Here is a 57,249-nt window from a genome sequence, read left to right as displayed (position 1 = left end):
CGCCGATCGCGTACACATCAATGACGGAGGTCCGGAGGTATCGGTCGACCGAAATCCCGTTGTCCACCGCAATACCCGCAGCAGCAGCCACATCGGTATCGGGCAAGGATCCGATTGCGACGACGGCCAAGTCCGCAGTCCACTCACGCCCGTCACGCGCACGTGCGGTGACACCGTCGACACCTGTCGTCAGCGTCTCGAGGTCGACCCCCGTCTGCAAGGCGACGCCGGCCAAGTTGTGCAGCGCGGCGATCTTCTCCGCTATCGACGGTGGAAGCAGCCTGGACAGGGGCAGCGGTTGCGCTTCGAGAACCTGCACACTGCAACCCAAGTCACGTGCCGTTGATGCCACCTCCGATCCGATCAAGCCACCGCCGACCACCAGTAGCGAGGATCCTTCGATCAGCTGGGATTGCAAGCGTCGCATGTCTGCGATATCCCGAAGATAGTGAACGCGCTCGGAGTCTTCAGCGGCCAATCGTCGGGACCGTCCACCCGTGGCAAGAATCAGAACGTCGTAGGCGACGCTGTCCCCGTCGGCTGAAAGTACTGTGCGGGCATCTGTGTCGATCGCGGTAACAGTCGCGCCGATCCGAAGGTCGATACCCTGTTCGGCCCAGAACGTCGACGGCCGCAACCGAACCCGATCGATCGACGCTTTCCCGGACAGTAGTTCCTTCGACAGCGCCGGACGTCGGTACGGCTCCTCCGGTTCGCTGCCGATCAGAATGATGCTGCCGCCGAACCCTTCCTTGCGCAGGGCCTGCGCCGCACCGGAACCGGCGATGCCCGTGCCCACGATCACGACGGTGCGTGTGTCGGGCTCGCTGACCGCTGTCATCAGCGGTCCACCTCCACCATTTCGAAATCGACTTTGGCAGCACCACAATCAGGGCAGGACCAGTCTTCGGGAATCTCGTCCCAGCGAGTACCCGGCTCGATACCGTCATCGGGCCAGCCGATCGCTTCGTCGTATTCGAACCCGCACTGGAGGCAGCGGAACAATTTGTATGTAGTGGCAGTCTCGGACATCGGTTTTCCCTTCGCCGGTGGGTATTTCGATCAGGATTGTGTGACGAGAGTGAAGTCGATCTTCTCGCGGACGCCGCAGTCGGGACAACACCAATCGTCCGGGATACTCGACCACGGCGTGCCAGGCGGAAAGCCCTCTCGCGCAGCGCCTGTCGATTCGGTGTACGTGTAGTCGCAGATCGGGCAGATATAGGCGTTCATGCATTCACCCCGTAGGCCGCGAGGATCTTGGCGCGCTTCTTCGGCGCGATGTTGACCTGAGTGATGTCACCTCGGTAGTGCTCGAGAACGCGGTGGTCCATCACCTTGCGCCACAGGGGCGGGACTGTTGCGAGCATGATCATGCTGGCGTAGCCGCTCGGGAGCTGAGGGGCCTCTTCCATACTGCGAAGCGCCTGGTAGCGACGTGTCGGATTCGCATGATGATCGCTGTGTCGCTGCAGGTGATAGAGAAAGACGTTGGTGCAGATGCGATCACTGTTCCAGCTGTGTGCCGGCGTGCATCGCTCGTACCGTCCGCTTGCGGTTTTCTGACGCAGGAGTCCGTAGTGCTCGAGGTAGTTGATCGCTTCGAGTAACGAGAACCCGATGAAGGCCTGGATCACGAGGTACGGCGCAATGCCGATCCCGAATACTGCAAGCGCGACACCGAACAGGACTACAGACATGAGCCAGGCATTGAGCACGTCGTTCTTGATGCTCCAGTGTGTGGTGCCCAAACGCTCGAAGCGGGTCTTCTCGAGATGCCAGGCCGACTTCAATCCCCCACCGACGCTGCGCGGCCAGAATCCGTAGAGGGTCTCACCGAAGCGCGAGGTCGCCGGATCTTCCGGAGTCGAGACCCGCACATGGTGGCCACGGTTATGTTCGAGGTAAAAGTGGCCGTAAGCACTTTGCGCGAGAACGATTTTGGACAACCAGCGCTCGACGCTCTCCTTCTTGTGCCCGAGTTCATGGGCGGTGTTGATGCCGATTCCGGCCGTCACACCGATCGTCACTGCGAGTCCGATATTGGAGAGAACGCTCAAATCCCAACGCGCCCAGATGTAGCAGGACAGGAAGAAGGCCGTGTACTGCAGCGGTAGATAGGCGTAGGTGCACCACCGGTAGAAGCGGTCGTTCTCGAGTTCGTCGATCACCTCGTCGGGCGGATTCTTCCCGTCCTCACCCGCCAGAATGTCGATGACAGGAATGAGGGCAAAAGCAATCAGTGGGCCGGTCCACCAGAAGACATTCCATCCGGTGGCGGTAACAAGCCCCACGGCGATGAAAGTTGCCGATGACGGAATCAGCGCCAACAGCCATAAGTAGCGTTTCCGGTCTCTCCAAGTTGCGAGCCGACCATCTGGCTCCGTGTACACCAACGCCGCCATCGAATTCTCCAGTTCTCGTTCGGATCAGTGAGTGCGTCCTGCGCGGCAACCCGCGACACGAACAACATCTATGTATAGAGAGTGGACAAATTATGGTGTTTTGTCAACGAATTTCAAGGTAAAACTTTTACAAATATGCCGATTTGTACATCAAGCAGGTGTGGAAGCAGATCAGAATTCGAGGAACCGAGGGCGCAAAAGTGCACCGAAAGGCGCCCGCGCCTCACGCGAAACGTACGACGCTTCGCCGTGCCGGGAATACAGGCGATCGGCTTCGTACCGCGGAAACACGTGGACGTGGTGGTGCCAGACGTCCTGGTTGCCCGCCGGTTCGTTGTGCTGCCTGGTCGAGACACCGTCACAGCCGTATTCTTCACGAATTGCAACAGCCACAGCCTGAACCAGGTCGAACACCGAGTGCCCGACGCTCGTGGGCAAAGTGTAGAGATTCTCGAAGTGTTCGATCGGTGACACAAGTACGTGGCCAGGGTTGCCCGGCCACCACTTCGGGGAAATCCGAGCAATTACGTTGTCGGTTCGGGCGACGAGGTCGGTCGACGCGTTGTGCTCGTCGAACTCGCCGAGCGCGTAGCGACAGAACGGGCAGCGGTACCCCGGCGGCTCATGATGCAACTCGTCTGCCCTCACCTCGCGATCTTCCCACGATCCCAACGTCTTCGATCCATGCAGAAAACCCCCCAGATCTCCGATTTGGGTCAATTTCCCCAAAACAAAAGTTCGCTTACCCATACTGAAATGACCGACTGTCCCCGACGTGAGTGGGTCCTCATGGATACCGACGTATTGGTAGCGGGCGCCGGCCCGATCGGTTTGACCACCGCGATCGAGCTGCGCAGACGCGGCATCTCCTGTCGAATAGTCGACCCCCTCGACGAACCGCGGCAATACGCGAAAGCCGTCGGGATTCAGCCACGCACTCTCGAACTTTTCGAGAACATGGGGGTGCTCCGCCATGCACTCGACGCCTCGACACTGATGCGCGGTCAGATCATGTACACGAACGGCGTCGAGGTCGCCCGCGTCGACCTCACCCTCCCCGAGGACGTTCCTTACTGGTTCCTCTGCCTCCCCCAGTACTCGACGGAGCGCATCCTCACCGAGCGACTCGCCGAGCTGGGGACAACCGTCGAACGCGGAGTCGGTCTCACCGCATTCGAACAATCCGACGGCGCCGTCACCTGCACACTCAGCGACGGCAGCACCGTGAATGTCCAGTATCTGGTGGGTTCCGACGGCGCTCACAGCGTGGTCCGTAAAGGGCTTGGCCTGAGCTTCGAGGGCGGCGCGTTTGCGGAAAGCTACATGCTCGGTGACGTCGAAGTCGACTGGTCGATCCCCAGCGGCTACTCCGTCCGCGCCAACCACACCACCGACGACGGAACCACCGACGACCTACTCGTCTGCATCCCACTTCCCGGACACAAGCGGTACCGCATGTCGATGCTCGTTCCGGACGATTTGATGCCGGACGAATCGTCGAACAAAGCCGCTGTACAACACGGTTTTTCAACCGGCAAGACACCTGAACTCCATCACATTCAGGCCGTGCTCGACAGACTGTCCCCAGAACCGACGACCGCCTCGATGCTGCGATGGTCCTCGGTCTTCCGCATCAGCCACCGCATCGTCGACGCTTACAGCCGCGGACGGGTTCTTGTCGCCGGCGACGCCGCGCACATCCATCCCCCGACTGGAGCGCAGGGCATGAACACCGGCATCCAGGACGCCCACAACCTCGCATGGAAGGTAGCGCTCGCCGTCAAAGGCGTTGCAACAGCAGATCTTCTCGAGACCTACGACGCCGAAAGACGGCCGGTCGGTGAAGAAGTCGTCGGGATGACCGTCCGAAATGCTCGAGAAGGAATCGGTTCGGGAGAGTCCTCCATCGACACGGCAATGCGGCGCCAGGCTCAATTGTTGATCGACTACTCGGAGAGTCCGCTGAACACCGGGCGTGATTCTTCGAGTCCACACGTTCAACCGGGCGAGCGTGCACCCGATGCCCGCGGAATGCGCCGAGACGGTGTGCAGTATCCAATTCGGTTGTTCGACTTGCTGTCCGGAGTCGACCACACGTTACTGCTGACTTCGGACGGATCCGCAGAGAGCACCAACAGCCTCGAGAAGGTCGCCGACGCCGCCATTCGATCAGCGCACGGCATGTTGGACGTCTACGCGATAGTGCCACCGGGAACCGTGACCGTCGATTCGCTGGTGCCGATCGTCGAGGACAGCGACTCGCAGCTGTGCGCTGCATACGGGGTCGAAGGCACGGCGGCGCTGGTGATCCGTCCCGACGGCTACCTCGGATTCCGCGGTCACCCGGAGAACGTTTCCGACTACTTCGCGAAAGTGTTTGCCGTCAATCAGGAATGAGCGAAGCGAACATCAACCGGATCTCGGGTGAGAGCTTCATCAACTCGACATAGCCACCCAGCGGCCCGGCGTCGAGGTAGGAGAACTCCATGCCGGCGCCCTCTACCCGACCCTGTTGCACCACCGGCATTTCGCGACGCTCGGCCTCGAGCAACGTCGCCTCGTAATCGTCTGGAACCCAGGCCAGGTGATGAACTCCGACGCCGTGGGCCTCCAGGAATTCCGTGTAGAGGTTGCGTCCGGACACGGGTTGAATCAGCTCGAGCTGTTGGCCGCCGGCATATCCGATCGACACGTGGACAACGTAGTCGGCAGGCTCACCTCGATACGTTGTGGTCTCGGGGCCAAAGACGATGTCTGGCATACGCAGCCACCGCTCCACTCCCCACTGCCGAGTGAACTCCTGTTCGGCAGCCTCGATGTCCTCGACCACCCAGCAGATCTGGAAGATCGGTCCCGAAACCAACGGGTTCATGCCATTTTTCCGTTGTCGACCGAGTAGACGGCCCCGTGTATCGCCGAGGCGTCGTCGGAGGCCACGAAAGCCACCATCTTCGCAACGTCCTCGGCTTCCATCAAGCCACGCGGCGACGCAACCTTCATGACGAGATCGAAGTCGACTCCGTCGGGGAAGGTGAATCCGGTGACTTGAGGAGTCATCATGCCGCCGGGGCAGATTGCGTTGACACGCAGAGACTTTCCGGTGAACTCCATCGCCATCGCTCGGGTCAGTCCGATGAGTCCGTGCTTGGCAGCGCAGTATCCAGCCGAGTACGCCTGCCCTTCCAGCCCCGCGATCGAGGAGACGTTGACGATGTTGCCGCCCCGTTCCAGCAAGTGCGGCAGTGCTGCGCGGGAAAGGAAGAACGGTCCGTTCAGATTGACCGCAAGGTCATGTGCCCATTCGGAATCCGCAATATCCGCCGTATGACGAAGCGAGTGCGATCCCGCCACGTTGACGAGGATGTCGATACCACCGAGCGCGTCGACACACGCTTGCACGGCCACATCACACTGAGCAGAATCCGAGACGTCCGTCGCCGCGTAACGACGCTCACCGTCCGTGCCGACCACCTCGACCATCGACTGCCGCAGCTTTTCCTTGTCACGGGCGATACCGAAAACCTGTGCGCCCCTGCGGTGGAGGAGCTCGGTGACGGCGCGCCCTAACCCTGAGGACGCGCCGGTCACCAAGGCCACTTTTCCGGCCAGTACGTCTGCCATGGCCTAGGAAGCCGCTGCTTCGCGCTGGAGTTCCAGCGCGATGTCGATCAACTGATCTTCCTGGCCGCCGACCAACTTGCGCTTGCCTGCGCGCACCAACAGTTCCGCGGACGACACTCCGTACCGCTCGGCCTGACGCTCGGCATGCTTGAGGAAGCTCGAGTACACGCCGGCGTAGCCCATCATCAGTGCTTGACGATCGAGCAGGCATTCCTGCGGCATTGCCGGGCGCACAACATCTTCGGCTGCATCGGCGATGGCGAAGAAGTCGATACCGGTCTTGACGCCGATCTTGTCGCAAACACCGACGAAGGCCTCGACCGGGGCGTTGCCGGCGCCGGCACCGAACCGACGGGTACTACCGTCGATCTGCTTGGCTCCCGCACGAACTGCCGCAATGGAATTGGCGACGCCCAGGCCCAGGTTCTCGTGGCCGTGGAAGCCGACCTGAGCGTCGTTGCCGAGTTCCTGAACCAGTGCCTCGACGCGATCGGATACCTGCTCGAGTACCAGCGCGCCGGCCGAGTCGACCACGTACACACACTGGCAACCCGCGTCGGCCATGATGCGAGCCTGCTTGGCCAGCTTCTCCGGCGGAATCGAGTGAGCCATCATGAGGAATCCGACTGTTTCGAGTCCACGCTCACGCGCGAGGCCGAAGTGTTGGATGGATACGTCTGCCTCGGTGCAGTGAGTTGCAATGCGGCAGATGGACGCACCGTTGTCCTGTGCGATGACGATGTCGTCCTTGATGCCCAACCCGGGCAGCATCAGGAAGGCGATCTTCGCGTTGGTCGCCGTCTCGACTGCAGCTTTGATCAGTTCCTGCTCGGGAGTCTTCGAGAAGCCATAGTTGAAGGAGGACCCGCCGAGGCCGTCGCCGTGAGTGACCTCGATGACCGGCACTCCGGCTCCGTCGAGCGCACCGACGATGGCCCGTACTTCTTCGACGGTGAACTGATGACGCTTGTGGTGGGAGCCGTCGCGCAGCGATGTGTCGGTGACGCGGATGTCCCAGCTCGAATCGAAATGAATCATGTCGCTCATGCCTTCACACTCAGAAGCTTCTGGGCGATTTCCTCGCCCACCTTGGTGGCTGCTGCCGTCATGATGTCGAGGTTGCCCGCGTACGGCGGCAGGAAATCGCCTGCACCTTCGACCTCGACGAACGTGGTGACCGTTGCATAGCCACCGGAAACGACGCTCGGTTTGTCGAACTGCGGTTCGTTGAGCAACCGGTAGCCGGGCACGTACTGCTGGATGTCCTTGACGACACGGTGAATGGAGTCGGTGATCGCGGCCTGATCGGCGTCTTCGGGGATAGCGCAGAAGATGGTGTCGCGCATGATCATCGGCGGGTCCGCGGGGTTGAGGATGATGATCGCCTTGCCGCGCTGTGCGCCGCCGATGGTCTCGATACCGCGGCTGGTGGTCTTGGTGAACTCGTCGATGTTCGCGCGAGTTCCCGGGCCGGCGGACAACGATGCAACGGAGGCGACGATCTCGGCGTACGCCACATCGACGACTCGCGATACCGCGTAGACGATCGGAATGGTTGCCTGCCCACCGCAGGTGATCATGTTGACGTTGGGTGCGTCCAGGTGCTCACGCAGGTTCGCGGGCGGAACCACAGCCGGGCCGACCGCGGCCGGAGTCAGGTCGATGGCACGGATACCGGCGGCCTCGTAGCGTGGTGCTGCCTCGCGGTGCACGTATGCCGACGTCGCCTCGAAGACCAGGTCCGGTTTCTCCGCCTGGTTCAGCAACCAGTCGACACCCTCGGCGGAGGTCTCGAGTCCCATCTTGCGGGCGCGCGCCAATCCTTCACTCTCGGGATCGATTCCGATCATCCATCGCGGTTCGAGCCACTCGGAACGCTGCAGTTTGTACAACAGATCGGTACTGATGTTTCCCGATCCGACGATCGCCACACTTGCCTTGGTCATGACTACTCCTACGTGAACTGAAGAGAGACGGAACCGAGGCCGCTGAACTCGGCTCGGAAGTTGTCGCCTGGATGAGCGTCGATCGCTCGCGTGCACGAACCCGGCAGAACGATGTCGCCGGCCTTGAGCCGAACTCCGAACGTGTCGACCTTCTGCGCCAACCATGCGACAGCGGTGACCGGGTTCCCGAGAACCGCATCGCTGCGCCCCTCCGCAATCCGCTCGCCGTTGCAGGTCAGAACCGCATCGATCGCCTTGATGTCGATGTCCGACGGGCGAACTCGTTCCTTGCCGAGAATGAACCCGGCGGATGAGGCGTTGTCCGCGATGGTGTCCGAGAGGCCGATCTTCCAGTCCTTGATCCGGCTGTCGATCAACTCGATGGACGGCGCATAGGCGACAGTGGCGTCGATGACGTCTTGTTCGGTGCACCCGGCGCCCGGCAGATCTGCTCCCAGAATGAAGGCGACCTCCACCTCGACGCGTGGGAAGCAGAAGCGCGACGTGTCGACCGGACGGTCCTCGAACTCTTCCATCTCGGCGAGCAGGTGACCGTAATCTGGCTCGTCGACGCCCATCATCTGCTGCATCGCCAGTGACGAGAGCCCGACCTTGTGCCCGACCACCTTTGCGCCACCGGCAACACGACGCCTGATGTTGATGAGCTGGATCTCGTAGGCGTCGACGACGTCGATGTCCGGATACGTGGCGATCAGCGGGCTGATCGGAGCGCGATCCCGTTCCGCCGAATCAAGATGGTCGGCAAGTTCGCCGCGGATCTGCGTCGAGAGCATCGTTCAGGCCTTTCCGACTGTGGAGAATGCGGCTGCATGCTGACCGGCTCGTCGTCCGGAGAACACGCAGTCGGCGAGCGACAAGCCGCTCACATACGAGTTGGAACAGATACCGACGGCGGTACGGCCGGCGGCATACAGGCCAGGGATACCCTCCCCGGCCTCGTTTTTCACCATGCCGGACGATTCGTCGACCACCAATCCACCGAGCGTGAGCATCGGGCACGGATTCATCATGTTGGGCTTGATCGAGACGTCGTACATCGTGAACGGCACAGACAGTATCGGCCTGACGAAGTCCGACGGTTTGCCCATCGGATCAGGTTGTCCGGCAGCGGCAGCGGAGTTGTGCGCGTCGACGGTGGATTGAAGGCCGGCGACGTCTATACCCGCTTTACGGGCGACCTCGGCAATGGTGTTGCCACGCACTGCGGTACGCATCATGCCAGTGGTCTGTACCCGCTGGAACCACATCGACTGGTCACTGATCTGCGATTTCGCTTCGCGAACGAGTTCGGAATCTGCCAGCAGCCAACCGATTCCGTTGCTCTTCTCTGCCATCGCCTGACCGAGAGCGGCACCGTAACGTGACTCGTCGACGATTCGCGCACCGGACTCACCCACCAGGATGGAACCGAGAAAAGCACTCGGCGGGACGATGAATCGCCAGGCGGAAACATTGCCGAGCTTGTCGGTGGCTCCCCCGGCTTCGATACCGAGGTTGATGCCTTTGCCGTCGTCCCCGGAGGTGCCGAGCGGGATACCGCCCTTGTAGGCGGGGGCATGGGTGCGCATCATCTCGCGATTGGACACGAAGCCGCCGGCGCTGAGGATCACGCCGCCGCGTGCCTGGATGCGAATCCGCTTGGCGTGCTTCTTCTCGATCTTCGCGATGAGTGCGTCGAGAATCGTGCGCAACTGCGGCGCGTAGACGCCGGGCTTGGAGGACAGGGACCCGAGCGTCGCGTGACGGCGACGAACTCCGGCAGGTGCGTCACGAAGCGTCAGTACTTCGACGCCGATCACCCGGCCGTCCTCGATGATCAGCCGGTCCGCTCTCGTCTGGCCGAGCAACTGGACGCCCTTGGCCTCCGCGGACTTCGCGAGCGGGCCGTAGAGCATCTTTCCCGACGTGCCACGCCCCTTGGCGCGATGGCCGCGAGGAGCAGGTTTTGCGATGTCACGGAACCCGCCGGCAGATTCGCTGCCCGAGAAGTAGAGGTAGTGCTTGTTGCTCGGGTACGACGTCTTGTACGGACAGAGTGAGGCTTCGAACGGCACGCCGTGACTGCGCAGCCAGTCGATCGACGCCGGGCTCTCGTCGACGAACCGGCGCAGAGTCTGCGGCGTCACCGCGTCACCGACCTCGCGGTTCAGGTAGGCGAGCATGGCTTCGGGACTGTCATCGACACCGGCTTCCTTTTGAATCACGGTGCCGCCGCCGGCGTAGTAGATTCCTCCGGAAATCGTGCTGGCCCCACCGCCGAGCGCTCGGTCGATCGCCAAAACCGACGAACCGGCCGCTACCGCTTCGAGCGCCGCGCTGGCGCCCGCCACACCGAACCCGACCACAAGGACGTCAACCGAAGTATCCCAGGTCACACCGCACCATCCTCAATCTCACTGCAACGTGTTTCGTTATCAATGACAACGTCCGGAAATACTTCCTGGCAGAAAGCATGGACTGACACCCCCATCATTCTATAACGTGTTCTACATGAGCAAGCAGGAATACGACATCGTCGTCGTCGGCAGTGGTGCCGCAGGTATGACAGCGGCCTTGACCGCAGCCCACCAGGGCTTGAGTGTGGTCATCGTGGAGAAAGCCGCCCACTACGGCGGATCGACCGCCCGTTCCGGTGGTGGGGTCTGGATCCCCAACAACGAGGCACTTCAGGCGGACGGTGTCACCGATACCCCGGAGGCCGCACGTTCCTACCTGCACAGCATCATCGGCGACGTCGTCGCTCCCGAACGCATCGACACCTATCTCGAGCGCGGTCCCGAGATGCTCTCGTTCGTGTTGAAGAACAGCCCTCTCGAACTGCAGTGGGTGCCCGGCTACTCCGACTACTACCCGGAAGCTCCCGGCGGACGCCTCGGTGGCCGCAGTGTCGAGCCCACCCCGTTCGACGGCAACAAGTTGGGCGCCGACCGCAAGAACCTCGAGCCCGACTACGTCAAGGCCCCCAAGAACTTCGTCATCACCCAGGCCGACTACAAGTGGCTCAACCTGCTGATGCGCAATCCTCGCGGACCCCTGCGCGCCATGAAGGTCGGCATGCGATTCCTCGCAGCCAAGGCCACAAAGAAGGATCTGCTGGTTCGCGGCCAGGCACTGGTCGCCGGTATTCGACTCGGACTTCAGTCCGCCGGAGTACCCATCCTGCTGAACACCCCGCTGACCTCCCTGTACACCGAAGACGGCGCAGTTCGCGGCGTCAACGTCCTAATCGACGGCGAGGAGCAGGTCATCCGCGCTCGCCACGGAGTTGTGTTGGGATCCGGCGGATTCGAGCACAACAAGGAAATGCGTGAGAAGTACCAGCGCGCACCCATCGGCACCGAATGGACCGTCGGCGCGAAGGCAAACACCGGCGACGGCATCCGCGCAGGCCAAGAAGTCGGCGCTGCAGTCGATTTCATGGACGACGCCTGGTGGGGCCCGTCCATTCCGCTGACCGGCGGACCGTGGTTCGCTCTCTCCGAGCGCACCCTCCCGGGCTGCATGATGGTCAACATGTCGGGCAAGCGCTTCGGCAACGAGGCGGCTCCGTACGTCGAGGCAACCCATGCGATGTACGGCGGTGAGTACGGTCAGGGCGAAGGCGCCGGCGAGAACATCCCGACGTGGATGATTCTCGATCAGCGCTACCGCAACCGCTACACGTTTGCCGGTATCACTCCCCGCTCCCCCTTCCCCGGCCGCTGGCTCAAGGCCGGCATCGTGGTCAAGGCGGGAACCATCGCCGAATTGGCCGAGAAGACAGGGCTTCCCGTCGCATCGCTGACCGAAACCGTCGACCGGTTCAACGGCTTCGCACGCAACGGCAAGGACGAGGACTTCGGACGCGGTGACAGTGGTTACGACGCGTACTACGGCGATCCCCGACTGAAGAACCCCAGCCTCGCCGAAATCAGCAAGGCTCCGTTCTACGCCATCAAGATGGTTCCGGGTGACCTCGGCACCAAGGGTGGTATCTGCACCGACGTCAACGGTCGAGCACTACGCGAAGACGGAAGCGTCATCGACGGTCTCTACGCCGCTGGCAACGCGAGCGCTCCGGTCATGGGCCACACCTACGCCGGACCAGGCGCGACCATCGGTCCCGCAATGACTTTCGGTTACCTGGCAGTACTCGACATCGTCGAGCGTGCGAAGAAGGCTGAGAGCACCGAGGCACCGGCAGCTGAAAAGACGGCGGTCGACCATGCCAATTGATCCGAAGATCGCACTCGGCGCCGAGCTTGCGCCACAAGAGTTCTCATGGACACCGTCGGACGTGCAGCACTACCACCTGGCACTAGGGGCAGGTGCTCGGCCGCTCGATTCGAACGAGCTTCGATACCTCGACGACGAAAAGCCTCAGGTACTACCCACCTTTGCCACCGTCGCCGCCAACTTCCACGCCACCGAAGCGCCGAAGCTCTCGTTCCCCGGCGTCGAAATCGATCTGGCGAAGGTAGTCCACGGGAGCCAGGAAGTCACTGTCCATCAGCCGATCCCGGCAAGTGGAAGTGGCCGCACCACAACTCGAATCGCCGAGGTCTGGGACAAGGGCAAGGCCGCGGTGATCGTGCAGGAATCCGTCACGGTCGACGCCGAGGGCAACCCGCTGTGGACAGCTCGCTCGTCCATTTTCGCCCGCGGCGAGGGTGGTTTCGGGGGTGAACGTGGTCCGTCGGAGTCGATTACGCTTCCGGATCGCGAAGCAGATGAGACAGTGGTGACGCCTGTGCTTCCACAGCAGGCTTTGCTGTACCGGATGTGTGGTGATCGGAATCCGTTGCACTCGGATCCGCAATTCGCCTCCGCGGCAGGCTTTCCAGCGCCTATCCTGCATGGACTGTGTACTTACGGAATGGTCTGCAAGACCGCAGTGGATACCATGCTCGACGGCGACAGCAGTCGGGTAGCCGGATTTCGGGCCCGCTTTGCCGGGGTCATATTTCCCGGCGAGAACTTGAGTATCCAGATCTGGAAAGACAATGGGCGACTCCTGATCTCAGCTTCCGTACTGGAGCGCGAAGCTCCTGCCCTGGCTGACGTAGTTCTCACTCTTGTCTGATACCCACCTGTCTGATACCCACCTGTTAGAACTCACCGTAGTTCTCGAACCCGATGGAGTAGCCCGAAGATGACGGCACAAGACGAAAAGTTCCGACTGTCCCGACGAGGTTTCATGGCCGCTGGAGCCGGCGCCGTGGCAGCGACCGCATTCGCCGGCTGGACGCCGGCCTACGCCGTCCCCGCCGGCTCCTCCGGCTCCGCGGGTGGTCCTGTCTCCACCCTCACACCGCCGCCTGCCTTCCCCGAAGGCATCGCGCTGTACCAGCAGGCATATCAGAACTGGTCCAAAGAGATCATGCTCGACGCGATCTGGACCTGTTCACCCAAGACGCCCGAAGACATAGTCCGCCTCGCTAACTGGGGCCATGCCAACGGCTACACCATTCGTCCCCGCGGTGCCATGCACGGCTGGACGCCGCTGACCATCGTCAACGGTGCGCCGGTCGACAAGGTCATCCTCGCCGACACCACGGTCCACCTCACCGGCGTCTCCGTCAACGCCGGTGGCAGCCCGGCCACCGTCACCGCAGGACCCGGCGCGACCCTCGACGCCATCACCACCGCACTGCAGGCACAGGGCCTCGGGTTCGCGAACCTGCCGGCGCCCGGTGTGTTGACCATCGCCGGCTGCCTCGCCGTCGACGCTCACGGTGCAGCGCTCCCCGCCGAAGGCGAAGCACACGTTCCCGGACAGACTTTCGGCTCACTCTCCAACCTCGTCACCTCCCTGACCGCAGTGGTCTGGAACGGCAGCGAGTACGCGCTCGAGACGTACGCGCGTAGCGATGCAGCGATCAAGCCGCTGCTGACTCACCTCGGACGCACCTTCCTCACCTCCGTCACCTTGCAGGCCGCCCCCAACTACCGCATGCGCTGCGTCAGCCACACCGACATCGGTTGGCAGGAACTCTTCGGTGCCCGCGGAGCGTCCGGACGCACCTTCGAGAAGTTCGTCCGCGAAAACGGTCGCGCAGAAGCAATCTGGTACCCCTTCACCGAACGCCCGTGGATGAAGGTGTGGTCACTTGCCCCCACCAAGCCGCCGTTCTCGCGTGAGGTGACCGGGCCCTACAACTACATCTTCTCCGACAACCTCCCGGAGCCGGTCACCGACATGATCGGGCAGATCAACGCCGGAAACCCGGGCATCGCACCGGCATTCGGGCAGATCATGTACGCCACCACCGTTGCCGGACTCGCCGCTACCTTCTCCAACGACCTGTGGGGATGGTCCAAGGACGTCCAGTTCTACATCCGGGCCACCACCCTGCGCCTGACCGAGGGCGGCGGAGCCGTCATCACCTCCCGCGCCAACATCGGCCAGGTCATCCACGACTTCACCCAGTGGTTCAACGGTCGCATGGAGTACTACCGCTCTATCGGACAGTTCCCCCTCAACGGCCCCGTCGAAATCCGTTGCTGCGGCCTCGATCAACCCTCGGACGTCGAGGTCGACTCGGCAGGCGCCCCCACCATCTCGGCCATGCGCCCGCGCCCCGACCATCCGGAATGGGACACCGCCATCTGGCTCAACGTCCTCGGCGTCCCCGGAACCCCCGGCATGTTCGCGTTCTACCGCGAAATGGAACAGTGGATGCGTAATCACTACAACAACAACGACGCCACCTTCCGCCCCGAGTGGTCCAAAGGCTGGGCGTTCGGCCCCGACAAGCCGTACACCGACGCCCCGATCATCACCCAGGGCCTCCCCCAGACCTACCGCGACGGCGTCCCATCGAGCGACAACTGGGACACCGCCAACGCCGCATACAACGCGTTGGATCCGCACAAGGTCTTCAGCAACACCTTCCTGGACCAGTTGCTGCCCTGAGGTCCAAGCACCAGGCACGCACTCTGCCAACTCGACGGTCGTCGCCACTCCCCTACTTTCGGGAGTGCGGCGGCCGTCGTGCGTTGCAGTGAGCGGGATGAAGGAGTCCCCCCGCATCCCGACCAGGTAACTGACTCAATCGCGATCAGGATGGATCGCCTCGTGCATACTTTCCACGGCCCTGGCATGAGTTGAGAGCTCGGACCGAGCCGACCGAATCGTGGCGCTGTCGCTGCGTGCCCCCGGCTCGGACGACGACGAGCCCTCTCCGGGGTTCGACGCGCCACCAGCGGGATGCTCGGAGGAGCCGGTGCGCTCTTCCCTCTCCGCGCGGGCGCGCAACAACGACTCGGACTTCGGGGTATTTCGCATCGGAGCATTGTCCCAGATTCATCTCCCATGACTCACATGGAGCGCTCTCACCCCCGGTGACCAGGCCGTTCCTGAACATCGATACCTAGAAACTTCGCGACAAAATATCTACAGCGGTCAGGGTAGACATTCTCACGAGGGTGTTGTATCTTTTTTCTCGTAGCAAGGAACGAGTCAAGAGATGCGGGAGAGATGAACTACCCGCAAGCAGTACCGCAGGGCAGGGACGTGCCGGGGCCGAATTCGTGTGTGAGTGTGTAGTAGGACCCGGCACCCCCCTTCAAAGCGGCTACCGGACGTTTTGTGCGAGTCCGGAAGTTCGAAAGAATGCAGTTATGTAAGTAAGTTCAACCCCATCCGGCCCCCGGCGCACCTCGCGCCGGGGGCCCCGTCCGTTCAGCGAAAGAAGCGAGCCATTCCGGCAGATACACCACCGGGGGACCCCTCCGGCAGATTCGACGACGAGAACTATCCTGCGTACAGCATGGGACATGCGGCCGAGATCCTCGGTGTCAGGCAAGCTTTCCTTCGTAGCCTCGATGCCGCGAAACTGCTTACCCCACAACGCTCTGAGGGCGGACATCGCCGCTACTCCCGGTACCAGCTGCGCATCGCGGCCCGCGCGCACGAACTCGTAGCCAACGGCACGGCGCTCGACGCGGCTTGCCGCATCATCATCCTCGAAGACCAACTCACCGAGGCTCGTCGCATCAACGCCGAGCTCCAGCAAGCGCAGGACCGACGAGCGGAATCGGACGCAACGCCGGACTGAGGACTGACGTGATCAGGCACTGGGAGTAGCAGTCACCCCTAACCGTCAATCTGTTCCCTCCCCCTTCGAACTGCGCTAAATTCAGTCAATTGGGACATTGCTAGGCGTCGGTTGCTCGATTTCCACATCGAAGGGATCGCAGGCATGAATTCCTCCCACCACCGCACTCGGGTGCGGCTAGCTGCTCTGTCGATCGCCTTGACCCTTGCCATTGCAACCGCTGCGTGCAGTTCCGACGAGGACTCGGCAACAAACACGAGCAGCGCATCTCCCAGCACCGCGAGCAGTCAGGAATCCAACGAGATCGCGGACCTCGTCCGCCGTCAAGTGGCCGACTTGGGCCTCAGTGCCGCCGTGTTCGGAGTGTGGCGGGGCGACGACGAGATTGCTCTCGGTGCCGTCGGAGAGTCCCCTATCGGAGTTCCGGCGACAACCGACATGCAGTTGCGCGTCGGTCAGCCGATGGAACCGATGCTCTCGACAGTTCTGCTGCAACTCGACGAAGAGGGAACGCTTCCCCTCGATCAACCGATCGCGAAGTGGGAACCGAACTTTCCACGCGCAGAGACCATCACTCCACGAATGCTGGCCAACAGCACGTCGGGCATCTCCGACTACGTGACCGATCCACAGTTCCTCAAACTCTTCACGGACAACCCGATGAAAGGCTGGACTTCTCAGGAGATCCTGAATCTTGCCAACTCCCGCCCACCGCTGTTCGAACCCGGCACCGGTTGGGCGTACGCGCACAGCGACCTGACGCTGCTCGGCGACGTCATGGAGAAAGCGACTGGAAAACCGCTGGGCGACCTACTTCAGCAGCGCGTCTTCGATCCACTCGGGATGGATCACAGCAGCGTTGTGCTCACGTCGCAGATGGACGAGCCGATTTTGCACGGCTACACCAATGAACGCGGAGTATTCGAAGACTCCACTTTCTGGAATCCGACGGCTTTCCTGCACAGCGGAAACATGAACGCGCCTGTCGCCGACGTCGGAAAGTGGGTGCGCGCGCTCGGAACGGGAGAGTTGCTCTCCGACAAAGCTTTCGAGCAGCAGATGGCACCGACGACTGCGGGCTTGGGAAGTATGACGGCGGACAAGTTCTTTTCCTTCGGGACCGGGCACCTCGACGGTTGGCTTGTGATGAACCCGTCGTACGGCGGCTACAACGGGCTTGCGCTCTATTACCCCGACTCGAAGACGACGATCGTCGTCTACGCCACGCTCGGGCCGACAACCAACGCGGACCTCAACAACGCCGTGCCGATGGGCAAGGCGATCGGAACCCTCCTCGAACCGGATCACCCACCGCAGGTCCCGACGCCGTGACGCGCCACACACGCTGGTAGCAAACAGCGTCGGTCGGCAACTTCCTGTTTACGCACGGATTACCTCCAGGACTTATCGCCCCATCACCATTCTCTTCAGTACCGAACGAAACGCGTCGGACCGCGGGTTGTCTCGCCAGTGAACGAGAACGTAGATAGATGGGGACAGGCCCGATGAGGAAATACGCGATGTCAGTGGCATGCACGGTTGCAGTCACAGCGGGGGTGACTCTTGTGATGTCGGTGCCTGCCGGAGCGGACCCGAATGACAGTGGGTCGTGCCCTGCCGGTGCGGTATTCGCGGTCGGCGGAACGTGGGATCCGACGGGACAAACGACGCAACCCGTCACCGACCGCTACGTGGCCCAGGGTTACGCCTCCAAGCCGGTGACCTACCCCGCCAGCTTCTGGCCGCTCGGCGATCAGACGTACGACCAGAGCGTTGCCGCCGGCGCCCAGACGCTTCGCACTGAAGTCAACGCTTTCCACGCTCAGTGCCCGGGCAGCGAGATCGTCGTCACCGGATACTCACAGGGAGCGCGTATTGCCGGCGACGTTCTCGGTGACATCGCACGCGACGGATCCATTCCGCAGTCGCAAGTCGAAGGCGTCCTCTACGCCGACCCTCGCAACTCGGCCGGGGGCATCGAAACCGTAGTACCCAATGTCATTCCGGGAGCGACGATGTCCGGAGCACGCGGCGGATTCGGAGACATCGCAGTGCAGGAAGTCTGCATCGAGGGTGACGGCATCTGCAACATGCCCAAGCCGCGTGATGCGCCCGAGGTGTTCGTGGATTCGGTCTTCGGCTACTTCACGAAGCACAACACCTATACGCCGATGATGTCCGAGCCCGCTCCGCCTGCTCCCCCGGCACTGCCGCAGACGCCGTCGGTGCCACTGCAACCCGCCGACGTTGCCACTGCGATCGTGACGCGGGTCGTCGAGAACATCACTCCGTATCTGAGCGCTGCACTCGCGACCGTACTAACGAAGTAGCCGGACGGCTGGCTAGGGCACCATCGCTTCATCTCCACCACCTCCGCAGGAACCACCCGGCTGGAACGCCCTCTACACGCCGACGATGCAGACGTCGAGAAGTTGAGTGCATCCTGCCGCAGGTCGGGATGCACTACTCCGCGTTACGTCTATTGCTCTACAAAACTATTCAAGATCGTGACGCGCAGTCGCTCTCCACCGGCATGGCGCCGCAGGCGGCCGAAGTCGCATCAGTCCGCTTCCTGACGGCGAGTCGGCAGGTGGCGGAACGTCACGATCGGGAGGAGCGCCGCTAACCCGAGCACAGAGAGGCTCGCCCGCAGCGCAATCAGCCTGGATTCGACGTTGATCTCCACCGCCTGATCGAGTTGCGCCGAGGTCAGTTCCAGCCCAGTGAGACTGGCGCGGAGGTCATCGTTGGCGACGAAACTGACCGAACTGGCCGTTACCTCGATACTGCCGCTGGACAGTAGATCTGGGCTGTTCGTGATACGGACCGAGGCAGACTGCGCGAGCACGGACATCAGGACCGCCCCGGCAACGGCGGTGCCGGTGCACAGGCCGAGAAAGTTCGCCATTCCTCGAGCGCTGCCGATCTCACCCGCGATAGCAGGAGGGTTGGTCTCCATGAGAAGCGCACTGCCCGCACTCAATCCGACTCCGATGCCGAGACCCAAGCACACTTCGCTGATCAATGTCCATGCACCGGACCATTGGTTCGAGATGGTCAGTGCCAACAGAATCGCCGACGCGGCGGCCAGTACATGCGCCCCTGTCAGGAGCCATCGGCACGCAAGCAGTCGCATCAGTGCAGGTGTTGCAGCCGCGGAGACGAGTGCGGCCAAAGAGATAGGTATCAGTATCATTGCCGTGCCCAGAGGGCTCTTGCCCAATACCATCTGGGTGTACAGCGGTAGCAGGTAGCTCACACCGGCCATCAACAGGTTTATCGCAACCAACCCACTCAAACACGCTCGGTTGAGACCAGACTCGAACACCGAAGGTTCGAGTAGCGGTGTTCTTTCTCCCCGGACCAACAAGTGCTGGCGGGCGGCGAACGTGTGCAGGACGAGGCCGCCGATCACCAGCAATGCGAGCACAGGCGAGAGTCCGAGCACACTCACCGGTGCGGACTCGGCGGCGAGAACGAGCCCCCATGATCCGATCTGATTGATGGCGGCGACCAACAACAGCACCCCGACGGCAGACAGCGCGATACTCGTCTTGTCGACGGACCCACGGAATGGAATCCGGATAAGGGCCACACGTGATGCGATGACGATTGTTCCTGCCGTGATGGCGAGCAAGAGCGCGAAGGGCGCCCTCCATCCCCAGGCTTGGACGAGCAGACCACCAACCAACAAAGCAAACGCGGCACCGATACCGGTCGTACCCGCCAGGACCGATACCGCAACGGTTCGTTGTGGACCGGAATACGCCTGCCCCAGAATCGCCAACGCGTTGGGCACGAGAAGCGCGCCCCCGAGTCCAGCGATCGCCTCGCCGGCAATCAGCATTGAAATATTCTGTGCCAGAAAGCAACACAGCATACCGAACGCATAGATGCCCAGCCCGAGCAGCTGAGCATTCTTGGCACCGAGCACGCCGCTGATCTTGCCGCCCGTGATCGTGAAGGCTGCGACGAATACCCCGTAAGCGACGATCGCCAATTGCACGTTCGAGATGGTGGTGTCCAGGCCGTCGACGATGCCGCTGATCGCCATCGGCAGCGCCGTCACGTTGAACACAGATACCAACCCTGTGAAACACACTAGTACCAGCGGTAGCCAACTCACCCTCGGGTGGGCGTCACTCGTAAGCGCTTTTGTAACGGGAGAGGAAGGCAACGGGTCCGCGGTATCCATGATGCGCCCCTAGGAGGATCGGAGTTGTCTCGACGGTGGCATATCGGTCACGAGCAGCGACGCCGAGGGCGGCCACCTGACTGGGTGGCCCCCCTCCCTGCGAACTGCTGGCTTCGATCAGGTCGGCAGGGTCAGGAATTTCATCGCGGCTGTCTTCTCGAATCGGCGAGAGACGTTGCCGGCAAGCCCTCCTTCGAGGGATGTATCGCCCATCAGATCGAGTTTGCCCGCAGGCGCACCTTCATTGAAGTTCAACTTGTCCAGATCCACCCAGACGACATTAGGTCGCGTGGTCGAGTCGAAGACGTACCGCTTGTTGGTCAAGTCTGCCACCGTCTGCCAGATCGTCTGCGATGCATAGGGTTTGTCCGGGTCGGGGATGCGGAAAGGTTGCGCCGCATTGCGGATCACACTGAACATTCCCGCGACAGCCTCGACTTCACTCTTAGGTTGAGGCAGTCGGCCTACGTAGTATGCGGCGCGGGCGAACCGGTCGGCTGCGAGTGTGGTGCCGGGCAGAGGATTGGCGCCCCCGAAGCCGTCGACCTCTTTGAGAAGTTCGATCTGCTTGTCGTAGGCCGGGGAATTGGTCATCACTAGGTGTTCGCGGCTGTGCCAGACGGTGGCCTTGCCATCCAGGTATTCGATGATCGCCGAATCACCGGTCGCATCGTCCAACGCGAGATGAACTGCAGGCACTTCGCCGGTCGCCGGATCGCCCAGTGGGACAACCTGAACGTCGACGTCGCTGATCCACGCGGCGGCATCGGCAACGGTGGAGAAGTTGTCCAGGAAGTACTGCAGCCAGACCGCCATGCTCAGAGCCGGTCTCGACGTATCGTGAGTACCGTAATCCGATTCCGCTAGCCACAGAACATGACCTGCTAATCCCGCTTCGTTCATACCGTCGACCGACATCATGTCGAAAGCGCCGGCCACGACACTGCCGTATTCGGCAGTCCAACTCAGAGAACCGCCTACGCCGTCGTCGCGTTTGATCCCACGCGGAAGCGACCACAGGTTCGTACCGGTGTCCCGATGGTAATCCATATTTCGTCCGACAAGAACAGATCCGGCCGCATCAGGCCACATCACCCTGGTACACATTGATTTTGCCTTCCGTAGTTCTTCGAGAACTTCATAATTGCCCGATGTTCAGCCCCGAGGTCCAGACCGAGATTCAGCTACGAGACGCCCCTTCGACCACAGCCGAACGGGCATTTTCTCTCAGAAGCCCTCATTGACAGAGACATTCAGAAACCAGCGTCATTCTCGGGGGAGAATGTGGTATTGGTGCAGCAGCTGTCCGATCTCGTTCTCGTCGAGCTTCTTGTCCAGTCTGCGGCGAAGTAGCTTCGGCAACGGCACGCTCTCCTCCTTCTTGTCATTGAGGAAGTAGGTTGCTTGGAGAAGTTTGCGGATGTCGTAGGTGGAGCCGAAAACTTCCGGCACTCCGCGTTCGATCCCGAGCAGGCTGTACGCGGCCTCCATCCCGGTGCGGACCGAGTACTCCGTCGTGAAGATGCAGTCGCGTGTTGTTTCCGCGAACTGGCCGAGGAAGGCGAAGTTGACGGCACCATCCGGTACAACCGCAGGCCGGTCACCGGCCTGACGGGGCATGAAAAAGGAAGTGACATAGGGCATCATCACTGGAACGGTCTTCGCCGCATTGGCCGCGAGTTCCGGGATGTCCTCGACTGGAACGCCCATGTGATAGAGCCACTCTTGGGTGATTTCCTCGCCGGTGCATTCCTGCATCGGCTTGTCGACGTAGTCACCGGGGACGTCGACGAATAGTGAGTAGACCCAGACGACGATCTGATCCTTGGGTTGTTGTTTGAAGTGCGGTTGCCGGTTTACGGTCCAGCTCATCAACCACTTCGAATCTCGTGCTGTCACGATGCCGCCGGTGACTACTCGTCCACTGAATGGGTCACGCTTGCATATCTTTTCGATGTATTCTGGGATTCGGGCATCCAACGTGGTCACTGTCGCTGATTCCCACTTGGTTTCTGCGACGTGCCCACCGAAGACGTCTGGTCGTCCGAATGCGGGGTCTTTTGTTGCTATACGACGCCACAAATCCCACGCTGGAGCGGGGCCCTCGTCGAGTTTCGCCGGCGTGTGATGGTCTCCGTTGTTCGAGTTCTCGGTGAGCGAGCCGATGGTAGTCAACACCAGGTCGCCGTCATCGAGGTCGACCCCACCCAAAACACCCTCGGATTTCCAGTGAATGCGTTTGGCCCGCTTGACTTCACCCGTGATATCGAAGTCAATGTCGGTGACTTCGGTATCGAACCGAAAATTCACTCCCTGATCGAGCAGCCACGTGTACAGCGGCAGCACGAGAGACTCGTACTGGTTGTATTTGGTGAACTTGAGGGTACTCAGGTCCGGCAGGCCTTTGATGTGATGGATGAATCGATGCAGGTACAGCTTGATTTCGAGAGCACTGTGCCATTCCTCGAACGCGAACATTGTGCGCCAGTACAGCCAGAAATTGCTTGCGAGGAATTCCTTGCCGAACACCTCGTTGATGCGCTTGTTCTCGAGTTCGCTACGCGGAGTGAGAAAGACCTTCATGATGTCCTTCTGCGCCTTCGAGTTCAGATTGAACTTGAAGTCTGTGTGCGCGTCCTCACCCTGACGTTCGGTGACGCGCTGCAGCGAATAGTTCGGGTCGTCTTTGTTGAGCCAGTAGAATTCGTCGAGCACGCTGGCGTCTTCGACCTCGATCGAGGGGACAGAGCGGAACAGGTCCCAGAGACATTCGAAGTGATCTTCCATCTCGCGGCCACCGCGAATGACGAAGCCCTTCTCCGGTTCCTTGATTCCGTCGAGTGCACCGCCGGGCAATTTCAACCGCTCCAGGACGGTGATGTTGTTTCCTGCCATCTGGCCGTCGCGGATCATGAATGCCGCACCGGCAAGCGATGCAAGCCCCGAACCGACGAACCATGCAGTCTTGCCGTCCACCCCGTCAGGCTTGCGTGGCCGCGCGAACGCTTCGTAGTTTCCACTGCTGTAATACATTGTTCCCCATCTCATTTAGAGGTTTGGCGACAGGACCCTTCACGGAATGGATGCCGAGTTTTCTCTTGGTGATGTAGTTTTCCTTCGGCCACGCCGAAAGTATTTGCATTACAGCGACACCGGGAGCCAAGATGTTGTAGGGAATACAGCGGCCGCCTCGACGACAGGAGAACGTCGCGACAGCGACAGCGAGATCTGCTGTAAACTAGAATCTTTCGGATACGACGGCGACCGAGCTGTCAGCCGCTCGGAGACGTCGCGTTTGGACGTCTCCGATGACTCGAAATCCCGTCTACATGCGGCGAATGGCGTCTCGCTGATGCCGTACGCCGTGACGTCGAACCCCTTGAAGGCCGTCTGGAACGCGATCGGTGATCCCCGAACGCATGTACCGAGGACTTTGGTTTTCCGGATTGCGATCATTATTTCGTCCTCGAGGTTCAGTCGGCAGTTTTCGCACGGCGGTTGGTCAGCAAGCCGGCGATCCATCCGAGGACGAGTATCACGACGAGGGTGAGCCAGAGTGGGGACTGCACTGAGACCCAAAACAGTTGGATCGTGGTCGCGGCCCGGTTCTGGAGGATAAAGGTCACCGCCTGCACCACCAACAGCAAAGGCGAGGGTGTTACGTGATGCGAGTACTGATCGGGCGGATGCCTGCCGGGTTTCCGAACTCATGGGAGGTACCCCATTCTATGTCGAGTGATATCGATCGAATGCTTTTTCGAAGGAGATACCGGACTCTCCCGTACCGATCCAGTTCTGTTCACGTCTGGCGGCGAGGATCTGAGATTTTGTGTCTCGGCGTGCCGAGGTTTCCTACCCGAGATCCCGGTAATGGCTGAAATCTGGAGCGGAACCAACTGGGATTACGTGGCTAATCGAAACATAACACGAGTGGCGCCGAAATGTCGGCTTTAGATTGCGTAAGCAATTCGCCTTCACACACTGTCTCTCTGGCATTTCGCTTGAACCTGAGGCTTTCTATTCAGTCCAGATGCGTTACTGTGCGTGCGGAACCTGCCTAGAGTAGACACCGGCATCTGCCTCGTCACCGGATATGGACTCGACGTTCTCATCGCCTGAGCCATACGGAAGGTCGGGAGATCCGTGCGCTGGTCAGCGATGGAAAGCGGATCGACTCGTAGTTGCCGGCGGCTACCGCGCTCATCGTTGCCCTGCTCCTGACTCTCGGATCGTGGTGTCAATGAGGTGCAGTTCGCGCGCTGTTGAAGCGGCGTACGACCGGTGAAATCGACTCCCGGCGAACGCTTGCCCGAAATAGATTCCTGACGCATCGACAGCATGTTCGAAACACGGACTCCCCAGAGCGGCGAATGACCGCTTGTCACCTCGTCAAATACGATAAAGCAAGTGAAAATAGCAATTTAGTATCCGATCGTTGACCCTTTCATCAGAGGATAATCTAGCCGGGAAACTATCATCGAACGGTTCGGCTCTTGTCCTGAAATACGGGTCTGCTTCCCTCTCGAAAACGAACTGTTCACGACGGCTACGCGCGCTTCACAGAAGGATGGAAGCAAAACATCGATCCCAGAGTGAACACATCCCATACCGTTGCCGAACTTTTACGAAACCATCCCGCAATAGTTTGAGAACTTGATCGAGTGGGCGTAGCAGCGCAGGTCGGCGATCTCCCCCACCTCAGCGAATTCCTCGATATTGCGGGCGCGACGTGGCGCGTTCAGACTGCTTCGGCCATAGAAGTAGCCGGACGGCTGCTCCTTCCGAGGAATACTGCGGATGCCAGCAGGAAGAATATTGCGCCGACAAAGGTTCCGATATTGGCCATGTTCGGGTCCAACGTGTTCCCGTCTCGCAAGACGAACGATCCGATCGCGGAGACTCCGAATGCGATGGATCCCAGGGTATTCAGCCACACGCTTTGCCATTCCTTCGATTGCGGTGCCCAGTAAGCGCCTTCCCTCAGCAGGATGAGGACAGCCAGTCCGCTCGAGACGAGGAAGGCTATCGAGCCCTCCGCGTTCGGATTCCAGACCAAGTGCATCTCGCCTCGTAGCGTAAGCGCGTGCAGCGCAGCCCCGGTGCTGACGTTGAACAAGATCGTCCCGAGTAACTGCACGGCAGCAGACAGCCAGACGGCCCGGATCGCGGGACGCCCCGAGTCGGTTGTGGTTGCTGGCCCGGCCAGCACCAACTGAACGAAAGCCGCGCAGGTAAAGAACCAGGAGCCCGCGAAGAAGAAGCTGTTGGCGAGTGCGGCACCGAAGAAGACCGACAGGAAGGGTGCCGACCCGAGCGCGAAGAGTGCGGATCCGATCACGAATCCCCACGACTGCATTCGAATGGTCGGGTGAATCAGCATGCGCTGCAGTGTACTTGGACTCGATATGAAAAGTCCTCCATTCGGGACCTTGGTCATCAGGCACTGATTTCGATCCGCCCGCCGCGGGTACGCGGAAACAAATTAAAACCATCTGCTTGTTTTTTACTTTACCGAAGCATGACTCCACTTTGGGTGCTAATGTCCGATTTATGACAGCCACTCCTCCAGCTGGAAATCGTTTGCTGTTTCGCAATGTCCGTGTTTTCGACGGCACCTCCTCGACCCTTGTTGCCGGGGACGTTCTGATCGACGGCACCACGATCGCCGCGGTGTCGGAGTCGCCTGTCGGGGATGATCCGAGCCGCGAGACCACTGTCGTGGACGGTGGTAATCGAGTACTCATGCCCGGCATGAGCGATGCCCACGTTCACCTGGTCGGTAACGCGAATTCATACGTCGACATGGTGACCGGCAGTGAAGCGCACATCGCACTCAACGGCCTCGCTGAAGCAAAGAACATGCTGCACCGCGGGTTCACCACGGTCCGGGACATGGCGGGTGACACAAGCAGCATCAAGTCCGTGATCGATCGAGGCCTGTTCGAGGGGCCGCGCATCTACCCTTCCCAGGCTGCCATCTCCCAAACCAGCGGACACGGCGACTTCGGGTTTGTCTACGAATGCCCGACCGCGTTGGGAGGCAAGCAGTCTCGCGCCGAAGAAATTGGTTTCATGCGCGTCGCAGATGGCCCTGACCGGGTACTGGCAGCTGTTCGCGAACAGCTGAAGAAGGGCGCATCTCAGATCAAGATGATGGTCGGCGGCGGCGCTGCGTCGATGTACGACCCGCTCTACACGGTCCAGTTCACCGATCCCGAGCTTCGTGCAGCAGTGCACGCGGCCACCGACTACGGCACCTACGTCGCCACCCACGTTTACAACGTCACCGGCATTCGCCGCGCCATCGAAGCTGGCGTGAAATCCATCGAGCACGGTCATCTCGCTGACGAGGCGACGATCGCTCTGATGGCTGAGAAGGACATCTGGCTTTCGATGCAGCCCTTCGCGCTGGGCGATCACCACTATCCGGATCCGGGCCGCGCAGAAAAGGATCGCGAAATCTGCACCGGCACTGACGATGTGTACAGCTGGGCACGCAAGCACGGTGTCAAAACAGCGTGGGGTACGGATCTTTTGCTCGAGCCGCAGCTTGCGCCGCGGCAGAGTGAAATGGCGGCGCGACTCGGTGATCACTACAGCAATGCCGAAGCACTTCGGATGCTCACGTCGGGAAATGCCGAACTCTTCCGTCTTGCCGGCGAACGCGATCCGTACCGGCAAGCACCACTCGGAGTGATCGCCAAGGATGCGTGGGCAGATGTTCTTCTCGTCGACGGCAATCCACTCGAGGATCTGAGCCTGCTCGCCGATCCGGCCAAACATCTCTCCGTCATTGTCAAAAATGGTCAGGTCGTCAAAAACATACTGTGACAACGTCTTCATCGCGTTGATCCGTCTGACGTGCAGCCAATTCAAGCTGAACACCTGAGCGGGTCGATGTGTCCTCGTGCTCCACCGAGTCGGGAGTCCAAGTTGGTTGAAACACGTTTCGAGCGTTGGGAATTACCTGAGGACCGAGTCGAAGGGTCGTTGGTGTCCGCCCGCGGTATCGAGCTCCACGGGCCGTGGGGGCATGTGTTCGGTCCACTCGACATCGACATCGAGGCTGGCGGTGTGACCGTCCTGGCCGCGCAATCGGGTGCCGCGCGCACAGCCCTGCTGATGGCACTATGCGGACGGATGCGATTGTCGTCCGGGTCATTGACTGTGCTGGGCTACGAGAAACCCTCGAGAATTCTGGCTGTCTCGGCGATCGCATGTCTGAACGAACTCGACGAAGTTCGCCCATCGGTGACGGTGCGGGACATGGTGACCGAACAGTTGCGATGGAATTCACCGTGGTACAAGTTCGTGCCCCGGGTGAGCGAAGATCAAGTAGCAGATATGTGTGCGTACACATTTGGCGGCGTAGACCTCCCCCCGCTCAATGCCTTCGTCGACGATCTCCCGGAGATCCAACAGCTGTTGCTGCGGATCGCCGTCGCGAACACCAAAAGACCACCGCTACTGGTGGTGGGTCGAGTCGACAAGATCGCCGACGACGACGAGCGGACAATGTTGTTACGCCGACTGGTCGCATTGGGAGAGCACCAGTCGGTGATCACCGCCGATGTCAACGACCTTCCGCCGGACAGCGGCGTCCATGCCGTGGTGAACATGCACGGCCTGCTGGGCGCCGGTGACATCGGCGTCATGACCGAAGGACGGTGAGCGATGCTCGCAGGTATATCTCTGGGCAGTGATATCAAACGCTACTCCCGCGGCACCCTGCCACGAATCGCGATCGTCACCATCATCTTGTTGCCGTTGCTCTACGGCGCCATGTACTTGTGGGCTTTCTGGAACCCGTTCGGCGAGGTGAACAAGATCCCCGCAGCGATTGTCAATAACGACTCGGGGCGAACATCGACAGGCCAACAAGTCGATGCCGGCGATCAGGTCGTCAAGTCGCTCATCGCCTCCGGGCAACTTGATTTGGCGGAGGTCTCGGATCAAGAAGCCCAAGCCGGACTCTCGAGCGGCAAGTACTATTTCACCATCACCTTGCCGGAGAACTTCAGCGACGCTGTCGAGTCACCCAACGGTGACAACCCCGAGAAGGCCGATCTCACCTTCACCTTCAACGACGCCAATAATTATCTAGCCACCATCATCGGGCAGGACGCGTCCGAACAGGTCATCAATCAGGTCAACTCGACCATCGGCGCCCAAGGCGTCGGCCAAGTCCTGACGGGCCTACAGACCGCCGGTTCGGGCCTGGGCCAGGCTGCCGACGGAGCGAAGACCCTCGCGGCCGGGATCGACACCGCCAAAGGTGGGGCCGATCAACTGAACTCCGGTGCAGGCGAACTCGCCACCAACATGGTCACCGCACGCGATGGTTCCGCGCAGCTCGCAGCCGGCGCCGGGCAACTCGCCACAGCCATCGACGGCGTCGCCGACCCACTGCTCAACGCCCTCGACTCCACTGCCGTCTCCGACGTCGGTGCGCAAGCTGCGCAACTGCGGCAATCCCTCACCACCCTCGGGGATCGCCTCCCCAAGCCGCCACAGGTTACCGTCTCCCCGGCAATCCAGCGGGTGCTCGACCTTCTCGGACCCAGCACCGATCCGCTCGCACAACAGGCCGTTGCAGCTCTCACACCTCTCGTGGCAGCACAACCCCAAAGTGACACTGCCGCAATACAAGCGGAGATAGCGCGCCTCAGCGGTGATGCGCGCGCGCTCGAATACCAGTTGACGGATCCATCCAGTCCCCTGCAATCCGGACTCGCGCTGCTGCAAAACGGCGGGCTCGCCTCCGACGTCCGGCAACTACGCGACGGCGCCGACCAGCTCAGTTCCGGAGCCACGACTTTGAACTCCGGACTGATCCAGTTGACCGACGGCAGCACCCAGCTCGCGAGCGGAGCCGATCAGTTAGCTTCGGGGATGGTCGAGCTGCAATCAGGCTCAGGCGAACTGGCAGACGCACTCGCACAGGGCGCTGGGCAAGTACCCAGCTGGACCGACGCGCAACGCAACGCTACCGCGGACACCCTGTCCACCCCAGTCGCACTCAAGCAGGACTACACCAACGAGGCACCCACATTCGGTACCGGATTCGCGCCGTTCTTCCTCTCCTTGGCCCTGTTCGTCGGCTGCATCATCACCTGGATGCTGCTGACCCCGCTACAATCCCGCGCAACTGTCAGTAACCTCGGCCTCTATCGCACAGTTCTGGCTTCCTACTGGCCGGCACTGCTCATCGGCATCCTCCAAGTGATCACGATGTACGCCGTGGTCCACATCGGGGTCGGCCTGGACGTCAAACACGTTCCCGGAACTATCCTGTTCCTGATGCTGGTCTCGGCGACGTATTTGGCGATGATCCAGATGTTCAATGCTCTCTTCGGCGTCGCAGTCGGCCGAGTGGTGACATTGGCCTTCCTGATGCTGCAACTGGTCTCCGCCGGCGGCATCTACCCAGTGCCCACGACAGCGACGCCCTTCCAATACATTCATCCGTTCGACCCGATGACATACACCGTCAATGGCCTCCGGCAACTCATCACCGCCGAACACGTCGACTCTCGACTCTGGACAGCAATCGCCGTCCTGACCGGCATTCTGCTCGTCTCGATGACTATCAGCGCACTCTCCGTGCGCCGCAACCGGCGTTACACCATGGAACGCCTGTACCCGTCCATCGAGGTGTAAAGCACTGCACAGCAACATCTTCACAGTCGACCACATTTGAATCACCGTCCAAGTCGTACCCCGCACGCTCGCATACTGGAGGAGAAAAAAATGTCAGACAGCTTCGCAGCTCCCACCGAAACCCTCGCACCGGCGTACACAGGACGGCTCGGCACCGATCCGATTCCAGCTCTGAAAATGCCCAAGGCCGAGTCGGATCCCGAAGCGGCGTACCGATTCATCCACGACGAACTGATGCTCGACGGCAGTTCCCGACTGAACCTGGCAACCTTCGTCACCACTTGGATGGATCCTCAGGCAGACAAGCTGATGGCCGAGACATTCGACAAGAACATGATCGACAAAGACGAGTATCCCGCGACAGCGGAGATCGAAACTCGTTGCGTCAACATGGTTGCCGACCTCTTCCACGCAGAAGGGCTGACCTCCGACCCTGCGTCCGCAACGGGGGTCTCAACGGTAGGGTCCTCCGAAGCTGTGATGCTCGGCGGCCTCGCACTCAAATGGCGCTGGCGCCAGCGCCGCGAACAAGAAGGTAAAGACACCACGAAGCCCAATCTCATCCTCGGCAGCAACGTCCAGGTCGTCTGGGAAAAGTTCTGCCGCTACTTCGACGTCGAACCAAAATACCTCCCCATGGAAAGGGGCCGCTACGTCATCACTCCCGAACAGGTCCGTGACGCCGTCGACGAGAACACCATCGGCGTGGTCGCCATCCTGGGCACTACATTCACCGGCGAGCTCGAACCCGTCGCCGAGATCGCCGAAGCCCTCGACGAGATCGCCTCAAACGGTGGTCCCGACGTCCCCCTCCACGTCGACGCTGCCAGTGGAGGTTTCGTCGTCCCGTTCCTGCACCCCGAGCTGATGTGGGACTTCAAGGTTCCGCGTGTGGTCTCGATCAACGTCAGTGGCCACAAGTACGGCATGACATATCCTGGCATCGGTTTCGTCGTCTGGCGCTCGAAAGAACACCTACCGGAAGACTTGGTGTTCCGGGTCAACTATCTCGGCGGCGACATGCCGACCTTCACCCTCAACTTCTCTCGATCTGGCAACCAGGTCGTCGGGCAGTACTACAACTTCATCCGCCTCGGCGTCGCCGGATACACCCAGATCATGGAATCGCTGCGCGACACCGCGCTTATGCTTTCCGCCGCAATCTCCAAAATCGACAACATGGCGATCATCACCGACGGCACCGCTATACCGGTCTTGTCCTTCGAAGTCGTCGACGACCCAGGCTTCACTGTCTTCGACATCTCCCACGAACTCCGGGCACGCGGATTCCAAGTGCCCGCGTACACCATGCCCGCCGACGCCGAAGATGTCGCCGTCCTGCGGATCGTGCTACGAGAAGGTTTCAGCCAAGATCTCGCGTACAAACTCGCCACCGCCCTCAACGAAGTCGTCGAGCAACTTCGTAAGAGCAACGCCGATCGACCCCAAAGGACTGCTTTCGCCCACTAACTGCTGTTGAGGGGCAGCCTCAGAACCGCTTCCCCTCAACAAGCTTCTAATTCTGGACGACCAGCTGCACCAACGAACACTTTGCAACAGGCAAAGATCGACTCCGCCTGCTAGCCCGGTCAGTGCACGCCGTTCGTACGGATCGACCGGAACCACGGTGCGTGTGCGCTCACCGCGAAGAACGCACTGCGGCAGATGTGCATGTCAAACGTACGTCTGGCAGTTTCGACTGACTGAAAGTCGACCGATTCGTACAAGTCGAGAGCAACCGCTATCAAGCACCATCGATCACATGCTCACCTTCATCGTCAGATACGGGTACGTCCCGTTCATGCTCTTGGGAATCAACGGAGCCGCAATCGCGCTGGCGGCATCCGGCGCGCCGAAATGGTCACTGGTGGCATTGATTCTCTTCGCAGTGGCCTGCTCTTTCGCGGCCGAACGGGCGCTTCCCTACGAATCTTCGTGGAATGCCCCGGGACCGGACAGGTTTCGCGACGCTGTCCATGCGTTTGTCAACGAATCCCTCATCTTGGTCAGCGTCGCGGTAATCCCGTTGATGGCCGCGGTGATTCCGTTCGACGGGCTGTGGCCGAGCGGTCTTCCGTTTGTCCTTCAGGTCGTCTTCGCAGTGTTGGTTACCGATTTCGGCATCACCGTCGTGCATTTGATCAGCCACAAGGTTGGATGGTTGTGGCGTTTCCACGCGGTTCATCACAGCCTCGAACGGTTCTACGGTATGAACGGACTGATGAAGCACCCCGTGCATCAGACTTTCGAAACCGCCGGCGGCGTCCTGCCACTGATCCTCCTCGGGATGCCCGTCCCGGTTGCCTCGGCGCTCGCGGTTTGTGTCGCTGTCCAACTCCTGCTTCAGCATTCGAATGCCGATTACCGCATCGGCCCCCTGCGTCCGATACTCGCCCTCAACGCCGGCCACCGATTCCATCACCTGAAGTGGGCGGGAATCGGTGACGTCAATTTCGGTTTGTTCACTCTGATCTGGGATCACCTTTTCCGCACTTATTCTTTCGATCCGGAAAAGCGCTTCAGCAGTGACGATCTCGGAATGGCGGCCAAACCCGACTACCCGGACGACTACCTCGGCCAGTTGGCCGAACCGTTCCGGAAACAGAACTGACGGACGATCGGTGGAGATTCAGCCCGCGAGTACCCGTCGCATGACGGGCTTGGCTGCAAACGCACTGGCCAACACCAACGCGATCCCCACAGCCAGGGTGACGCCCAACTGAACCAGCGCCATCGGAGTGGTCAATACGGCTGCCCCTGCCAGCGGGAAGAGGAACAGCAGTGCAGCGCCGGCGCCGGCCAGTGCCATCACCACGACGGGAGTGCGAACGTGCCTCATGCGGGCGCTGTCCATCACCTCGACAGGTGTGCCGGCCAAAGTCAGACTCCGATACAGCTCACGGTTGTCGAGGATCCCGGATACCTGGGTGAGCGCAGACGAGATGGCCGCCAACGTGAATGTTGCTCCGAGAGTGAACAACACCCCGGTTCTCATGTCCGCGAACAGGAACTCCTGCCCTGGCTGCAAATCCTGCCCTTCCCCGTTGCCTATCGCGGCGAGGAGAGATGTGCCTGCGGCAACAAAGCTGGCCATCGTCACACCGCTGACCGTGCGCCACACAGCCTTCGGATTATCCAGGACCCGACGCGCCGCAATCAGTGAAGCACCGTCTTTGGCGCATTTGAGCATGATCCGTCCAAGCAGCGAAATGACGAACGGACCGACCAACGCAACAACGCCGAAGCAGAGACCAAGGCCCACCAGGATTGCCGCGATGCTTGCCGCGGAGCCCCCGAATGCACTCCATCCCACAAGAACCCCCACCCCAGCCACAGCGAAGATCATCTTCGGTGCGGCGCTGGGATTGCCCGCCGTGACGCCCAACGGGCTCACGAACACCTGGCGCATCCCGAGCATCGACGTCAAAGCAGCCAGGATGGTCATTCCGAATACGATGCCCACCAGCGGAAGTGCGCCTACCCAAAGCTCACTCCACTCGAATGTCCGACCTTGAAATCTCAAGAGAGCTACGAGCGGCAACGCGAGGAGGTATCCCACCACACCGATCAACGCACCGGCCAAGCCCTGGATACCCGATTCCGCAGCGCACAGCGCAACGATCTGGCGAGGGGTGGATCCGATGAGTCGCAGCGAGGCGAGTCGTTCGTCGCGACGGCGCGCGCCCAAGCGGGCCGCCGCCAGACCGAGAGTGACGGCTGGAACGATCATCAACACCGAAGCAACCCCTGCGAGCGCTAGGTACGCCTCGGCTTCGGGTTCGCTCGATCTGCCCGCGAATGCACCGTAGCCGCCGAGCACCGTCAGCAACAACGTCGTCGAGGCGGCAAATGCGGACACTGGGAGCGCGAAGGTACTCAAGGCCTTTCGCCCTTCACCGCGCACCGTCATCAATGCAACGCGCGCTGTGGCCTTCATGCCGCCACCTGTGTCCCGACGAGCGAACCGGCCTGCATCATCATCGTGCGATCACACCACCGAGCGACTTCGGCATCGTGAGTGACGACGACCAACGCAGAACCGATCTGTTGAGCCGAATCACGCAACACCCTCATCACTTCCCAACTCGTCTGCGCGTCGAGGGCACCGGTCGGCTCGTCCGCGAAGAGAACGGCGGGTTTGGTCACCAACGCTCGCGCAATCGCGACACGTTGCGACTGCCCACCCGACATCTGACCCGGGCGACGATCCTGCAGCCCATCCAGCCCCAAGGGCGCGAAGAAGCCGTGTGCCGTCCGCTTGGCTTCTGCGATGGACAACCCGTTGAGTACGAGAGGCAGCGCGACATTCTCGATCGCCGGAAGCTCCGGCAACAGTTGGCCCGATTGAAAAACGAAACCGTACGACTCCCGTCGGAGCCGGCTGCGGTCGTTCTCACCGAGGTTCTCGATATGCCGGCCGCTCAGCAAGATTGCTCCCGAGTCGGGCTTGACGATTCCTGACATGCAATGCAGCAGTGTCGACTTCCCCGATCCTGAAGGACCCATGATGGCCGTGGCAGTGCCGGCGCGCACTTCCAGCGATACACCTCGGAGCACCGGAACGTCGCCGTACGACTTGCCCAGCGCGTGGACCGACAGGACTGCGGGTGCTTGTGCGTTGTTCATGATTCCACCTTCTCGTGAACCCCTCGCGAACACATCGGCCCAGCGCACGATCTTCGGACTGAGCTCGGTCCTACCGGAGGATGACCGGACCCCGAGCTCTGTCAGGGTCGTCACTATGATTTCCGACATGACCTGGTCCGGCGCCGTCCACATGCAGCCCGGAATTCTCATGTTCACCGGCGCAGTGGGATCCGCGCACATGCATTCGCACGCCGCTGTTCAGATCATGATCATCGACGACGGGGACGTCACGGTCACGGACGGGGACGGCCACAGTGAAGTCGTGCGGTCCGTGGTCATTCCATCCGGGGCGGTCCACGCGTTGTCCGCCTCCGAGGGTGCGCGGGGACGGGCGATCTACGTTGACTCCACCACCGGGATGGGTCTGCGCATCAGGCCACCGGAGCCGGGCCGCGGTGATGTGGCCGACTGGTCGGACCGTGGGCAGACCGCAGTAGTGATGACGGACCGCGGCGCTGATTCGGATCTGGAATACGCAGCGAGGCTGATCGATTCACTATCCGAACGCGAAAAGGCGTCGAACTTAGGCGCTCTTCACCCGGCCCTCGAGCATGCCCTGACGCTACTTCCCGAGAGAATCTCGGGGCAGGTCACACTGACGGACATCGCCGCCCTGGTCTCCATCTCGCCCGGACGGCTGGGAAGAATCTTCAACGATCAACTGCAGATGAGCTTTTCGACCTACATCCGCTGGTTACGGTTACGACGTGCCATGGAAGTGATGAGCAGTGGCGCAACCCTGACAACCAGTGCACACGAGGCCGGTTTCACCGACAGCGCCCATCTCAACCGTATCTGCCACAGTATGTTCGGGCTCACGCCCAGCGCCGCGACCGGCGACCTCACCTGGAATTGACGCTACTCCTCAACTGACGCTGTCCGTCCCCGTTGACGCTGTCCATCTCCGTCCTCGCCAGCAACGACAGACGACTGTAGAGGCGCGCCAATCCGGGAACGTCCCGAAGACTGCCCGCAACGTCCTCCACACCGGCAGCGGCATACACCGTCAGTCGCGCATCGACGTCGTAGAGAACATCGACGACATTTCCGAAACGGCGAAGGGCAAATTCCGAAGCTTCCGCGAGCACCGGTACTCCGAAGATCACCCAGTCGTCGAAGCGGGAGGCAAGCTCGAGATAGTCGGCAGCCGAGGTCGAACCAGCGCACAGCACCTCGAAGTCGAACCAGACAACGCCGTCTCGAATCGCCGAGCACTCCAATGTGCGCGTGCCTATCGTCAATTCGACACTTTCGCCCGAAGGCCACGTGATTCCCGAGCCGACGAGGAATTCCCCTGTCGCAAAACGGTAGTCCCCGGCACCTGGCTGACCCGCCGTCCGATAGTCGACGGAGCCACCCAATTCGATCACCTCGAGAGTCCGCTCGATCAACTCGATCGACGAAACGAACTGCTCGTGAAAAAGCGGATTCGGAAGAAGATCGGTCGGCGGGACATTGGACGTGACAACAACAGTCACACCTTTCGCGACGATTGTGTCGAGAACCCTTGCCATGAACATGGCGTCGGCGACGTCGTCGATGTGGAACTCGTCGAAACAGAGCATGCGGATTCCGTCGACGACGTGGTCCAGTGCCGCGCCCATCGACCCGAGTTCGTGCGCCCGAGAGTGCAGATCTGCAAAGAACCGATGAAAGTGAATGCGCCGCTTGCCGACTCGGATGCTCTCGTAGAACTCGTCCATGAGCATCGTCTTACCGCGGCCGACGCTACCCCAGAGGTAGATCCCTCCGCCGACCTCACCGCCCGAGATTCGGGCCCGCAGTGCATCGAGGGCTTCATGTGCCGCCAACTGCTCTTCGTCCAGTAACATGAGGCTCCTCTACATCTGTAGAGTCGAGGCTAGTGACCGAGGGCAAATCGAGTCAATGTGACCCTCACGACGCACCATCTGCAGCATGCAACTCCGGCAGCATGCAACATCGACAGCAAGGAACGACATGAAGCCCGATCGCAGAGCCCTCATTGCGGCATCCGCCGTCACGATCATCGCCGAGCAGGGCCCGCGTGCACTCACCCATCGGGCGGTTGATCAGTCCCTGGAACTTCCTGCCGGTTCGACGTCGTACTATTTCCGCACTCGCGAGGCACTTCTCGAAGCAACCGCATTGCACATCGTGCACCGGTCACGTTCGACTTTCGGCGAACTCCGCGAGAGGCCCAGCGATCCTGCTGCCCTGACGGCCGAGTATCTCGACGATCTTCTCTCGCACCGCAGACACGAATTGATCGCGCGCTATGCACTACTCGTGGAATCTCCCCGAGATTCGGCATTGCACCAACTCCTCGAAGGCAGTCTGTTTTCGCTGGAGAAGGCAAGACCCGTCTTCGAAACCGCTGGTGTTGGCGACCCTGATGTCTCTGCCGCAAATTTCCTGAGCCTGCTGGAGGGCTTGATCTTCGACTATTGCCTGGGATCACGTAGCCGGGACCCTCACTCCAGCGAAACCGTTCGGCAACTTCGGATCCCGATCGACATCTACCTTCGCGGAGTGGGGGTCATCTGAAAGACCTTGGTCAGCAGAGGCTTCCGGTACAGGGTTGTCGACCAGAGAACAGCGCCGCGACAAAGGGAGTGCTGTCTGGAACCGAAGCCGGGACGGTTCCCAGATGATCAGTGGGATAGGTATGGAATGCAAACTCCACACCGTTGGCAGCGAGGTCAGCCGCGAACTTCAGTGTCAGCGGTGCCGGAACATCGATGTCCGACAACCCCTGACCAATGAAGAACGGGCGGTCGTATCCTGCGGTCGGCACAGTGAGCAGTTCACGCGCAGCCTCCATGAATACTGGATTGTCCAGCGACTTCGTCAGCACCTGCCCGAGTGTGACGGTTCCGTACTTCGTGCGCGCCTCGGTGTAGCACATGTTGTTCTCGACGTCGTCGAGGATGGTCTTGCCGAGCGGGGTCAGATACGAGTCGATGTCGATGTCCGGCCGCGAAGCACGCAGTCCGTCAAGAACGTTCGCGATGTAGACCGTCGTACCCTTGAGCGGAAGCGCCGGGAAAGCCGGACCACCGAGCGGTAGAAGATTTTCGATGTTCGAGGGGACACCAGTGGCGACAGCGCCGCGGTAGTCCAACTCCGGCGCGTAATCAGTGGCAAGCGAAGCGGTGAACATAGTCGCCTGCCCACCCTGCGACTGTCCCATCGCAACCCATTCGCTCGACAGGTCGTCGTCGACCGCACGAGCGGCACGCACCATGTCCACAACGCTGTGTGCAGCGGAACGACCGTCGAGATACGGGTGAACACCAGGTGTTCCGAGCCCCACGTAGTCGGTCGTCACCACCGCGTATCCCTGCTCCAGCCAGTGACCCAGATGTGTCGCAGTCCGTTCGAGTGGAACACTGCTGCTCGGCGCACACTGATCCGCGACACCCACCGTTCCGTGCGCATAGGAGATGACCGGCCAACCACCCTCGGGCGGAGATCCCTCTGGGCGATACACCACACCGGTACTCGTCATCGGCGCATCCTTCGGGCCCGTCGACCAGTACGTCACCTTTGTTGCGCTCACGGCACCCGGGATCACCCGATCGGGACCGAGTAACTCCCGACTCACGACAGCACCCGGAGCATCATTCGGTTCCGCTCCAGCCGGCGCCGCAACTGTCAACGCCACCAATGCACTCGCACTCAGCCCGACGAGCGTCCTACCCAGTCGCTTACTCACGTACTTCTCCTACGATTGCGGTGACGGTGCATCTGTGGTGATCGGCCCCACATCAGCCGATCGAGTTCAGACCATAGAACAGCCTTACCAATTGGTCAACCTAGATTCCCACTCCGCATCTACCGTCGTGACACGCCTGCTCGGGTAGGGTGGCGGTGTTCGATACGTGCAGGTCCCAGCGAGATCAGGAGGCCGAAAGGCTCTCTCATGTCAGCACCTGATCTCCCGACCTTCCCTGCTTCGCAGCAGAAGTCGGTGGCCGCGATTCTCCGAGCAGCAGGTTGCGTATTCGCCGAAGACGAGGCTCGCCTACTTCTTCACACCGCACGCTCTCTCGATGAACTCGACGCGATGGTCGACCGACGAGTTGCCGGCGAACCACTCGAACCTGTCCTCGGATGGGTCGAGTTCTGCGGCTTGCGTATTCACATCGACTCTGGAGTCTTCGTCCCACGCCGGCGCACCGAGTTCCTCGCCCGGCAGGCCTGCTCACTCGTCGACTCGGGAAGCGTCGTCGTCGACATGTGTTGTGGCTCAGGAGCTGTCGGTACCGTCCTGCAGTCGACGCTCGATGCCATCGATTTGTACGCGGTAGATGTGGAACCAGCCGCGGTGCGGTGCGCTCGCCGAAACATCACACCGCCCGAGCGCGTACTCGAAGGCGATCTCTTCGAACCACTGCCGACGGAATTACTCGGTCGCGTGGATGTCGTCGTTGCCAATGCACCTTACGTCCCCACCGATTCGATCAGGCTGATGCCGCCCGAAGCCCGTCTTCACGAACCGCTGGTCTCGTTGGACGGCGGCACCGACGGACTGGACCTGCAGCGACGCATCATCGCGGACGCTGCGCCGTGGCTACGCCCGGGTGGCTGTCTTCTCGTCGAGACGAGTACGGAGCAGGTCGAAATGACTGTTGAAACATTCACTCGGGGAGGTTTTCTCACTCGAGTGGCAACCTACAGTGAGACCGCCTCGACCGTGGTGATCGGTCAGTGTTGAAGGCGATCGGATCCTGGCGTGGACCACTCCCGAGCGCGGGCGGCAAAGCCGTCGACAAAAAGCCCGAACGCACGATCGACGCGGGCCCGGTCCCCAGTGGCCAGAAGATCCATCGACAGACCCCGCATTTGCGAGAGCAACAGAGTAGCGACAGAGGCAACATCGTCCTCGGGGCAACCCGCTTGTCGTAGACCGGCTTCCAGTGCCTCGATCCAATCGCCTACAAAACGGTCCAGGAACCGTCCGTAGCGTTCGCGGTCGCCGAGCGCGAGGGCGTAAATCTCGACCATCACTCGGAACCGCGGCAGGACCTCCGGCGTCGTACGTTCGGTCCACCAAGCGGTCAGCACTGCCGCCGGATCGACCCCCGGTTTCATCGGAACCGCAATCGGAATGGACTCACCACGCATGTTCTCGATGACCTCGGAGAGCAGGTTCTCCTTGCTCTCGAAATGGTTGAGCAACGACGCATGCGACACACCTACGGCCTTGGCGAGCTGCCTCACCGTCAGTTCCCCGACACCGTTGTCGATGACGTAGCGGGTCAGCGCGTCGAGCAACTCCTCACGTCGCCCGGCGTATCTCAGGCTGCGTTTGTCGATGCGTTCGGGCTCCGGCACATACCCACCCTACCGGCCGGAATCACCAGGTCAGCGGCTGACTGCCTTCTGATACCGACGAATAGCGAACGGCACGAAGACGATCAGCAAACCGAAAGTCCACAACAGCGACGCGATGACCGGATTCTGCAGTGGCCACGCATCCGGAACCGTCATCGCAGGATTGGTATTGCCGAACAGTTCACGCACCGCCTGAGTCACCGCCGACACCGGATTCCATTCGGCGATCACTTTGAGCGGGCCGGGAAGATTGGTGGTCTCGACAAAAGTGTTCGCGATGAACGACAGCGGAAAGATGACGATGAAACTCGCGTTGTTGAACACCTCCGGCGTGCGGATCCAAAGCCCGACAACAGCCATGACCCATGACAATGCGTACGCGAAGAACAGAAGCAGCGCATACCCGGCCACCGCCTCGAGGAAGCTGGAATGGATGCGCCACCCCACCAGAAGACCGGTCAACGACATGACCACCAAGCTGATGACGTTGATCAACACGTCACTCGATGTTCGGCCGGTCAGCACGGCAGACGGAGCCATGGGCAGCGATCGAAATCTGTCGATGATTCCTTTCTGAATGTCTTCGACCATCCCCAAACCAGTCCAGGTAGCACCGAATATGACCGTCTGCGTGAAGATTCCGGCGATCAGGAACTCTCGATACGACGTGCCCGGGACGGAGATCGCGCTGCCGAACACGTATGCGAACAAGAGCACGAACATGATCGGCGACAAAGTGGTGAACACCAGTAGATCCGGAACGCGCTTGATCTTGATCAAGTTTCGCCTGGCGATGGTCAAACCGTCTTCGAGCGCCATCTGCACGGTCATTTCTGATCCTCCAGTTCAGCCTGGTGCCCGGTCAGTGTCAGAAAGACATCGTCGAGAGTGGGCCGGCGCAGACCGACGTCGAACACCCGAATGCCTCTTGCCGACAGGAGATTCAGCGCCGCGACCAACGCATCGGTACCGTCGTCGACAGGAACGGTGACGCGACGGACATTCTCTTGAACCTGAATGTCCCCCACGGCAAGCGAGCGCAATTCTTCTCGGACGATGTCGAGATGTTCGACCTCGTGCACACTCAGTTCGATGCGCTCACCCCCGACCCGCGCCTTCAGCTGATCTGCAGTACCGCGCGCGATGACCGAGCCGCGGTCGATGACGGCGATCTGGTCGGCCAACCTCTCGGCTTCCTCCATGTATTGCGTCGTGAGCAACAGCGTTGTCCCCTGCGCCACCAACCCTTCGATGACATCCCAGAGACCGAGTCGCGCACGAGGATCGAGGCCGGTGGTCGGCTCGTCCAGAAACAACACCTGCGGCCGAGCAACCAATGCGCCGGCCAGATCGAGTCGGCGGCGCATGCCACCGGAATAGCCCTTGACCGGCCGATCTCCAGCCTCGACGAGATCGAACTGCTCGAGCAATTCACGCGCTCGTGCCTTACTGCTTCGGGCGCCGAGGTGATACAGCCTCCCGACCATGTCCAAGTTCTCATAGCCCGTCAGGTACTCGTCGACCGCGGCATACTGACCCGAAGCACCGATCTTGGACCGCAACGCCCGCGCATCCTCGACCACGTCCAGCCCGGCAACCTTGGCGCGTCCACCGTCCGGAATGAGCAGCGTCGTGAATATCCTTACCGCAGTGGTTTTTCCGGCGCCGTTGGGGCCCAACAGGGCCATCACCGAACCCTCGCGCACTTCCAGGTCGATGCCGTCCAATGCCGTGACGTCGCCGTACTTCTTGACCAGCCCCTCGGCCACAATCGCTTCGGTCATGAGCCCTCCCGCATCGGTAATCCGTCGGTAGTCCGTTCCCCAGTGTGACCCAGGAGGCCGACACATTCCAGGATTTCACGCAGCAGTCCTGCAAACGGGCCCCCGACAGGACCCAACCGTCGTGACTCCTCACGATTCGGCTCACTCGCGTATTCAAGTGGACGAGAGTGCCCCGGATTTCAATTCATGTTAGCGTCGCAAAGTTCGTGCCTCAGAATGCACTCCAAACAAATTTCTCTACAGCCGAAGAATCTGACCTGGAGGATAACTCCCATGCGTTTCATCCCTATGCGACGGTACGCAATCCTACCGAAAACAATCCGTCTCATGTGCCTCTCGACGGCAATCGCACTATCGCTCACATTTGCCTATTCCTATCAGGGGCAAGGGCACACAGAATCACCTACGTTTGCTCCCACTGCTCTTTCTGCCAATCCGGAATCTGCTGCTCTCCCCTTCGACATTCCGGACCGGGCAACGCTGAACGGACGGAAGGTATTCGGACATTATTTTCCGCCGTACCCGGTATCTATCGACAACGCGACCCCGAACAGCGACTTCTACACAACTCAGTACATGACAGTGCATGGAGAGAACAATGCACACGTCAACTCAGCTGGATTCATCCGCGATCGGCCTGCTCCACGCCCTCCGATCGCAGATCCCCAGTGGCGTCAGAGAGATCTCGAAACTGAAGTTCGTCAGGCGGTCGCTGCTGGGCTCGACGGGTTCTCTGTCGACATCATGGCCAAGGCAACGGACACCAGTTGGTGGGGTTCAATCATTCCCGGCGCGCTCATGCAAGCCGCAGCCACAGTAGATCCGAATTTCAAAGTAATGCTCATGCCCGATATGAGCGCTTCTTTCAATAACATGACGCCTGCAGAGTTCGCCGCAGAAATGGCACCATATGCGACAAAACCGTCCGTATTCAAACTTGCGGACGGACGCCTCGTTATTTCCCCATTTCTTGCAGAAGCCAAAAGTCCAACATGGTGGTCGCAGTTCATCACCCTGATGAGTCAGTCCTATGGGATAAATGTCGCATTAGTTCCGGTGTTTTTAGACGCAGCGGCAAACCGCAATGCGTTTGCCTCCATCAGCTATGGCATGTCGAGTTGGGGAAACCGGAATCCGGCGGGAAACCCAGTGGTCAACAGCCCAAATACTCCGCTTGATTTGGCTGCCGCGGCCCATGCGTTGGGAAAGATCTGGATGCAATCGGTCTCCTTCCAGGACGTCAGACCGAACCAGGCCATCTACGACGAAGCGGAAAACACACAGAATCTTCGCAATACCTGGCAGATCGCGCTCGATTCAGGCAGCGAATGGGTCCAACTGACAACCTGGAACGATTACAGCGAGGGGACTTCCTTCGCTCCCAGCGCCGGGCACGGACGCTCCCTGCTGGACATCAACGCCTACGGTCTGTACTGGTTCCGGTCAGGGGTAATGCCGACGATCGTCCGCGATACTGCCTATTTGAGTTATCGAACGCAGAAAGTATCCGCAGTGCCTGCCAACCCTTCGACACCCCCGATGTCACTGCGCCAATGGTCATCCCCCGCTCGCGACACCGTCGAGGTTCTCACCTTCTTGACCGCTCCCGCAGTCGTCAAAGTGACGGTGGGAACCACGACAACCACCTGCAATGCCCCGGCCGGGATGAGCAGCTGCATCGCCCCGTTGAAAGTAGGTTCCATCAAGGCTTCTGTCGTTCGCGGCACTACCGAGGTGTCCCGGGTGAGTTCGCACGCTGCGGTAACGGCCACCCCGTACAACCAGAATCTCGAGTACCTGGTGGATTCCAGTCGGAGATAACGGTGACGAAGATCGGGTGAGTCCGACAACTCACCCGATCTTCGTTGCGCCATCGGTTTCGGCTGCAATTGGTAACTCGGGCAGCGATACCGCCCCCGTCCGCTCCACCTTCACTGCCAACGTCACCGCGGCGGCCAGTGCTGATACGCCCGCTCCGATCCAGTACAAAACCGCGAACGAATGCAGGGTCGGCACAGCGCTCGCACCGATCACCACCGTTGAACTGGCCAATACCGCTGCCGCAACGGCGCTTCCGGTGGAGGTACCGACCGAACGGAGCAGGCTGTTGAATCCGTTGGCCGAGGCAGTCTGATGGATCGGCGCAGATTCGGTGATCAGAGTCGGCATGGCTGCCAGGGAAAATGCCACACCGGCCGATACCACGGCAGCGCCGATCACGATATTGACCAACGTCGGCGCCAACAGCACACGCAAGACATATCCGATTGCAATGACGATCGCACCCGACGCCAACGTAGCCTTCGCTCCCCATCGCCTCGTCACTTTCGACGACACCGGCGCCAATCCGATCATCAGGACTCCGCCCGGCATCATCGCCAGTCCGGCTTCGGCAGCCGAGAGTCCGAGACCGTCCGCCGACGCCAGGGGCAACTGAAGTTCCTGCGTTGCCGCCAACGCGCTGATGAACATGGCAAAACCGAGTAATACTGCGCAGACGTTCGAAACCAGAATCGGAGCGCGAAGGGAAGTCCGCAGATCGACCAGTGGTGCCGGCGTGTGCAGTTCCCACGGAATCCATCCACAGAGCAAGACCACGCCGGACGCGATCAGAACCAGAACCTCGGGGCTTGCCCAGCCCCATTCGGTTCCTTTCGAAACGGCCAGCAGCAGTGCAGTCATAGCGAGTGTGAGGACCGTGGCCCCCAGAAAGTCGAAGCGTCCGCGACTCTTCACCGCCGATTCCGGCACCACCAGCGGCAAGACGACTATCAGTACTACCCCGAATCCACCGGTGACCCAGAAAAGCGCGGGTAGTCCCCAGTGCGCCGAGATCACCCCAGCCATCGGCATACCGAACATGCCACCGATCCCCAAAGTCGCACTCATGAGAGCTACTGCACCACTGAGCTTTTCCGGAGGAAGGACATCGCGCATGATACTGATTCCGACGGGCAGAAGTGCCGTCGCGAACCCCTGCAACGAGCGCCCGAGGATCAGTAACCAGAAACTCTGGCTGAGCGCAGCAACCATGCAGCCGACGATCATCACGGCAAGACAGACGAGCATCATCGCGCGCTTGCCGAACATGTCGGCGAGTCTGCCGATGAGAGGGGTTGCGACGGCACCGGTCAGCAACGTCGAGGTCACCAGCCAGGAAGCGGTGGAGGACGAAACTCCCGATGCCGTCGCGAACGCAGGCAGGACCGGCACCACCAAGGTCTGTTGCAGCGCGACCACCACACCGCTCAGACTCAGGACGCCGACGACCCACCCGGTCCGCGCTTTCGCGCGAACAGTCTTGTCCGTCAAGCGTTCGAGCGAGCGGCTACTCCGGCGTCGACAGGAACCACGATGCCACTCATGTGGGCACTCGCGTCGGCGGCGAGGAACAGGACTACTCGCGTGATCTCGAAGGGATCCAGCCAACCGACCGGCTGCGCATGCAGAGTTGCGTACACGGGTTCGACGTCGCCTGCCGTCGGCGATTCGAGGTCAGGCCGCATCATTGCGTACATCATGTCGTTGTGAATCATCGGCGTCGAGATGTTTCCCGGTGCAATAGCATTCACGGTCACACCCGAGTTGGCCAGTTCGAGCGACACACTCTTCGTCAAACCGATGACGCCCCATTTGGAGGCGCCGTACGCCGCCATCTGGGTGCCACCGGATCGACCCATCATCGAGGAAATCGTGATGATGCGACCGTATCCACGTTCCGCCATTCCACCTGACACGGCCGCAACGGTGTTGAACACACCGGTCAGGTTCGACGAGATGACTTCGTTCCACTGTGCCGACGTCATCGACGTGATCGGAGCGGGCACGGACACACCGGCATTCGCGACGGCGATGTCGACACGGCCGAACTCGGCTTCAGCGCGGGCAACGAGCGCGTCCATTGCGTCGCGATCAGCAGTGTCTGCCTTGACGGCAATGCACCGACGACCGGTGGCTTCCACCAAACGAACGGTTTCCTTCAGATCCTCCTCGTTTGCGAGGGGGTAGGCGACGACATCACTGTTCTCGCACCGGTCGCAGATCACGATGTCCGCGCCACGCTCCGCGAACGCAACAGCGTGGGCGCGCCCCTGACCGCGTGCGGCGCCGGTGATCAGTGCAACTTTTCCTTCGAAGCTGCCTTCGAGGCTGTTCATGCCGTCTCCTAGTTCGTCGTATGCAAGCGTGCGCTGTACTGCATGCGTACTCCGAACCCGCCCGAAAGAAACAGTCGATCCCGGACAGCGGGAATCCAGCTGATCACTGGTAAACGGCGGTCTCGAATTCCAGGTATCCGTTGATGGATCCAGCGTCCGCGAACGGCAGAATCTGCGTTGCCCAGAACCCGCCGACGCCGGTCTGCCGGTCGATCCAGTAATAGAGGTTGGCAAGACCCGCCCAAGCCAGCGATCCGGCCGGCCTACCGGTGGGTGCCACCTCTTCATTTGTCATGAAGGAGTATGCCCATCCTTTGGGTACACCGGGGAAGAATTCCGCATCGTTGGACAGCGTCGGGAGAACTCCGGGCAACAACCCCACGTGCTGGCCTTCGAGCCCGTTCTGAACGGCTGCAGCTACCGTCTCCGGCGACAACACGCGACCGGATGTGCCCGCGCCGTCGTTGAGCCACATACGAATGAACTTCATGTAGTCGCCTACAGTGCCGTGCAAACCGTGACCACCCATGTGCACCTCGGGTTCGGCCGGAAGCTCGAATCCGATGAGCGGAGTGAGGCTTCCGTCGCTCTCGCGCTGATGGATCGGCGCAAGTCGATCCTTCATCGACGAGCTCATCGTGAATGCCGTATCGGCCATCTCGAGAGGTTCGAAGATGCGCTGACGCATGACATCGCCGAGTCGCTGACCTCGAATCGACTCGACGACCTGTCCGGCCCAGTCGATGTTGGTGCCGTACTCCCATTTCTCACCCGGGTCGAAGAGCAGCGGTGTCGTGAGCGCCGCTTTGCTACACGTGATCACGCTGGGCTGCCCATGTTCCTGCGAGAGCCGGTTGTACGACTCGTTGAAGAAGTCGTAGCCGAACCCTGCAGTGTGAAGGAGCAGCATGCGAGTGGTGATGTCACGCTTGGGTTCCCGAAGAACGGGGTTTCCGCCGGCGTCGAAACCGTCCAGGACCTTCAGCTCACCGATGTCGGGAACATAGGTCGCTGCAGGTGCATCGAGATCGAGCAATCCCTCCTCCACACATTGCAGGACAGCGGTACCGGTGATCGCCTTGGTGGTGGAGAAGAGCGCAAAGGTTGTATCGAGGGTCATCGGAACGCCGGAACCGAGAGTCCGCTCGCCCGCAGCACCCTCGTAGATGTTGCCTTCTCGATCCGTGATCATCGCGACCACACCCGGGACGCGATCAGCCCCCTGAGTTGCTCGCGCCAGCACGTCGTCGAGGCGCTGCTTCGAAAGGGGCTTCCGCGCAATATCTTCGATCGTCACTGCATTTCTCCATCCGACTTGCAACTTGTCTTGTCGAACAGAATGTAACGGCGATCACACACCCGGCTCTGCCTCGAAACGGCAGGAAAACTGTCTCGTTTCGGCAGAACCGGGCAGAGTCTGGAGTCAGCTCTGGGGCGCTCCGATATTCACCAGCCAGGAAATACCGAATTTGTCTGTACAGGCGCCGAATTCGTCGCCCCACATCTGCTTCTCGAGCGGAACGCTGACCGTACCTGTTCCCGACAGTTGCTCCCAGTACCCGCGCAGCACATCGCCGTCGTCGCCGCTGAGGCTGACCGTGATGTTGTCGCCGGGGTTGTACGGCATGCCTGGCGGAGTGTCAGCACCCATCAGGGTGTATCCCTGATCGGTCTCGAGCATTCCGTGCATGATCTTGTCCCCGCCTTCGCCGGGATTGCCGAATTCACCGAACGTGCTCAGCGCCAGCGTGCCACCGAAAATGCCCTTGTAGAACTCCAACGCTTCACGCGCGTTACCGTTGAAACTGATGTACGGATTGAGTCGAGTTGCCATGACGTACTCCTAGCTCGTGGGATTGCTGTCACGTTCGATTTCAATCCTTGCAGAACGCTCCGACACGAAACAACGGATCATCGCAGTTCATCGAGTGCGTAAACCGATCGTCATGACCGTTCAAACAACTGTCCTCAGAGTGGGTTCCGAGTCTCGGAAGGCAACTCTCCGAACCGTTTCCGGTAGGCGGCCGCAAACATGCCCAGATTGACGTAGCCCCAGGCGTTTGCGATTTCGGAGACGGTTCTCCCCTCGGAACGCAACAATTCGCTGCGTACCCCCTCCAGTCGACGCGCGCGCAATCGTTGCCCCGGCGTGGTGTCTCGGTACCGCCGAAATCCCGCAGTGAGCGCCCGGACACTGACACCCACCGCAGCGGCGATCTCGGACGCCGTCGGTACCGAGCGCGCGAAGGTATCGATGTACTCCTCCGCCGATCGCACGTATGCCGGTTCGGCGGAGGCGACGTCGGCGCCGAGTTGCAACCCGGCCTGCGTCGCCCACTCGTCGAGAAGCTGAGCCGTGATGAGTTCTTGAACCCTGGCGCCCAGCCTTTCACTCGACATCGCGTCAGGCGACTCTGCAATCGCGCGAACGACGTAGTCCATCAATGCGAGCCAACTCGAGCCACGCCCGCCGATGGTGCACTTGTGCCGCCACAGACGATCGTCGGGAACCGCCCCGTACCACTGCTGGGCGTGGTCGGCGACAAGCTGATGCGGCACAGTGAGATTCAGCTGCAGATGATCCTCGTCGAATTCGACGAAATAGTCGGTCCGACTACAGTCGGCGACAAAAGTCTCCCCCACGGCAGTATCTGCCGCAGCTCCCCGGCCAAGGGCATGTCGGCCGTTGCCTCTGATCGTCGTCAGAACCAGAATGTTTCCGGCCTCAGGAGAACATTCACCGACAGAGACCGGAATGCCGTAGCAGAATCGGGTCACGTCGATCTTGCCCACCGCTGCCGAGTACATGTCCGAAGCCGGCTTCAACCGACTTCCTATCGGCGTGACCGTATACGGCATGTAGATGTTGTCGGACCATTCCTTGATGCGGTCCCAGTCCCGAGAAAAGGCCTGGTGATGCTGCATGGTGGGCCGGCCGGCCGCGTCGATGAGCAAGGCATCCTCGAACATGGTTCGAGTATCGCACCAGGGCCCGGGAAGGTCACGAAAGTGAGCCGACGCGGTCTATGGCTGTACGGCGGCAGGTCGTGTTGCAGCAAAAAGCAGCGAATCCACCGCGGTCCCCCGGATCACCATGTGCGCCCTCATCCGCCCCTCCTCCACCATTCCGATTTTGGTGAGCACCGACGCCGACGCCGAGTTCTCCGGACGACACGTTGCCTGCACGCGCTGTGCTCCAAGGCGAGCGAAGGCGAGTCCCAGGACCGCGCTCCCTGCCTCGGATGCATAACCTCGTCCTTGGAACTTCGGGTTCACGACAAAACCGAGTTCCGCCCGCCGGTGCGCGGCAGATACTTCCCACACAGCTACCGAACCGATGACCGTTCCATCAGCCTTCGACGTGATGGCCAGGGTGAACGTGCGACGTTCGACGAGCGCAGCTTCGAGTGCCGCGTCAGCCAGGAATGCCCTGGTCACCGCGGGGGTGTTCGGCCCCCAATCAACATATCTACAGACGGCAGGGTCGGACGCGTACTGATGGACGGCATCTTCATCCGCGGCAGTGAAATCTCGAAGAACAAGGCGTTCCGTAGTCAACGTGAACATCCAGCGATCCTAGAGCGAGCCCGAAAGCACCTCTTGACTCGAACGCATGTTCGAGTATGATTTGGGGAGGGGATCGGGGGATTCAATGAGTGTCTTGTTGTCGGATGTGGTGTCGGGTTCTGCGGTGGGGTTGCGCGGACGCCTGTGGCAGTTGTCTGCTTCTGAGTTGCGTGCGGCTGCGGTGTCGGTGAGCGCGGAGATTCTGCGGCTCGAGGCCGTTCGGGTGGCGGTGGTCGACGAACTCTCGATGCGCCCGGATGATCAGGTGATTGCCAGCCGCGGGGTGGGGTGCTGGTTGGCGGCGAACACGATGCTGCAGGTTCGGGACGGGAAGAAGATTGCCGCGTTGGGTGCGGCGCTGCGGCCGTTTCCGGCGGTGGCTGCCCGGTTCGATGGCGGGGATTGCTCCTTCGAGCATGCCGTGTTGATCGTGGCGTTCTGTGAATCCCCGCCGAAGGGCATGCCGGACGCCGCATTGCCTCGCTGTATCGATTTGTTGTTGGCTGCTGCGTCGGGCGTGGAGGCGACGACCACGAAGGTGCGGAACGTGATCGCGACCTTGGAGCGAGTGTTCGAGTCCGATGAGATTCCGCCCGCGGAAGATGTGGATCGCAACGAGTTGCGGATCGCGTCGACGTTGAACGGTCGGGTGGTGGTGCGAGGTGATTTCGATGCTCTCACCGGCGAAATGCTGCTCTCCGCCCTGTCGAATCTGACGATGCCCACCCCGGCACCCGATGGAACCCCCGATGCCCGGTCGGCGGCGAAACGCACGGCGGACGGGTTCACCGAACTGATCCGCCGCTACCTGGACTGCGCGAAAACCGGCACCGACGGCGGTCAGCGTCCGCACGTGAACGTGCACATCAACGCCCGCGATCTCGCGGAGCACCGTGACTGCGCCGCCGCACCCGCTGCTTCTGGTGGTGGAGTGGCTGTGTCGGATCTCGACGTCGGGCACATGCCGTGGCTCGGACCACTGTCCGTCTCGCAGACCAGACTCCTCGGTTGTGATTGTTTCCTGTCCACGGTGCTGCTCGACGATCACGGGGCGCCCTTGGATGTGAAACCCGGAAAGAGGTTGGTCACCGCCGAACAGCGAGTGGCCCTGATCGCCCGAGACAAGGGCTGCGCGTTCCCCGGCTGCACATGTGTACCGGCCTGGACCGATGCACACCATATTCGACACTGGGCGAACGGTGGCCCGACGGTGATGAGCAACCTTGTCCTGCTGTGCCGTTCACATCACCGGTTGATGCACCGAAAAGCCGGTTTCGTCGGGAAGTGGGTAATCCGCATCGGCGTCGACAACAAACCGTGGTTCATCCCACCGCCCTCGATCGACCCGCAACAGCACCCGCAGCCCGCGAACACCACCTTCAAAACCTGAGGTAGTACTCCTCGGGCACAACAGAACACGGGCCAGCACCGCATCGAAGGAGACCTCGATGCGGTGCCAACAGGCCGTGACGCTTGATGAAGCTGTGCTCACAACGATCAGCGAGTCAGCACAAGCCCTGATGTCGGAACGCCCGTTCCTGCAGTCACCAGTACATTCTCGACGGAGTCGACCTGGTTGACCGAAGTACCACGGATCTGCCGAACTCCCTCGGCGATACCGTTCATCCCGTGGATGTATGCCTCGCCGAGCTGTCCACCATGGGTGTTGATCGGAAGCTTGCCTCCGAGTTCGATTGCGCCACCGGCGATGAAGTCCTTGGCCTCTCCCCTACCGCAGAAACCGAGTTCCTCGAGCTGCATCAGAACATAGGGCGTGAAGTGGTCGTAGAAGATCGCCGTCTGCATGTCCGACGGGCGCAGCCCACTTTGTGACCAGAGTTGATCGCCGACAAGGCCCATCTCCGGTAGGCCGGTCAAACCGTCGCGGTAATAGCTGGTCATGATGTATTGATCTGCCCCGCTGCCCTGTGCTGCGGCAGCGATAACGGCAGGGGTGTTCTTCAGATCTTTGGCTCGTTCTGCCGAGGTGACTACGATGGCGATGCCGCCGTCGGATTCCTGGCAGCAATCGAGGAGATGCAAAGGTTCAGCGATGAATCGCGAGTTCTGATGGTCCTCGAGGGTGATCGGTTTTCCGTAGAAGAACGCCTTCGGATTGGTGGCTGCATGCTTACGGTCCGCGACGGCGATTCGACCGAAGTCCTCGCTGGACGCTCCGTATACGTGCATGTATCGCTGCGCGACCATCGCGACAAACGATGCGGGAGTACCCAATCCGTGAGGATAGGAAAAGGCGTTGTCCGTTCCCGACGAATTGACCTGCGCCACAAGGCCGGAGTTCACCTGCCCGAAACGCGCACCCGATCGCTCGTTGAATGCGCGATAGGCCACGACGACGTCCGCGACGCCAGTGGCAACTGCCATGGCCGCCTGCTGAATCGTCGCCGCAGCGGCACCGCCACCGTAGTGAATACGACTGAAGAACTTGAGGTTCGGGATACCCACCGAACGAGCCACTGCCACTTCGGTGTTGGTGTCCATGGTGAACGAGGTAAGACCGTCGACGTCGGCGGGTGTCAGACCGGCGTCGTCCAACGCGGCTTGAACAGCCTCGGCGGCCAGTCGCAGTTCGCTGCGACCGGAGTCCTTCGAGAAATCCGTGGCTCCGATTCCGACGATCGCAGCCTTGCCGGACAATGCGCTCATTCAATGTCTCCGTTTTCAATGTCTCCATTCGAGCCCGACGCCGGAAATGCCAGTGTGACCTGCGCAGTGATGTGATCTCCCAGACTGTTCTTGCCGACCACCGCGAGCGAAACGAGATCCTCGTCGTAGGAGGTCACCGTGCCGGAGAGCGTCAAAGTGTCGTAGGCGTACCACGGGACCCCGAGGCGCAGCTTGATCGACGTGAGTACTGCCCGCGGTCCTGCCCAGTCGGTCACGAATCGCTGCACCAGGCCGGTGTCGGTGAGGATGTTGACAAAAATGTCTTTCGAGCCGCGTTTCTGTGCGAGATCACGGTCGTGGTGAACATCTTGAAAGTCGCGGGTAGCGAGCGCTGCCGAGACCACAAACGTCGGGTCGCCGTAAATCGAGAGCTGCGGAAGAACCTCTCCCACAGTGATATCCGTCGTCAAAGTCATCGTCACTCCTTCCCCGCTGAAACCGCAGGAACCGCCGAAACCGCAGAAGCCCCAACCGGCTGCCAGGCGTACAAAGTCCAGGGAGTTCCCCCGGTCTCGTCGTCTCCGGGGAAGTCGAGGTAGATCGCCTCCACCTCCATTCCGATCGACGCACTCGAGGGATCGACGCCGCGCAATTCGCCGAGCATCCGCACACCCTCAGGCAGTTCGACCAGGGCAACGACGAACGGCAACGACCGACCAGGAACCTTGGGCGCGTGGTGAACGACGAAACTGAAGACCGTTCCCCGTCCTGACGCGACCACGTAGTCGGTCTGCTCCGACTTGTCCTTCCAGATCGCGGGCACGGGTGGGTGCTGCACCGAACCATCCGCACGCAGTTGAATACGCAACTCGTGTGCGGCGACACCGTCCCAGAAGAACTGTGTGTCGAGAGACGCCGTCGGGCGCAGCATCCGAGATGCGTCCAGGTCCGCAGGTACGTCAGTGGAGGGGCGCTCACTTACCGGCGGCGCGAACTTCAAGATCCGGAACATCATCTCCGAGACCAGTTCTTCGCCTACCCGCCAGAAGCTACGGGTAGTGAAAAACCACCCTTCACCAAGACCTGTCTTCTTCGGTCCCACTACGTCTTCCAACACCGAGGAGATGGTGACTTCTTCACCCGGCTTCAAATAGCGGTGGTAGATCTGATCGCAGTTGGTCGCGACGACAGACGTGAATCCGGCCTCGTCGAGAATGTCCGTCATCCGGCCCAACGGATCATCGGCTTCTCGAATTGCCCCCAGACCGCGCATCGTCCATACCTGCGCCATCGCCGGCGGCGCGACTATTCCGTCGTGTCCGGCGGCGCGGGCGGCCGATTCGTCGACGTAGATCGGGTTCTCGTCACCGATCGCCTCGACCCAGTTGCGGATCATCGGCAAGTTCACGGGGTCCCGGCCGGCGCGAGGAGCGCTTGGCCCGTCCTCTCGAACCCGCTCGGCAGCAGTGAGAATGGGATCTGACACGATTTGTTTCCTATCTCGGAACGCGGGGAAGCTTCAGGCCGGCGGTAGCGATCAATTCGCGCATCACCTCGTTGACTCCACCGCCGAAGGTGATCACCAGGTTGCGCTTGATCTGCATGTCCAGCCACTCCATGAGATCAGCCGTTTCGGGATCGATCGGATTTCCGTACCGTCCGACGATCTCTTCCGCGAGTCGACCGACTCGCTGGATGCGTTCGGTCGCAAATACTTTGGTTGCCGAAGCGTCGGCAATGTCCACCGACTCCGAATCACTCGATGCCACTTGCCAGTTGAGCAGTTCGTTGAGGCGATACGTCGCGTGAATCTCGCCGAGCGCGCGTCGTACGTCAACGTGATCGAGCAGGTTTTCACGCTTGGCCCAATCGAAGACGTGGTCGTAAATCCCTGCGACGCGACCTGCCGGACCGAGCATGACGCGTTCGTGGTTGAGTTGCGTCGTGATCAGGCGCCAACCCTGATTCTCTTCACCCACAAGCATGTTCGCCGGAACGCGAACGTCCTCGTAGTAGGTGGCATTGACGTGATGCGCACCGTCGCAAGTGATGATCGGGGTCCAGGTGTAGCCGGGATCTTTGGTGTCCATGATCAGGATGGAGATGCCGCGGTGCCGCGAATCGGCAGACCCGGTTCGCACGGCGAGCCACACGTAATCGGCGTCATGCCCGCCGGTGGTGAAAATCTTCTGGCCGTTGACGACGTACTCGTCATCGTTTCGTGCCGCCGAAGTACGCAGGGCTGCAAGGTCGGTGCCGGCTTCCGGTTCGGTGTAGCCGATCGCGAAGTGCACTTCACCGGCGAGGATCGCGGGCAGGAATTTCTGCTTCTGCTCCTCGCTGCCGTACTTCTGCAGAGTCGGACCGACGGTCTGCAACGTCACCGAAGGCAGTGGGACATCCGCCCGCACAGCCTCGTTGACAAAAATCTGCTGCTCGACTTCACCGAACCCACGTCCGCCGTACTCCACCGGCCAGCCGACGCCGAGCCAACCGTCCTTGCCCATACGACGGATGACCTCACGATAGGTAGGGCCATGGCGCTCCACACGCATGATCTTTGCCTCCTCGGGCGAGATCAGCGTCGAGAAGTAGCGTCGAAGTTCAGCTTGCAATGCGCGCTGACTGTCGGTCAGATCGATGAACACCGGGCCCCCACGAGGTCGAGTCGCTGCGAAGCGCCGCCGAGCAGGCGCGCCAAGTCTTTTGCAGTCGAGTAGTAACGATGAAGCGGATACGTGACGTCGACGCCCAGACCGCCGTGCAGGTGGTGAAGCACCTGCATTGTGGCGGGTACTTCCTGGGCGATCCAGTACGCCATGACGTCGAGGTCCGACTGGGCATCCAGGCCCTCCGACACGCGCCAGGACGCCGACAACGCCGCGACGTGAAGTGTCCGCGAGGTGACATAGGCGTCGGCGATCTGCTGTGAGACCGCCTGGAACGTGGCGAGCGGCTTGCCGAATTGCTCGCGTGAGCCGACATGTGCCGCAGTGAGATCGACGGCACCGGACACCAAACCGTCTGCAACGGCTCCGATACTCGCCGTGGCGATCCGGTACAGCGCCTGGACGGCTTCCTCGCCGGCACCGAGAAGTTCACCGACTGCCTCGTCCATCGTGACTGCGAACTCGGGACTGCCGGACGCACTGGGTGTCGGCGTCAATGCGACGCCGGCGGCGGTCGGATCGACAAGAACGACTCCGGCGTCGGTGGGCACAAGAATTCTGTGTGCGCTCGCCGCGAAAGGCACGGCAAGCACCGTCCCGCTGACGCGATACCAGTCGCCCGACTGATGGGCGGTGGTCGACGGCTGCGCCGGGAACTGCTGACCCGGCTCACCGAGCGCCGCGGTGAATACCCGTCCGGCGCTGACTCCGGTGAGCAATTCGTCCTGCTGAGCGTCGGTCCCCAGAGCAACGATGGGAAGTACGCCGAAGCCGAGGGTTGCGAGAGCCGGAATGGGAGCGGCGGCTCGGCCGACCTCGACGAGCAGAGAGCCGACGTCGGTGACCGAGAGGCCCTCGCCGCCCAGACGCTCGGGCAGTGCCAACGTGAGCAGGTCGGCTTCGGCGAATGCCGCCCAGAGCGCGTCCGGCTCCAGTTCGCGGGCAAGGAGCGCGGTAGCCACCTCGGCTACCGCTTCCTGGGTTTCATCGGGAGTGAAGTCCACGCTGGCAATCCTGTCTCTGATGTAGAACGTGTTCTAGTTGTATCACCAACGTGGACATTTCTAAAGGCCTCTACTCACGCCGTCTAATCACGGGGCAGGCCCAGAATTCTCTCCGCGGCGACGGTCAACAGAATCTGCGTGGTCCCGCCGGCAATCGACAGGCATCGCGTGTTGAGGAACTCACGCGAGAGCGGACCCTCCACCCATCCGGCTGGGCCACCCAATTCCATGGCGAACTCTGCGACATTCTGACGCTGGCGCACGCCCACCAGCTTGCGGACGCTCGACGCCGGGCCCGGATCCTGACCATCCAATTGCCGCAGTGTCGTGCGCAATTCCAGCAACGAGCCCACCATGGCGGTTCCGATCAGCCCACCGAGCTTGTCTGCAACCACAGGATCGGGATCGCCCGCCAGCTCGAGCAATTCCTCCATCGCACCGCCGAGCGAAGAGCCCCCGCTCATCGCGACTCGCTCGTTGGCGAGGGTCGTTCGGGCCAGTTTCCAGCCTCCGCCGAGCTGGCCGACGACGCAGTCGTCCGGCACGAAGACGTCGTCGAGGAAGACTTCGTTGAACAGAGCATCGCCGGTGATCTCACGCAGCGGCGAGATCCGAATCCCGGCCGTCTTCATGTCGAGAAGGAAGTACGTGATGCCCTTGTGCTTGGGAACCTCGCGATCGGTTCTGGCGAGGCAGATGGCCCAGTCAGCTTCACGCGCAAGCGAAGTCCAGACTTTCTGGCCGTTCAGCTTCCAACCGCCGTCGACCTTCTCCGCGGTCGTACGCAGCGCGGCAAGATCGGAACCTGCACCAGGTTCACTGAAGAGCTGACACCAAGTGATCTCACCCTTGAGCGTCGGTGTCGCAAATCTTTCGATCTGCTCCGCACTGCCGTGCTCGAGGATGGTGGGAACTGCCCACCACCCGATCACGAGATCGGGTCGGCCGATACCGACGGCCGCCAACTCTTCTTCGATCAAAATCTGTTGCGCGGCCTTGGCGCCCCGGCCGTACGGCTTAGGCCAGTGCGGCGCAAGGTAGCCCGATTCGGCCAACGCGTTGCGCTGTTCGGATTCGGGCAGCGCCACCAATTGCGCTACCTCTTCGCGAATGTCGGACCGGTCGGATTCCAGCTCACTCAAGTCGATCTGAAGGTGACGCCGTGCACCGCCGATCGTCAATTCAACGACGCGTGCGCGCCAGCGGGACGATCCACCCAGAATCTGCCGGAGCGACAGTGCTCGACGAAGGTAGAAGTGCGCCTCGTGCTCCCAGGTGAATCCGATGCCGCCGAGCACTTGAATGCAGTCTTTTGCCGTGTCGACAGCGGCGTCCAGAGACACCGCGGCCGCCACCGCCGCCGCGATCGGAAGTTCGTCGCCCGACTCTGCAGCGACCGCACCATCCCAGGCGACAGCTCCGGCATTTTCCACTCGGCACAGCATTTCGGCACAGATATGTTTGATCGCCTGGAACGAACCGATGGGTTTTCCGAATTGTTCGCGAATCTTCGCGTACTCCACCGCAGTACGCAGACTCCACGCCGCAATTCCGGCAGCTTCGGCAGCCCCAAGTACCGCCGCTAGA

General features: G+C 61.0%; 53 protein-coding genes and 1 pseudogene (2 of these 54 only partly in view). 17 read left to right on the top strand and 37 right to left on the bottom strand.

Going from position 1 to position 57,249, the window contains the following annotated elements:
• The 5 genes from FEZ59_RS03780 to FEZ59_RS03760 all read right to left on the bottom strand — a co-directional run.
• A protein-coding gene (locus FEZ59_RS03780) for an FAD-dependent oxidoreductase (RefSeq protein WP_134998432.1) crosses the window boundary here: on the bottom strand, positions 1-841 show its 5' portion. 416 nt of this gene lie to the left of the window's left edge; only the first 841 of its 1,257 coding nucleotides appear in the window; its start codon is at positions 839-841; its stop codon lies beyond the left edge, outside the window.
• A complete protein-coding gene (locus FEZ59_RS03775; RefSeq protein WP_060938438.1) occupies positions 841-1,032 on the bottom strand; it encodes a rubredoxin in 192 nt (63 codons plus the stop codon). Before FEZ59_RS03775 ends, FEZ59_RS03780 begins: the two co-directional genes overlap by 1 nt.
• Positions 1,033-1,062: 30 nt before the next feature.
• Positions 1,063-1,233 carry a rubredoxin gene (locus tag FEZ59_RS03770; RefSeq protein ID WP_081098331.1) on the bottom strand — a complete coding sequence of 57 codons (171 nt, stop codon included), beginning with the start codon at positions 1,231-1,233 and terminating at the stop codon, positions 1,063-1,065.
• Positions 1,230-2,405, bottom strand: coding sequence for an alkane 1-monooxygenase (locus FEZ59_RS03765; RefSeq protein ID WP_003945652.1), 1,176 nt, complete (start codon positions 2,403-2,405; stop codon positions 1,230-1,232). The genes FEZ59_RS03770 and FEZ59_RS03765 overlap by 4 nt, the downstream gene beginning before the upstream one ends.
• A 171-nt stretch (positions 2,406-2,576) precedes the next feature.
• Positions 2,577-3,053, bottom strand: a complete 477-nt coding sequence (locus tag FEZ59_RS03760; protein WP_031332834.1) for an HIT family protein — start codon at positions 3,051-3,053, stop codon at positions 2,577-2,579.
• 141 nt (positions 3,054-3,194) lie between these two features.
• On the opposite strand from FEZ59_RS03760, the gene FEZ59_RS03755 reads away from it, so the two are divergent.
• Positions 3,195-4,802 (top strand): FAD-dependent monooxygenase, encoded by a 1,608-nt coding sequence (locus tag FEZ59_RS03755; protein WP_031332833.1) that lies wholly within the window; start codon positions 3,195-3,197, stop codon positions 4,800-4,802.
• On the opposite strand, the gene FEZ59_RS03750 is transcribed toward FEZ59_RS03755, so the two are convergent.
• Genes FEZ59_RS03750 through FEZ59_RS03725 form a run of 6 tightly spaced genes read right to left on the bottom strand, consistent with a single transcriptional unit; the run spans position 4,789 to position 10,368 of the window.
• Positions 4,789-5,277: a VOC family protein gene (locus FEZ59_RS03750; protein ID WP_021342862.1), complete on the bottom strand. Its 489-nt coding sequence runs from the start codon at positions 5,275-5,277 to the stop codon at positions 4,789-4,791. The genes FEZ59_RS03755 and FEZ59_RS03750 overlap by 14 nt on opposite strands.
• On the bottom strand, positions 5,274-6,026 hold the full coding sequence (locus FEZ59_RS03745) for an SDR family oxidoreductase (protein WP_134998433.1): 753 nt from the start codon (positions 6,024-6,026) through the stop codon (positions 5,274-5,276). The genes FEZ59_RS03750 and FEZ59_RS03745 overlap by 4 nt, the downstream gene beginning before the upstream one ends.
• Before the next feature lie 3 nt (positions 6,027-6,029).
• Complete coding sequence (gene dmpG / locus FEZ59_RS03740; protein ID WP_020906144.1) at positions 6,030-7,073, bottom strand: 4-hydroxy-2-oxovalerate aldolase; 1,044 nt, start codon at positions 7,071-7,073, stop codon at positions 6,030-6,032.
• Positions 7,070-7,972: an acetaldehyde dehydrogenase (acetylating) gene (locus FEZ59_RS03735; RefSeq protein WP_019746894.1), complete on the bottom strand. Its 903-nt coding sequence runs from the start codon at positions 7,970-7,972 to the stop codon at positions 7,070-7,072. Before FEZ59_RS03735 ends, dmpG begins: the two co-directional genes overlap by 4 nt.
• An 8-nt stretch (positions 7,973-7,980) precedes the next feature.
• Positions 7,981-8,766 (bottom strand): 2-keto-4-pentenoate hydratase, encoded by a 786-nt coding sequence (locus FEZ59_RS03730; protein WP_003945480.1) that lies wholly within the window; start codon positions 8,764-8,766, stop codon positions 7,981-7,983.
• A gap of 3 nt (positions 8,767-8,769) precedes the next feature.
• Entirely contained in the window at positions 8,770-10,368 is a 1,599-nt protein-coding gene (locus FEZ59_RS03725; protein ID WP_172932260.1) for an FAD-binding protein, read from the bottom strand.
• A gap of 115 nt (positions 10,369-10,483) precedes the next feature.
• On the opposite strand from FEZ59_RS03725, the gene kstD reads away from it, so the two are divergent.
• From kstD to FEZ59_RS03710, 3 genes are all read left to right on the top strand, one after another.
• Positions 10,484-12,208 (top strand): 3-oxosteroid 1-dehydrogenase, encoded by a 1,725-nt coding sequence (kstD, locus tag FEZ59_RS03720; protein ID WP_172932259.1) that lies wholly within the window; start codon positions 10,484-10,486, stop codon positions 12,206-12,208.
• Positions 12,198-13,055: a MaoC/PaaZ C-terminal domain-containing protein gene (locus FEZ59_RS03715; protein ID WP_172932258.1), complete on the top strand. Its 858-nt coding sequence runs from the start codon at positions 12,198-12,200 to the stop codon at positions 13,053-13,055. The genes kstD and FEZ59_RS03715 overlap by 11 nt, the downstream gene beginning before the upstream one ends.
• A gap of 69 nt (positions 13,056-13,124) precedes the next feature.
• On the top strand, positions 13,125-14,888 hold the full coding sequence (locus FEZ59_RS03710) for a cholesterol oxidase substrate-binding domain-containing protein (RefSeq protein WP_021342857.1): 1,764 nt from the start codon (positions 13,125-13,127) through the stop codon (positions 14,886-14,888).
• Positions 14,889-15,023: 135 nt separating this feature from the next.
• Here FEZ59_RS03710 and FEZ59_RS03705 read toward each other — a convergent pair whose 3' ends face one another.
• On the bottom strand, positions 15,024-15,260 hold the full coding sequence (locus FEZ59_RS03705; protein ID WP_128636506.1) for a hypothetical protein: 237 nt from the start codon (positions 15,258-15,260) through the stop codon (positions 15,024-15,026).
• A 484-nt stretch (positions 15,261-15,744) separates the two neighbouring features.
• Here FEZ59_RS03705 and FEZ59_RS03700 point away from each other — a divergent pair, with 484 nt between their 5' ends.
• From FEZ59_RS03700 to FEZ59_RS03690, 3 genes are all read left to right on the top strand, one after another.
• Positions 15,745-16,032, top strand: a complete 288-nt coding sequence (locus FEZ59_RS03700) for a MerR family transcriptional regulator (RefSeq protein ID WP_020906139.1) — start codon at positions 15,745-15,747, stop codon at positions 16,030-16,032.
• A gap of 144 nt (positions 16,033-16,176) precedes the next feature.
• Positions 16,177-17,364: a serine hydrolase domain-containing protein gene (locus tag FEZ59_RS03695; RefSeq protein ID WP_021342855.1), complete on the top strand. Its 1,188-nt coding sequence runs from the start codon at positions 16,177-16,179 to the stop codon at positions 17,362-17,364.
• A gap of 188 nt (positions 17,365-17,552) precedes the next feature.
• A complete protein-coding gene (locus FEZ59_RS03690) occupies positions 17,553-18,362 on the top strand; it encodes a PE-PPE domain-containing protein (RefSeq protein WP_021342854.1) in 810 nt (269 codons plus the stop codon).
• A gap of 230 nt (positions 18,363-18,592) precedes the next feature.
• Here the strand turns inward: FEZ59_RS03690 and FEZ59_RS03685 are convergent, their stop codons facing one another.
• The 6 genes and pseudogenes from FEZ59_RS03685 to FEZ59_RS03665 form a co-directional block, all read right to left on the bottom strand.
• The gene (locus FEZ59_RS03685; protein WP_274601724.1) at positions 18,593-20,227 is read right to left on the bottom strand and encodes an MFS transporter; all 1,635 of its coding nucleotides are present in this window, start codon (positions 20,225-20,227) and stop codon (positions 18,593-18,595) included.
• A gap of 117 nt (positions 20,228-20,344) precedes the next feature.
• Positions 20,345-21,334 (bottom strand): linear amide C-N hydrolase, encoded by a 990-nt coding sequence (locus FEZ59_RS03680; RefSeq protein WP_021332382.1) that lies wholly within the window; start codon positions 21,332-21,334, stop codon positions 20,345-20,347.
• A gap of 159 nt (positions 21,335-21,493) precedes the next feature.
• Positions 21,494-23,260, bottom strand: a complete 1,767-nt coding sequence (locus tag FEZ59_RS03675; RefSeq protein WP_029537529.1) for an oleate hydratase — start codon at positions 23,258-23,260, stop codon at positions 21,494-21,496.
• Positions 23,261-23,572: 312 nt separating this feature from the next.
• Positions 23,573-23,683: pseudogene (locus tag FEZ59_RS29915) on the bottom strand (3-hydroxyacyl-CoA dehydrogenase); the annotation flags it as partial.
• Positions 23,684-23,700: 17 nt separating this feature from the next.
• Positions 23,701-23,853: a DUF1049 domain-containing protein gene (locus FEZ59_RS03670; RefSeq protein WP_225989417.1), complete on the bottom strand. Its 153-nt coding sequence runs from the start codon at positions 23,851-23,853 to the stop codon at positions 23,701-23,703.
• 1,112 nt (positions 23,854-24,965) lie between these two features.
• Positions 24,966-25,607: a hypothetical protein gene (locus tag FEZ59_RS03665; protein ID WP_019746880.1), complete on the bottom strand. Its 642-nt coding sequence runs from the start codon at positions 25,605-25,607 to the stop codon at positions 24,966-24,968.
• Positions 25,608-25,777: 170 nt separating this feature from the next.
• On the opposite strand from FEZ59_RS03665, the gene FEZ59_RS03660 reads away from it, so the two are divergent.
• The 5 genes from FEZ59_RS03660 (at position 25,778) to FEZ59_RS03640 (ending at position 32,498) form a co-directional block, all read left to right on the top strand.
• Entirely contained in the window at positions 25,778-27,058 is a 1,281-nt protein-coding gene (locus FEZ59_RS03660; protein WP_019746879.1) for an amidohydrolase family protein, read from the top strand.
• A gap of 102 nt (positions 27,059-27,160) precedes the next feature.
• Entirely contained in the window at positions 27,161-27,898 is a 738-nt protein-coding gene (locus FEZ59_RS03655) for a hypothetical protein (RefSeq protein ID WP_225989416.1), read from the top strand.
• Positions 27,899-27,901: 3 nt separating this feature from the next.
• Positions 27,902-29,887 (top strand): YhgE/Pip domain-containing protein, encoded by a 1,986-nt coding sequence (locus tag FEZ59_RS03650; RefSeq protein WP_021332381.1) that lies wholly within the window; start codon positions 27,902-27,904, stop codon positions 29,885-29,887.
• 90 nt (positions 29,888-29,977) lie between these two features.
• On the top strand, positions 29,978-31,357 hold the full coding sequence (locus tag FEZ59_RS03645; RefSeq protein WP_019746876.1) for a glutamate decarboxylase: 1,380 nt from the start codon (positions 29,978-29,980) through the stop codon (positions 31,355-31,357).
• A 292-nt stretch (positions 31,358-31,649) separates the two neighbouring features.
• A complete protein-coding gene (locus FEZ59_RS03640; protein ID WP_021332379.1) occupies positions 31,650-32,498 on the top strand; it encodes a sterol desaturase family protein in 849 nt (282 codons plus the stop codon).
• Between the two features lie 18 nt (positions 32,499-32,516).
• On the opposite strand, the gene FEZ59_RS03635 is transcribed toward FEZ59_RS03640, so the two are convergent.
• Both FEZ59_RS03635 and FEZ59_RS03630 read right to left on the bottom strand, forming a co-directional pair.
• Positions 32,517-33,824, bottom strand: coding sequence for an FtsX-like permease family protein (locus FEZ59_RS03635; RefSeq protein ID WP_020906135.1), 1,308 nt, complete (start codon positions 33,822-33,824; stop codon positions 32,517-32,519).
• The gene (locus FEZ59_RS03630) at positions 33,821-34,666 is read right to left on the bottom strand and encodes an ABC transporter ATP-binding protein (RefSeq protein WP_029254452.1); all 846 of its coding nucleotides are present in this window, start codon (positions 34,664-34,666) and stop codon (positions 33,821-33,823) included. Before FEZ59_RS03630 ends, FEZ59_RS03635 begins: the two co-directional genes overlap by 4 nt.
• Here FEZ59_RS03630 and FEZ59_RS03625 point away from each other — a divergent pair.
• Entirely contained in the window at positions 34,641-35,390 is a 750-nt protein-coding gene (locus FEZ59_RS03625) for an AraC family transcriptional regulator (RefSeq protein ID WP_021342845.1), read from the top strand. The two genes, FEZ59_RS03630 and FEZ59_RS03625, sit on opposite strands and share 26 nt — an antisense overlap.
• Here the strand turns inward: FEZ59_RS03625 and zapE are convergent.
• Positions 35,377-36,366, bottom strand: coding sequence for a cell division protein ZapE (gene zapE, locus FEZ59_RS03620; protein ID WP_172932256.1), 990 nt, complete (start codon positions 36,364-36,366; stop codon positions 35,377-35,379). The two genes, FEZ59_RS03625 and zapE, sit on opposite strands and share 14 nt — an antisense overlap.
• A 127-nt stretch (positions 36,367-36,493) precedes the next feature.
• On the opposite strand from zapE, the gene FEZ59_RS03615 reads away from it, so the two are divergent.
• The gene (locus FEZ59_RS03615; RefSeq protein ID WP_021342843.1) at positions 36,494-37,060 is read left to right on the top strand and encodes a TetR family transcriptional regulator; all 567 of its coding nucleotides are present in this window, start codon (positions 36,494-36,496) and stop codon (positions 37,058-37,060) included.
• Between the two features lie 10 nt (positions 37,061-37,070).
• On the opposite strand, the gene FEZ59_RS03610 is transcribed toward FEZ59_RS03615, so the two are convergent.
• The gene (locus FEZ59_RS03610) at positions 37,071-38,231 is read right to left on the bottom strand and encodes a lipase family protein (RefSeq protein WP_172932255.1); all 1,161 of its coding nucleotides are present in this window, start codon (positions 38,229-38,231) and stop codon (positions 37,071-37,073) included.
• Between the two features lie 207 nt (positions 38,232-38,438).
• On the opposite strand from FEZ59_RS03610, the gene FEZ59_RS03605 reads away from it, so the two are divergent.
• Complete coding sequence (locus FEZ59_RS03605) at positions 38,439-39,233, top strand: putative protein N(5)-glutamine methyltransferase (protein WP_113682108.1); 795 nt, start codon at positions 38,439-38,441, stop codon at positions 39,231-39,233.
• Here FEZ59_RS03605 and FEZ59_RS03600 read toward each other — a convergent pair.
• The 3 genes from FEZ59_RS03600 to FEZ59_RS03590 are packed head-to-tail and all read right to left on the bottom strand — an operon-like array spanning position 39,224 to position 41,637.
• Positions 39,224-39,853, bottom strand: coding sequence for a TetR/AcrR family transcriptional regulator (locus FEZ59_RS03600; RefSeq protein WP_021342839.1), 630 nt, complete (start codon positions 39,851-39,853; stop codon positions 39,224-39,226). The two genes, FEZ59_RS03605 and FEZ59_RS03600, sit on opposite strands and share 10 nt — an antisense overlap.
• Before the next feature lie 30 nt (positions 39,854-39,883).
• The gene (locus tag FEZ59_RS03595; protein ID WP_003945537.1) at positions 39,884-40,684 is read right to left on the bottom strand and encodes an ABC transporter permease; all 801 of its coding nucleotides are present in this window, start codon (positions 40,682-40,684) and stop codon (positions 39,884-39,886) included.
• A complete protein-coding gene (locus tag FEZ59_RS03590) occupies positions 40,681-41,637 on the bottom strand; it encodes a daunorubicin resistance protein DrrA family ABC transporter ATP-binding protein (protein ID WP_003945489.1) in 957 nt (318 codons plus the stop codon). The genes FEZ59_RS03595 and FEZ59_RS03590 overlap by 4 nt, the downstream gene beginning before the upstream one ends.
• 327 nt (positions 41,638-41,964) lie before the next feature.
• On the opposite strand from FEZ59_RS03590, the gene FEZ59_RS03585 reads away from it, so the two are divergent.
• Entirely contained in the window at positions 41,965-43,458 is a 1,494-nt protein-coding gene (locus FEZ59_RS03585; RefSeq protein WP_134998444.1) for a glycoside hydrolase family 71 protein, read from the top strand.
• A gap of 30 nt (positions 43,459-43,488) precedes the next feature.
• Here the strand turns inward: FEZ59_RS03585 and FEZ59_RS03580 are convergent, their stop codons facing one another.
• The 6 genes from FEZ59_RS03580 to FEZ59_RS03555 all read right to left on the bottom strand — a co-directional run bounded on the left by FEZ59_RS03580 (position 43,489) and on the right by FEZ59_RS03555 (position 49,361).
• Positions 43,489-44,949: an MFS transporter gene (locus FEZ59_RS03580; RefSeq protein WP_021342838.1), complete on the bottom strand. Its 1,461-nt coding sequence runs from the start codon at positions 44,947-44,949 to the stop codon at positions 43,489-43,491.
• Positions 44,946-45,794: a mycofactocin-coupled SDR family oxidoreductase gene (locus FEZ59_RS03575; RefSeq protein ID WP_134998445.1), complete on the bottom strand. Its 849-nt coding sequence runs from the start codon at positions 45,792-45,794 to the stop codon at positions 44,946-44,948. The genes FEZ59_RS03580 and FEZ59_RS03575 overlap by 4 nt, the downstream gene beginning before the upstream one ends.
• A gap of 103 nt (positions 45,795-45,897) precedes the next feature.
• Positions 45,898-47,037 (bottom strand): serine hydrolase domain-containing protein, encoded by a 1,140-nt coding sequence (locus tag FEZ59_RS03570; protein ID WP_264614621.1) that lies wholly within the window; start codon positions 47,035-47,037, stop codon positions 45,898-45,900.
• A gap of 180 nt (positions 47,038-47,217) precedes the next feature.
• Complete coding sequence (locus FEZ59_RS03565) at positions 47,218-47,628, bottom strand: VOC family protein (RefSeq protein ID WP_003945857.1); 411 nt, start codon at positions 47,626-47,628, stop codon at positions 47,218-47,220.
• A gap of 134 nt (positions 47,629-47,762) precedes the next feature.
• On the bottom strand, positions 47,763-48,764 hold the full coding sequence (locus FEZ59_RS03560) for an AraC family transcriptional regulator (protein ID WP_172932254.1): 1,002 nt from the start codon (positions 48,762-48,764) through the stop codon (positions 47,763-47,765).
• A gap of 54 nt (positions 48,765-48,818) precedes the next feature.
• Positions 48,819-49,361, bottom strand: a complete 543-nt coding sequence (locus FEZ59_RS03555) for a GNAT family protein (RefSeq protein WP_070385798.1) — start codon at positions 49,359-49,361, stop codon at positions 48,819-48,821.
• Positions 49,362-49,446: 85 nt separating this feature from the next.
• On the opposite strand from FEZ59_RS03555, the gene FEZ59_RS03550 reads away from it, so the two are divergent.
• Positions 49,447-50,751 carry an HNH endonuclease signature motif containing protein gene (locus FEZ59_RS03550; RefSeq protein WP_134998447.1) on the top strand — a complete coding sequence of 435 codons (1,305 nt, stop codon included), beginning with the start codon at positions 49,447-49,449 and terminating at the stop codon, positions 50,749-50,751.
• A 107-nt stretch (positions 50,752-50,858) separates the two neighbouring features.
• On the opposite strand, the gene FEZ59_RS03545 is transcribed toward FEZ59_RS03550, so the two are convergent.
• From FEZ59_RS03545 to FEZ59_RS03520, 6 genes are all read right to left on the bottom strand, one after another.
• A complete protein-coding gene (locus FEZ59_RS03545) occupies positions 50,859-52,028 on the bottom strand; it encodes a lipid-transfer protein (protein WP_003945661.1) in 1,170 nt (389 codons plus the stop codon).
• Positions 52,025-52,465, bottom strand: coding sequence for a MaoC family dehydratase (locus FEZ59_RS03540; protein WP_020968404.1), 441 nt, complete (start codon positions 52,463-52,465; stop codon positions 52,025-52,027). Before FEZ59_RS03540 ends, FEZ59_RS03545 begins: the two co-directional genes overlap by 4 nt.
• Positions 52,466-52,467: 2 nt before the next feature.
• Positions 52,468-53,478, bottom strand: coding sequence for a bifunctional MaoC family dehydratase N-terminal/OB-fold nucleic acid binding domain-containing protein (locus tag FEZ59_RS03535; protein ID WP_047890310.1), 1,011 nt, complete (start codon positions 53,476-53,478; stop codon positions 52,468-52,470).
• Positions 53,479-53,485: 7 nt separating this feature from the next.
• A complete protein-coding gene (locus FEZ59_RS03530; protein WP_019746854.1) occupies positions 53,486-54,637 on the bottom strand; it encodes an acyl-CoA dehydrogenase family protein in 1,152 nt (383 codons plus the stop codon).
• A complete protein-coding gene (locus FEZ59_RS03525) occupies positions 54,622-55,662 on the bottom strand; it encodes an acyl-CoA dehydrogenase family protein (RefSeq protein ID WP_019746853.1) in 1,041 nt (346 codons plus the stop codon). Before FEZ59_RS03525 ends, FEZ59_RS03530 begins: the two co-directional genes overlap by 16 nt.
• 83 nt (positions 55,663-55,745) lie before the next feature.
• Positions 55,746-57,249, bottom strand: partial view of an acyl-CoA dehydrogenase gene (locus tag FEZ59_RS03520; protein ID WP_070385795.1) — the 3' portion only. Its footprint extends 659 nt past the window's final position; only the last 1,504 of its 2,163 coding nucleotides appear in the window; the start codon falls outside the window, past its right edge; it ends in the stop codon at positions 55,746-55,748.

The sequence above is a fragment of the Rhodococcus sp. MS13 genome (genome assembly GCF_013277835.1).
In the GTDB taxonomy this organism is placed as follows: Bacteria; Actinomycetota; Actinomycetes; order Mycobacteriales; family Mycobacteriaceae; genus Rhodococcus_F; species Rhodococcus_F erythropolis.
The sequence above is the reverse complement of the archived record's forward strand: the minus strand, read 5'-3'. Positions and strand labels throughout refer to the sequence as shown.

What these genes read in the sequence shown, in the direction of transcription:
- FEZ59_RS03775 (WP_060938438.1), bottom strand. Translation starts at nt 1,032, where the DNA reads ATGTCCGAGACTGCCACTACATACAAATTGTTCCGCTGCCTCCAGTGC.
- FEZ59_RS03770 (WP_081098331.1), bottom strand. Translation starts at nt 1,233, where the DNA reads ATGAACGCCTATATCTGCCCGATCTGCGACTACACGTACACCGAATCG.
- FEZ59_RS03765 (WP_003945652.1), bottom strand. Translation starts at nt 2,405, where the DNA reads ATGGCGGCGTTGGTGTACACGGAGCCAGATGGTCGGCTCGCAACTTGG.
- FEZ59_RS03755 (WP_031332833.1), top strand. Translation starts at nt 3,195, where the DNA reads ATGGATACCGACGTATTGGTAGCGGGCGCCGGCCCGATCGGTTTGACC.
- FEZ59_RS03750 (WP_021342862.1), bottom strand. Translation starts at nt 5,277, where the DNA reads ATGAACCCGTTGGTTTCGGGACCGATCTTCCAGATCTGCTGGGTGGTC.
- FEZ59_RS03745 (WP_134998433.1), bottom strand. Translation starts at nt 6,026, where the DNA reads ATGGCAGACGTACTGGCCGGAAAAGTGGCCTTGGTGACCGGCGCGTCC.
- dmpG (WP_020906144.1), bottom strand. Translation starts at nt 7,073, where the DNA reads ATGAGCGACATGATTCATTTCGATTCGAGCTGGGACATCCGCGTCACC.
- FEZ59_RS03735 (WP_019746894.1), bottom strand. Translation starts at nt 7,972, where the DNA reads ATGACCAAGGCAAGTGTGGCGATCGTCGGATCGGGAAACATCAGTACC.
- FEZ59_RS03730 (WP_003945480.1), bottom strand. Translation starts at nt 8,766, where the DNA reads ATGCTCTCGACGCAGATCCGCGGCGAACTTGCCGACCATCTTGATTCG.
- kstD (WP_172932259.1), top strand. Translation starts at nt 10,484, where the DNA reads ATGAGCAAGCAGGAATACGACATCGTCGTCGTCGGCAGTGGTGCCGCA.
- FEZ59_RS03715 (WP_172932258.1), top strand. Translation starts at nt 12,198, where the DNA reads ATGCCAATTGATCCGAAGATCGCACTCGGCGCCGAGCTTGCGCCACAA.
- FEZ59_RS03710 (WP_021342857.1), top strand. Translation starts at nt 13,125, where the DNA reads ATGACGGCACAAGACGAAAAGTTCCGACTGTCCCGACGAGGTTTCATG.
- FEZ59_RS03705 (WP_128636506.1), bottom strand. Translation starts at nt 15,260, where the DNA reads ATGCGAAATACCCCGAAGTCCGAGTCGTTGTTGCGCGCCCGCGCGGAG.
- FEZ59_RS03700 (WP_020906139.1), top strand. Translation starts at nt 15,745, where the DNA reads ATGGGACATGCGGCCGAGATCCTCGGTGTCAGGCAAGCTTTCCTTCGT.
- FEZ59_RS03695 (WP_021342855.1), top strand. Translation starts at nt 16,177, where the DNA reads ATGAATTCCTCCCACCACCGCACTCGGGTGCGGCTAGCTGCTCTGTCG.
- FEZ59_RS03690 (WP_021342854.1), top strand. Translation starts at nt 17,553, where the DNA reads ATGTCAGTGGCATGCACGGTTGCAGTCACAGCGGGGGTGACTCTTGTG.
- FEZ59_RS03685 (WP_274601724.1), bottom strand. Translation starts at nt 20,227, where the DNA reads ATGGATACCGCGGACCCGTTGCCTTCCTCTCCCGTTACAAAAGCGCTT.
- FEZ59_RS03680 (WP_021332382.1), bottom strand. Translation starts at nt 21,334, where the DNA reads ATGTGTACCAGGGTGATGTGGCCTGATGCGGCCGGATCTGTTCTTGTC.
- FEZ59_RS03675 (WP_029537529.1), bottom strand. Translation starts at nt 23,260, where the DNA reads ATGTATTACAGCAGTGGAAACTACGAAGCGTTCGCGCGGCCACGCAAG.
- FEZ59_RS03665 (WP_019746880.1), bottom strand. Translation starts at nt 25,607, where the DNA reads ATGCTGATTCACCCGACCATTCGAATGCAGTCGTGGGGATTCGTGATC.
- FEZ59_RS03660 (WP_019746879.1), top strand. Translation starts at nt 25,778, where the DNA reads ATGACAGCCACTCCTCCAGCTGGAAATCGTTTGCTGTTTCGCAATGTC.
- FEZ59_RS03650 (WP_021332381.1), top strand. Translation starts at nt 27,902, where the DNA reads ATGCTCGCAGGTATATCTCTGGGCAGTGATATCAAACGCTACTCCCGC.
- FEZ59_RS03645 (WP_019746876.1), top strand. Translation starts at nt 29,978, where the DNA reads ATGTCAGACAGCTTCGCAGCTCCCACCGAAACCCTCGCACCGGCGTAC.
- FEZ59_RS03640 (WP_021332379.1), top strand. Translation starts at nt 31,650, where the DNA reads ATGCTCACCTTCATCGTCAGATACGGGTACGTCCCGTTCATGCTCTTG.
- FEZ59_RS03635 (WP_020906135.1), bottom strand. Translation starts at nt 33,824, where the DNA reads ATGAAGGCCACAGCGCGCGTTGCATTGATGACGGTGCGCGGTGAAGGG.
- FEZ59_RS03625 (WP_021342845.1), top strand. Translation starts at nt 34,641, where the DNA reads ATGACCTGGTCCGGCGCCGTCCACATGCAGCCCGGAATTCTCATGTTC.
- FEZ59_RS03630 (WP_029254452.1), bottom strand. Translation starts at nt 34,666, where the DNA reads ATGTGGACGGCGCCGGACCAGGTCATGTCGGAAATCATAGTGACGACC.
- zapE (WP_172932256.1), bottom strand. Translation starts at nt 36,366, where the DNA reads ATGTTACTGGACGAAGAGCAGTTGGCGGCACATGAAGCCCTCGATGCA.
- FEZ59_RS03615 (WP_021342843.1), top strand. Translation starts at nt 36,494, where the DNA reads ATGAAGCCCGATCGCAGAGCCCTCATTGCGGCATCCGCCGTCACGATC.
- FEZ59_RS03605 (WP_113682108.1), top strand. Translation starts at nt 38,439, where the DNA reads ATGTCAGCACCTGATCTCCCGACCTTCCCTGCTTCGCAGCAGAAGTCG.
- FEZ59_RS03595 (WP_003945537.1), bottom strand. Translation starts at nt 40,684, where the DNA reads ATGACCGTGCAGATGGCGCTCGAAGACGGTTTGACCATCGCCAGGCGA.
- FEZ59_RS03590 (WP_003945489.1), bottom strand. Translation starts at nt 41,637, where the DNA reads ATGACCGAAGCGATTGTGGCCGAGGGGCTGGTCAAGAAGTACGGCGAC.
- FEZ59_RS03585 (WP_134998444.1), top strand. Translation starts at nt 41,965, where the DNA reads ATGTGCCTCTCGACGGCAATCGCACTATCGCTCACATTTGCCTATTCC.
- FEZ59_RS03575 (WP_134998445.1), bottom strand. Translation starts at nt 45,794, where the DNA reads ATGAACAGCCTCGAAGGCAGCTTCGAAGGAAAAGTTGCACTGATCACC.
- FEZ59_RS03565 (WP_003945857.1), bottom strand. Translation starts at nt 47,628, where the DNA reads ATGGCAACTCGACTCAATCCGTACATCAGTTTCAACGGTAACGCGCGT.
- FEZ59_RS03560 (WP_172932254.1), bottom strand. Translation starts at nt 48,764, where the DNA reads ATGTTCGAGGATGCCTTGCTCATCGACGCGGCCGGCCGGCCCACCATG.
- FEZ59_RS03555 (WP_070385798.1), bottom strand. Translation starts at nt 49,361, where the DNA reads ATGTTCACGTTGACTACGGAACGCCTTGTTCTTCGAGATTTCACTGCC.
- FEZ59_RS03550 (WP_134998447.1), top strand. Translation starts at nt 49,447, where the DNA reads ATGAGTGTCTTGTTGTCGGATGTGGTGTCGGGTTCTGCGGTGGGGTTG.
- FEZ59_RS03545 (WP_003945661.1), bottom strand. Translation starts at nt 52,028, where the DNA reads ATGAGCGCATTGTCCGGCAAGGCTGCGATCGTCGGAATCGGAGCCACG.
- FEZ59_RS03540 (WP_020968404.1), bottom strand. Translation starts at nt 52,465, where the DNA reads ATGACTTTGACGACGGATATCACTGTGGGAGAGGTTCTTCCGCAGCTC.